This is a genomic window from Haloarchaeobius sp. HME9146, assembly GCF_025399835.1.
Classification (GTDB): domain Archaea; phylum Halobacteriota; class Halobacteria; order Halobacteriales; family Natrialbaceae; genus Haloarchaeobius.
On sequence record NZ_JAODVR010000001.1, the window covers coordinates 3,446,502 to 3,490,121 of the forward strand.

Genomic DNA, 43,620 nt, shown 5'->3' on the forward strand with positions numbered 1-43,620 from the left:
GTCAGCGACTACCAGCTCCCCGACGGCGACGCCTTCGACCTCTACGACGCGCTTTCCGACGGCACCGACACCGTCCCGTTCCTCCTCTACACCGCCGAGGGCGACGAAACGGTTGCCGGTCGCGCCCTCGCCGCCGGGATGGACGCCTACGTGCCCGCCAGCGACGGCGTCGACACCCTGCAGTCCCGACTCGCTGCCGCACTCGACTCGGAGGCGGCCACGGTCGACCGGGACCGCCTCGAACTCGTCTACGAGCAGGCACCACTCGCCATCGTCGAGTCCGATCCCGACGGGAACGTCGCCGCCTGGAACGATGGTGCGACCGACCTGTTCGGCCACACCCGCGCCGAAGCCCTCGGCGAGAACCTCATCGACCTGGTCGTCCCCCCGGAGGAACGCGCAGTCGTCCGGGAGGTGTGCGAACGGAACCTCTCGCGGGCCGCCGTCGACGTCAACGTCAACGGGAACGTGACGAAAGACGGCGACCGGCTCACGTGCGAGTGGTACAACACGTCCCTGACCGACGAGGACGGGAACATCGTCGGCTCGCTCTCGTTCGTCCAGAACGTGACCGACCGGGTCGGCCGCCGGGAGACCGTCGAGGACCTCCAGGCGATGTCGCGCGAACTCATCCGCATCGAAGAACGCGAGCGCGTCGCCGAGTTCGCGGTCGAGGCCGCCCGCAGCGTGCTCGACCAGACGTACACGGCAGTGTTGCTGTACGACGAGTGCGAGGATGTCCTGGTCCCCGCAGCCACTACCGACGAGGCCGAAGCCATGCTGGCCGATACCGACGAGTTCGACGGCGACAAGAGCCTCACCTGGGAGGTGTTCGCGTCGGGTGAAGCGACCATCATCAACGAACGCGCCAACGAGCGGACGCTGCTTCCCGAGGACTCGGGCATGCAGAGCACGCTGGTCGTCCCGCTCGGCGACCACGGCGTGCTCGCGTTCGCCGACGAGGGCCCCGACGGGTTCGACCAGACCGAGGCGCACCTGGCCGGCATCCTCGCGTCGACCACGACGGCGGCTCTCGACCGGAGCGCCCAGGGCGAGGAACTCCGCCGCCAGCAGGCCATCGTCGAGGCCGCCGGCGACGCCGTCTTCGCGCTCGACGAGGACGCCTACTTCCGGACAGTCAACGACGCGATGACCGAGTTGACCGGCTACGACCGCGAGTCGTTGCTCGACATGCCCGCCTCGGAGATACTCGACGCCGAGTACCTCGAACGGGGGCGGACCGAACTCCTCGACCTCATCGACGACGACGACCGCGATTCGACCACCTTCGAGGTCGAGGTGCAGACCGCGGACGGGGACCGCGTCCCCTGCGAGGCCACCCTCGCCCTCCTGCCCGACGAGTCGAGCTTCGACGGCACCGCCGTCGTGGTCCGGGACATCACCGAACGAAAACGCATGGCGGACGAACTCGTCGAGCAGAAACGCAAGATAGAGAACCTCCACGGGGTCGCCTCGGACCTCGACGACTGCGAGACTGAGGCCGAGATATGGGACCTCACCGTCGAGGCGGCCGAGGGCATCCTCGATTTCGACATCTGTGGCGTCGACCGCGTCGAGGGCGAGTACCTCGTCTCGGCCGGCATCTCCTCCGAGATAGAGCCACAGGGCTACAAGAAGCGCTCGCACGTCTCCGACGGCATCGCGGGCAAGACACACCGCACCGGCCGGTCGTTCCTCATCGACGATATCCAGGGCGACAACGAGGCCACGCCCGAGCACCGGACCTACCGGTCGCTGCTGTCGGTCCCCATCGACGACAAGGGCGTCTTCCAGGCCGTCTCTGACGAGGTCGCCGGGTTCGACGAGTCCGACCTCGAACTCGCCGAACTCCTGGCGAGCCACGTCGCCGACGCCATCGAACAACTGCAGTTCGAGGCGCAACTGCTGAACGAGCGCGACCTGTTCGCGGCCCTGTTCGAGAACGTCCCCGACCCGGTGGTCTACGCCCATCACACGGACGACGAGCCCGTCATCCAGGAGGTGAACGCGGCGTTCGAGCGCGTCTTCGGGTACAAGCAGGCAGAGATCGCGGGCGAGCCGCTCGACGACCTCATCGTGCCGCCGGACCGCCACGCCGAGTCGGACTACATCAACGAGCGCTCGCAGGCCGGTGAACTGGTCGAACAGGAGGTGAAACGTCGGACGACGGACGGTCTCCGTGACTTCCTGATGACCGTCGTCCCGGTCGAGTTCGACGCGAAGAACCCCCGCACGTTCGGCGTCTACACCGACATCACCGAGCGCAAGGAGCGCCAGAAGCGCGTCGAGATACTGAATCGCGTCTTGCGACACGACCTGCGCAACGGGATGAACATCATCCGTGGCTCGGCCGAGATGCTCGCGGACGTGGTCGAGGGGACGACCGCCGTCGGCTACGCCGAGACCATCCTCAGCCGGGCGGACGACCTCGTCAGCCTCGCCGAGAAGACCCGGGCGGTCGAGCGCACGCTGGACCGCGACCACACGGCCACCGGCCCGGTCGACCTCCACGAGAGCGTCCAGACCGCCATCTCGCGGCTCACCCGGGAGTACCCGCAGGCGACCATCACCACCGACCTCCCCGAGGACGCCGCGGTCCGCGCCGACGACCTGCTCCGGACCGCCATCTACCACGTCATCGAGAACGCACTCCAGCACAACGACACCGACGACCCACACGTCCACGTCACGGCGCTCCAGGACGAGGGGTCGGACCAGTTCCTGCGACTCTCCGTCGCCGACAACGGCCCCGGCATCCCGGAGGAAGAGCGCGCACTCATCGCGGAAGAACAGGAGATAACGCAGCTCAGACACGCCAGCGGGCTCGGCCTCTGGCTGGTCAACTGGGTGGTCACGCAGTGTGGCGGCTGGCTGTCGTTCGAGGACAACGACCCGCGCGGGACCGTCGTCACCATGACGGTCCCGCTCGCGGTCGCCGACGAGACCGTGCAACCGGCCGACGACTGAGCCGTCCTCGCGACTCCTCGCCTATTCGACCAGCGGCATGTTGAACGTCGTCTCGTTCTCGAGGACGTGCTCCCACGTCGCCTCGCACTCGCAGGAGACCTGCTCGAAGACGGTCGGGTCCTGGCGCAGGTCGAAGTCCTTGATGGCTTTCTGCACCCGGTCGTCGCACTCGCCGCAGTTGTGCGGGCCGCGCTCGGAGCCGTGGCCGACCGGGTCCGAGACGACGATGACGTCCTCGTCGGCGGTCGATTCGAGCACCCTGGCGACCGACCAGAGCCACGGCGGCCGGTAGCCACCGCGGAAGAACAGGTCGTCGACCATGGTGTAGCGCTGGACGTTACACGGGTTCATCGAGACGGTGTGACAGCCCTCGACGGCGGCACAGCGCCGGACCGAGGACTGCATATCCTCGAGTGCCTCCGGCTCCGAGAGGAACGGCGGCTTCATCAGGAGATAGGCCTTCACGCCGGCGTCGGCGGCGACGGCCTCGGCGCAGGCGTCCTCGAAGTCCGCGAAGTCGAAGTACTTGTTCACGCAGTCGTGACGGACGCGGTCGGTGGCGGTCTCGAGGCCGACGGCCACGTCGGTGTCGAGACCCTGCTCGACGAACTCGTCGAGTTTCGCCTCGGTCACGAAATCCGGGAGCGACTCGACGACGATGCGCTCGCGGTCGCCGAACGTCTCCGCGATGGCCTGGCGGGTCTCGGCCGGGACCTCGCGCTCGTCGAGGAACGACCCGGAGGTGTAGATCTTGATGAGGCCCGACTTCTCGTCTGCTTCCTCGGCCTCGTGGTCGAGACAGACCTGTATCTGGTCCATCAGCGCCTCGTGGGAGACGGAGCCGCCCTCGACCGATTCCGCGACGTAGCCACACATCGTGCAGCCGCCGGCGCGGGCCCAGCGACAGCCGCCCGTGTTGAGGATGATGGTCAGCGACTGGTAGACGCCACTGGGCGTGTTGTCCTCGTCCAGCCAGACCCGCGTCGGCTCGTGCGGGTCGTACGTCTTGTCCTTCTTGGCGCGGATGTCGCGCATCACCTTGTTGTGCGCGTCCATCCCCTTGCCCTTCTCGTAGACCTCGGGCGTGGGCTTGCTCATTGGCAGAAACCAGCGGGTCGGCGCGTAAATCGGCTTCGGGTCGGGTCGTCGCCCGGGGCAACCGTCAGTGCCGGTCGCGCAGTTCGTCCACCAGCAGCCCGAACGGCAGGATCAGGGGTGCGAGCAGACCGAGCGAGAGCGTCCCGACGTTCGTCGTGATGGGCGGGGCGTAGCCGGCCTCTGGCGTCCCACCGAGAAGGACGAACCCGGCGGCGACGACGCCCGTGAGGGCGAGCGCGATGAGGACGGTCGGGAGCGGTTCCTCGGACTGTGATGCTCGTTGCGTCGACATACAGACGGTGCTATACACGCCACGGAAAAACGGGTCTCGACCGTTCCAAGCGGATGAGAATCGGGCCGCCACGGTGGGGGTCGCCCACAACAGTTTAGCACGCCTTCGTCGTAGCCGAGGCCATGGTCGACGTTTCCGTCGAGAACGCGACGCTCCGCGCCGTCGACCGGGCGAACCGGTCGATAGAGCTCGGCGTCGTCGGATGGGACCAGCCAGCCGACGGACCGTCGATCCCCATCGAACTCGACACGACGGTGGCCGGGCGCGTCCTCGAACTCGCCGTTCCCGACGTGCTCGTCGAGGTGTCGCTCGATGGGGACGGCTACGAGAAGCTCCCCGAGTACAAGACCGTCCAACAGCTCGCCGACGGCGAGTACACCGTGAAGCTCTCCGGCGAGTTGACCGCCTACATCCGGTTCGACGGCGCGGCGACCCTGCGTCGGCGGGCCGGCGGGACGGCGGAACTCACGTTCGAGCATCCGACCGCGGTCACGCTGGGCTTCTGGACCATGGTCGACTATCCGGAGCACACCCTGACGGTGCCGCCGACACCGACCGGGGTGGCGACGGCGCTCACGCACCTCTCGAGCGCCCACATCCGGATGACACCGGACCGGACGCTGCCGGGCTGGCGCGAACACCCACCCCTGGTCGAACTCGGCGACGAGACCCACGTCCCCGACGCGGTCCGCGAGGCGACGCCCGAGACCGGCATCGAACTCGTCGTCCCGGACGCGCTGGCACCGCTGTTCCCGGCGACCCCGCTGGTGCACTACCTCGGGGCGACGGTCCGCGTCGAGTCCGGGCGAGAGCGCCCCCTGCTGCGGGCACCCGCGGTCGACATCGCCCACGAGTTCTCGGCGCTGCCCGACTTCCAGTTCGAGGCCGCCGACCTCTTCGAGCGGGTGTTCTACCTCGACTGTATCATCCGGGCCGCGGGGCCGGATTCGCAGGGCGACCTCGTCGAACTCGACCTGCTGGCGGCCATCGACACCGACCTCACCGCGACCTACGACGCGTCGGTCGCCGAGCGGCTGGCGCACGCCCTCGACCCGCAGGTCGCCGCCCTCGACGACCGGTTGCCGTCACGCAACTACGTACTGTTCGCGGAGCCAGCGCCCGAACACGTCCCGGTGCTCCCGTTCGCGATGTCCTACCTCGGGCGGGTGTACCTCCCGTCGGCGGCCGGCACGCTCGACCTGACCCGGGAGCGCCGCCGGGGAATCGTCGGCTGGCTCGGGGAGGGGAGCCACCCGGACGCCTTCGAGGCCCGCCCCCGGGCGTATCAGCATCGCCTCGAACACCTCGCCGCGGGCGACAGCGAGACGTCGATACTCGTGGTCGGTACGGCCGACCGTGCCGCCGCCATCCATGCCGTCGCCGACCGCTACGAGGCGGCCGTCGACGAGACGGCCGCGACCGTCTCCCGGCTCGTCGGGCCGACCCGCGTCGCGCTCAGGGACGCCCTCGAGACCCGGACCGACCTCGTCCACTTCCTCGGCGACGCCACCGCCGGGTTCCACTGTGCCGACGGCACCCTCGCCGTCGAGGACCTCTTCGTCTCGAAGGCACGCACCGTCGTCCTCGACGGGCCGACCGACGCGGGACTCGCGGCCGGCCTCGTCGACCGCGGAAGCGTCGCTGGCGTGGTCCGGACGGACGAGGGGACGGCGGTTCCGACGACCCTCGTCGAGTTGCTCTCGAAGGGGTACGGCGTCGACCTCGCCACTCGAATCGCCCGCGAGTTCGGCGACGGCGAGACGTTCCGCGTCGTCGGCGACGGCACCAACGCGCTGCCCGAAGACGACAACGTGAGTTCGATTCCGCTCACCGTCACCGCCAACGGCGACGCGACGTTCGAGGTCGTGGGCGAACCCGGCGGTGCCATCGCCGGCCTCGTGTGGCACCCCGACGTGGAGGGCGTCTCCCAGCGGCTGTTGAGCGGGCGACGCCCGTTCACCGTCTCCGCGATGGAACTCACGGCCATCCTCCGGGACCCCGACTACCTCGTCGTCAGCGACGGCGAGCTATCGTGGTCCGGCGACCTCGCACCGTTCTACCCCGTCGTGTGAGTTCACGCGGTCGCTGACTCGCCGTAATCCTCAAGCCCTCGCGGAATCATCTGAGAGCGTAGTGGCAGATTCGACGAAGATTCTGACCAGCGGCGGCCGGGTCGGCGACGCGCTCGCGGCGACGTACGACGTCGTCCGCAGCGCCGACCCGACGACGGCCGACCTCGGCGCCGTCGACTGCGCGGTCGTGGACGCGGCCGCCGTCCCCGCCATCAGGGGACAGACGGCGACGCTCCCGGTCATCGCGGTCGTCCCCACGTCGGCCGACGCCGCCACCGTCATCGAGGACGGCGCGACCGACGTCGTCCGAGCGGACGCGCCGGACGCCGTCGTCGTGGCTCGCGTCAAGTCCGTCCTCGCCGGGACGACCGGCGACACCGTCACCTCGACCGAGCAGCGCCTCGACGTGCTCCTCGAACGGACGACCGACTTCGACGCGCTCGACGCCGAGAGCGAGATATACGAGCACGCCATCTCGGTCGCCCGGACCGTCCTCGACCTCGACGCCTGTTCCATCTGCCGGACGGAGGACGGCGAACTCCGCCCGGTCGCGACCGTGGCCCGCCGACTCCACCCCGCCAGTTTCCACGCGACCGGGGAGGGCATCGCTGGCCGGACCATCGAGACGGGGACGACACAGCTGGTCGACGACGTGCGGGCCGACGCGGACGCAAAACCGACCGCCGAGGACTACCGGGCGGTCCTCTCGGTCCCGCTCGGCGACGACGGCGTCTTCCAGGCCATCTCGACGACCAATGGGGCGTTCTCGGCGGCCGACCGCGAGCTGGCGGAGCTCCTCGTGGCGAGCGTCGAGCACGCACTCGAACGGGTCCGCTTCGAGGACATGGTCACCCGCGAACGCGACCGGTTCGCCGCGCTGTTCCAGAACGTGCCCGATGCGGCGCTCCAGTACACCTTCGTGGACGGCGAACCGTACATCGACCGGGTGAACTCCGCGTTCGTCCGCCTGTTCGGCTACGACCCCGACACGGCCGTCGGGCAGTCCGTCGCGGACCTCATCGTCCCGGAGTCGGACGGGGCGGAGACGCTGTATGCGGCCGTCGACGGTGGGAAGCGACTCGACCAGGAGGTCGTCCGCCTCACCGAGGACGGGGAACGCCCGTTCCTCCTCCGGAGCGTCCCCATCTCGACCGAGGACGACGAGCCGACCGGCTACTTCATCTACACCGACATCGCCGACATGAAGGCACGCGAGCGCCGGCTCACCCGCCAGAACGAGCGCCTGGACGCGTTCGCCTCGGTGGTGAGCCACGACCTGCGCAACCCCCTGAGCGTCGCCAGGGGCTACACCGAGACCGCCTACGACGGCGATGACCCGTCCCTCCTGCCCGACGTGCTGGTCGAACTCGACCGGATGGACCAGATGATACACGAACTCCTCACGCTCGCCCGCGAGGGCGACATCGTCGGCGAGACCGAACCGGTCTCGCTCGGCGACGCGGCCAGAGAGGCCTGGTCACACGTCGAGACGGCCGACGCGACGCTCTCGGTGGGCGACGACGTGACGCTGGAGGCGGACGCCGACCGACTGGAAGAACTGTTCGAGAACCTCTTTCGCAATACGATAGAGCACGCGGGCGACGCCGCGACGGTCGTGGTCGGGAAGACGCCGGACGGCTTCTACGTCGCCGACGACGGGCCCGGCATCCCGGACGAGCAGAAGGAGGCGGTGCTGGAGATGGGGTACACGACCGCCACGGGCGGGACCGGGTTCGGGCTCGGTATCGTCTCCGAGATCGCGACCGCCCACGGCTGGTCGGTCGCCGTGACCGACAGCGAAAACGGCGGGTGTCGCTTCGAGTTCCGGACCGACTAGTCGGCGTACAGCGAGTAGAGGATGACGCCGAAGCCGATGGTGGTGAGCGCACTCTCGATGGCCAGCGCGGTCGACTGGTCACCGGCGAACAGCTGGTCCAGTGCGCCAGCGATGGCCGCGCCGGCCGTGACGATACCGAACCCGAGCGCGAGTGCCCGGAGCGCCGGGGAGCCTGTCCGGCGGTACGCCTTCGCGGCGAGGTAGGTGATGAGCCCGCCCATCACGAGCGTGAGCGTCTTGAACGCGACGACGAGTGGGGTGATGTGACTCATGTCTCCTTGCGCACCTCCTTCCACATCGAGGCGAGGCGTTCTTCCGGTTTCTCCGGCGGCCGTTCGATCCGCAAGTCGAGTGTGTGTTCGTCCGTGAGCATGATAGCAACGTTCTCGAAGTCGACCCGGTACATCGAGGTGTGGCGACCGTCCGAACGGAGCTGCGTCTCCTCCTTGAGGAGCGACGCCTCCGTGAGGAGGTCGAGCTTCCGGTAGGTCGTCGACAGGGGGATGTCACACGACTCGGAGATCTCGCTCGCGGTCATCGCCTCGGTGAGCGATTCGATGATGTCGTGGCAGTCCTCGTCGTCGAGGGCGTCGACGACCGCCTGGAACTCAGGCTCGTCGGCCCCGGACGGGTCGCGCATCTTCACAGGGTGGAGTGTACGCTCTGACGTAAAATCGATTCGGGTTTTCTCGTCGGTCGAGCAGAGAAGGCCTATCTCCCCCTATCCCCTCCAGATTCCCGATGACACCCGATGTCAGGGGCGTCGAGTCGGTCGACGACATCTGGGCCGCCGAGGACGTGAACCGCGCGGCGTGGACGAGCGCCTTCGCGGACGTGTTCTCGCCCCGCGTGCTCGCCACGGGCGGTGCGGCCGCCAGCGAGCCCTACATCCGTGCCCGGTACGAGGTGGTGCGGGACCACCCCGGCTTCGTCGTGGCGAGCGATGGTGCGGACGTGGTCGGCTACGCCTACGCCGACTGGACCGATACCGCCTCGTTCGTCGGCGACGACGAGGCCGAACTCGTCGAGCTGTACGTCCACCCCGACCACTGGGGCCGGGGTATCGGGACCAGACTGCTCGACGCCATCGGTGAGGCGCTGCCCGCCGACCGGACCGCGCTGGTGCTCACGACGCCCGAAGCGAACGACATCGGCTGTGCGTTCTACGAGGCACGCGGGTTCAGCCTCCGGGAGCAGCGAACCGGCATGGTCGGCGGCGAGCGCGTCCCGACGGTGGTGTACGCCCGCTACCTCCCGTGGTGACTCAGCGAGACGCCCTCTTTTGTCCCCAGGTGTAGCCAGCCCACACCGCGACACCGACCATCGCTCCCAGCCCGTTGACCGCGGCATCGGCGAGGCTGAACGTCCGGAACGGGAGTGGCCACTGGACGACCTCGACGCCGAAGCCGAACAGGGCGACACCGGTGACGACGAGGAGACCGGAACGCAGGACGCGGGGACGGACCGCCCGTGCCACGAGGACGGCCAGCGTCGCGTATCCCAGCGCGTGGAACACCTTGTCGAACGCGAGGAGACCGGCTGTTCCCCCACCACCGCTCCCCGGTGGGTCGATAACCGACGCGACCAGGACGACGCCAGCCCACGCCAGAACCGGAAGCCAGGGGCGGTCGGCTGCCCGCGAACCGCGATTCATGCCGGTACTCGCCGCCCCGAGAATAAAAACTCGCCGTCGCGGAAGAAAGCGAGATTGTATGTTCGTCTGTCACGTACCTCGGGTCGTGCCGACGGCTGCAGGGTCACGGGGGGAGTTCATCACCGTGGTGGCGAGCCGCCGGTTCGTCCGGGTCTCCCCGGACGAGGTCTGGGCCGCCATCGCCGACCCGGCAGCCATCGAACGGGCGCTGACGCTCGTCGACGCGACCGCGACCGTCAGCGAGCAGGCGTACCCGCGCATCACGTTCGACGTCGACGGCGACGGGGACTACGGTGGCCTCACCGGGACGGTCGGACTGACGGTCGACAGCAACGAGTTCGCTGCCGTGCTTCGCTGGGAGAGCCGACTCCGCCCCTCTGGTGACCTCGCAACCATGCGACCGCGGAACTTCCGACCGACCGTGACCCGCTTCGTGGACCGGTACGCCGGTGAGCTTGCGGACCGCCTGCCTGCGGAGAGGTAACCGAAACCAGTTACACCCGCTTTGCCAACGACTAACAGAGTCCCGTCCGTACCTAATGATTAGGGATTACAATGACAGACATCGGTGGCTTCCAGGACCACGTCGCACGGGTCGACCTGTCCTCGGGAGATGTGAACTACGAGGGTATCGACGACGAAGACGCCAAGAAGTACATCGGGGCCCGCGGCCTCGGTGTGAAGTACGTGTTCGAGCAAGGGGCAGACGTGGACCCGCTCGGGCCGGACAACCTTCTCGCGTTCATGAACGGCCCACTCACGGGCACACAGACGGTGATGAGCGGGCGAATCGCGGTCTGTACGAAATCACCGCTGACGAACACCGTCACGGACAGCCACCACGGCGGCTGGTCCGGCGCCCGCCTCAAGTGGGCCGGCTTCGACGGCCTCCTGTTCGAGGGCCAGGCCGACGACCCGGTGTACGCCGTCATCGAGGACGGCGAACTCGAACTCCACGACGCCAGCGACCTCTGGGGCAAGACCGTCCACGAGACGCGTGACACGCTCGAAGAGCGCCACGAGGGCAGCTACGGCAAGAACATGTCCATGATGGCCATCGGGGCCGGTGGCGAGAACGAGGTCCGCTACGCCTGTATCGTCAACGAGGACGACCGCGCCTCGGGCCGCGGCGGCACCGGCTGCGTGATGGGCAACAAGAACCTCAAGGCCATCCTCATCAAGTCGGGCACGAAGATGCCCAAGCCGAAGGACCCCGACACCTTCCAGAAGGGGCACCAGCAGGCCATGCAGGCCATCCAGGAGTCCGACGTGACCGCCCCGAACGAGGGCGGCCTCTCGATGTACGGGACGAACGTCCTGATGAACATCACCGAGGAGATGGACGGGCTGCCGACGCGGAACGGAAAGTACACCTCGACGAGTTCCGAGGCCGAGGCGGACCCGAGCGAGCCCAACATCGACTCCGAGAAGGTCTCCGGCGAGAACGTCCGCGAGAACATCCTCGTGGACGAACCGACGTGTCACTCCTGCCCGGTCGCCTGTAAGAAGGAGGTCGAGGTCACCTACACGCACAAGGGCCAGGACATGAACGTCCGCGGGGAGTCCTACGAGTACGAGTCGGCGTTCGCGCTCGGCCCGAACTCGATGAACGACGACCGCGACTCCATCGCCGTGATGATCGACCTCTGCAACCAGCACGGCATCGACACCATCGAGACCGGGAACATGATCGCGATGGCGATGGAGATGACCGAAGAGGGCAAGCTCGACGACCTCGGCGAAGGCGTCGAGTGGGGCGACAAGGAGGCGATGATCGACCTCATCACCGACATCGCGAACCGCGACGGCGAACTCGCGGACCTGCTCGCCGGCGGCGCGAACCACGTCGCCGAGGAGATGGACGCCCACGACAACTCGCTGGCCGTCAAGGGCGAGACCATCCCGGCCTACGACCCGCGCTGCATGAAGGGTATGGGCATCGGCTACGCGACCTCGAACCGCGGTGCCTGCCACCTGCGTGGCTACACGCCGTCGGCCGAGATCCTGGGCGTCCCCGAGAAGGTCGACCCCTACGAGTGGGAGGGCAAGGGCCAGCTCACCGCGACCTTCCAGGACCTGCACTGCATCTCGGACTCCTTCGACATCTGCAAGTTCAACGCCTTCGCGGAAGGCATCGAGGAGTACGTCCTGCAGTGGAACGGCATCACCGGCCTCGAGTGGACCGAGGACGACCTCCTCGAAGCCGGCGAGCGCATCTACAACCTCGAACGCTACTACAACAACCTCGTCGGCTTCGACGGCGACGACGACTCGCTGCCGGAGCGCTTCCTCGAGGACGGCGTCCGCGGCCAGGGAGCCAGCGAGGGCGAGTACTGTGAGCTCGAGGAGATGAAGGCCGAGTACTACGAGCACCGCGGCTGGGTCGACGGCGTCGTCCCGGACGAGAAGCTCGACGACCTCGGCATCGACATCGGCCCGGGGACCGGCGTCAGCTCCGGCGACTCGGCCGCACCGGCAGACGACTGAGCAGACGACCGAGCAGGCGACGACGACACACCACCGATTCGTCTTTTTTCGGCTATTCCACGCCGGTAAGGGTAGCTTACCGACTGGTAACCCCGCAGAACGGGCTGTTCGCGGCTGAATAGCAACGGCGCCACGAGGCGGGCTAATCCGTCGTTCGGTCGGCACGATGCAAGTCATAAGTAATCTGTTGTATCGAGTATGTCCAGTAGGCGTGACACCACGACGTCACGCGAAGGGGGACCATGCATTCACCAGAAGACGATTCACAGGGAGTGCTCCGCCGGACCGTACTGGCCGGCCTCGGAGCAGCAGGCGTACTGAGCACCGTCGGCACCGCGGCGGCGACACCACACGGCCGAGGGACGAACAGGGGGAACCGACCGACCGACACGCCGGGGTCGAAACACGAGCGGATGATGTCGACGTACCGGCTCCGGACGAACGCCGCGCGGGACCACTGCTTGCAGGGGAAGCCGCCCGCGTGGAACCAGAACGAGGACGAGGCGCGATTCGGGACGGCCGCGATGTTCACCAAGACGCTCCCGCACGACGACCAGGGTATCGCTGACGAGTCGGCCTACCTCGCGCTGGTCGACGCGCTGTACGGGCACGGGTCGCTCGACGCGGTCCCGCTCGCACCCGAAGCCGACCGGAAACTCGCGAACCCGGCCGCTGCGGGCTCGTACGACATCACCGGGCCGGACTCGCACGCGCTGACGATGCCGCCGGCCCCCGCCTTCGACAGCGACGAGACGGCCGCCGAGATGGTCGAACTCTACTGGCAGTCGTTGCTTCGGGACGTTGCCTTCGCCGACTACGCGACCGACCCGGGAGCGCAGGCCGCCGCCGCAGAACTCTCGGCCCTCGCCGGCTACCCCGGCCCGACCGACGGGAGCGGGACCGTGACCACGGACCTGCTGTTCCGTGGCAGCCTCGCCGGTAGCGAGGTCGGCCCGCACCTCTCGCAGTTCTTCTACCACGACGTGCCTCGGGGCGACGGCATGGCCCAGCCGCAGGTCTACCGGGTCGCGAAGGAGGGCACGGACTACATGACCGACTGGGAGTCGTGGCTGGCCATCCAGCGCGGTGCAGCGCCCGACTCGGGCGACCAGTACGAGGCCACCCACCGCACCCTCCAGACGGGGCGCGACCTCGCCACCTACGTCCACCGGGACTACGTCTACCAGTCCTACCAGGATGCCGCGCTCATCCTGCTCGGCCTCGGCGTCCCGCTCGGGCCGAACTTCCCGACCTCGCCGACGTCGGGCTACTTCGTCGACTTCGGCGTGGCCGACGTGCTCGACGCCGTCGTCGCGGTGAGCCACCCAGCCCTGCACGCGACCTGGGTACAGAAGTGGCTGGTGAACCGACGACTCCGCCCCGAGACGTACGGCGGGCGGGTCCACGACCAGTTGACTGGTGACGCGGATTACGGCCTCCCGGCGGCCCTGCTCGACTCGGCCGCGCTGGCTGCGTCGTTCGACGAGTACGGCACCTACCTGCTCTCGCAGGCGTACCCGGAGGGCTCGCCGACGCACCCCTCGTATCCCGCTGGCCACGCCGTGCTCGCCGGAGCCTGTGTCACCGTCCTCAAGGCGTACTTCGACGAGGACGCGGCGGTCCCGTACGCCGACGCGAGCCCCGAATCCGGACCCGACCTCACCGTCCGCGGCGAACTCCACAAGCTCGCCGACAACATGGCCGTCGGGCGCAACTGGGCGGGTATCCACTACCGCTCCGACGCCGACGACGGCTACCGCCTCGGTGAGGCGGTCGCGTTCGGCTACCTCGTCGACCGCGCCAAGACGTACGACGAGCGATACGGCTTCGACGGGTTCACGCTGACCACGTTCGACGGCGAGCCCGTCCGTATCACGCCCGACGGCGTCGTCCCGGCCTGAACGGTTCGGACGCCCTCGCGGGGCAGATATGACACTTCTCAGAATTTCGTTGGAACCAGCGCCGCCGTTCGTTTCTGTCCCGTAACCTTGTGTTTCTGTTATATCCAAACCTCGCATCTTCTGTGACAGGTAGGCGGGCCATCGCCCGCCTCGACAGGAAATCATGAGTACATCGAAACGCGAGGGGAACGAATCGACGCCGCTGCGAGTCGGGCGGCGCACCGTGCTGGCAGGGCTCGGTGCGTTGAGCCTCCTCGGCGGAGTCGTCGGTGCGAAACCGGGGAAATCGAACGGCAAGAAGAACCAGAGTGCGGTCGGGGGCGGCGGGGGAACCGGCGTCGCGACCGCCATCGAGCAGAACACGCTGAAACAGCGGTTGACTGCTGTCTACCAGTTCCGCCAGCAGACGGCCCACGACGACGTGATGCCGCCGCAACCGCCGGCACAGCTGAACAACGGCGACCGCGAGCTGGGCTCGTGGGCGGTGTACGGGAAGTGCCTGAAGCACGACATCGTCGAGGAGGACGGGGAGCCGGTGTTCGGCTATCCGAACCCGGACGCGGTGGAACGGATGATCGGCGAAATCGAGGGAACTGGAACGCTGCACCCCGACGACGTCGTAGGGGACCGCGGGCTGGTGAACCCACGGGCGGCGAAGACGTACGGGCTGGTCGGTCGCGACTGGTACGACGTCACCATCCCGCCCGCACCGTCCGTCGCCAGCGACGAGACCGGTGCGGAGATGGTCGAACTGTACTGGCAGTCGCTCTTGCGAGACACCCCGTTCCTCGACTTCCGCGACGACGAGACGGCGAAACACGCCGCGATGGAGCTGGCCATGCTCGACTCCTTCACCGGGCCGGCGCCGGTGGTTGCGGACGACGGGACCGTGCCCATCGAGGCCCCACCGGACCTGCACCTGTTCAGGGGGACACTACCCGGCAGCACCATCGGGCCGCACGTCTCGCAGTTCCTGGTCCACGGCATCCCCCGGACTGAAGGGCTGATTCAGGACCAGAAGTACTTCCTCGCCCCCGAGGCGGACTACATGACCGACGTGGCCGACTGGCTCTCGGTCCAGCAGGGCGTGACACCCCAGGCGTTCACCCTGAACCAGGACGACCGGCGGCACATCCACGACGGGCGAGGGTTGACCACCGCGGTCCACTTCGACGCCATCTTCGAACTCCCGATGAACGCGGCGCTCATCCTGCTCGGCGACGGCTACGTCAAGGAGGGCTCGGCGCTGGCGTTCGACCTGCTGGGCAAGACCGGTACGGAGGAGGGGTTCGTCGACTTCGGTATCGGTGACGTCCTGACCGCGGTGGCGGACGTCTCGCGCCCCGCGCTCCACGCGGCCTGGGTCCAGAAGTGGGACGTCCACCTGCGGCCGCGTCCGGAAGCACTCGGCGGGGCGGTCAACGCGACCATGCAGGGCTACGTCGACTACAGCGACCACCTGTCCTCGACCGTCCTCGACTCCTACGCACTCGAGGCGTCCGAGGAAGCCAACGGGAGCTACCTGCTCTCGCAGGCGTTCCCCGAGGGCTCGCCGTGTCACCCGTCGTATCCCGCCGGCCACTCCACGTTCGCCGGTGCCTGCGTCACCGTGTTGAAGGCGTTTTTCAACGAGGACGCAGAGATTGCGAACCCGATTTTCCCCGACCCGGACGGCACGCAACTCCTCGACTACACTGACGACCTGCCGTGGTACGACGGCCCCCTCACCGTCGGCCACGAGTTGAACAAGCTCGCGGACAACATCGCCATCGGCCGCAACTGGGCGGGGATCCACTACCGGACCGACGCGACGGCCGGCTACCGGCTCGGCGAGGCCATCGCGCTGGCGTATCTCCTCGACCGGGCGCGGACCTACGCGGACTCGTACGAGTTCGACGGGTTCTCCCTGACGACCTTCGACGGGGAGAAGGTGCACGTCACCGCCGACGGCATCGAGTATCTCTGAGCCGTCGCCAGGTCCGACCATCGCTTGTTCGACCATCGAACCGGGAGAGCCATCTTCGCCAATCCCGAAGGCACTCCCGATGGCTGCTGGCACCTACACCCTCCTCCTCGAACTGGACCGCGACGCGACCATCGAGGTCGGCGCGCTCGGCCCCATCGACTTCGATTCTGGATGGTACGCCTACACCGGGAGCGCGTTCGGCCCGGGCGGGTTCTCACGGGTCGACCGGCACCACGAGCTGGCAGCGGGCGAGCGCGATACCAGACACTGGCACGTCGACTACCTGCTCGGGCATCCCGACGTGACGCTCCGGACCGACGTTCGGACGGTCGACGCCGACGTGGAGTGCGTCGTCGCGAGCCAGCTCAAGACCGTGGTTCCCGGCTTCGGCTGTTCGGACTGTGACTGTGACTCCCATCTCGCGACCGCCAGCGACCGGGAAACGCTCGTGGCCCAGGTCACCGACGCTCACGACGGGGTCGAGTGACCGGCTGCTCGGCGACGTCGGTCGCCGGGTCCTCCGAGTCCTTCCCGATGAGGACGCACTCGCGGATGTCGAGGGCGGCGTCGAACTCCTCGCGACGGTCGGTCTCCCGTCCGAGTCGCATGAGCTGTTCCGTGTGGGCCCGCTGGACCGCCTCGTAGTCCCGCCGGTCGAAACCGAGCCGCCTGCCGATGTCGTTCCAGTGACCCGATTCGACGAAGAACGCGGCGTACTTGTCGTCGTCGTGGATACACTCGTAGCTGACGCGGTAGTCGTCGACGCGAAGCCGGAGGTCGGCCTGGACGAGGTCGACCAGCTCGGGGAGTCGGTTCGGCGGGACGCTCGCCTTCGCGGCGGTGACCAGTAGCACCTGCCCCTCGATCGGGAACCCGTCCATCTCAGCCACCGGCCCGCATGGCCTTCTGGGCGAACCGCTCGATGAGTGGGTCGAGCACGTCGTCGTCGCCCTCGAAGCGGACGGTGACCTCGGTTATCTGGAGCGTCGGGCCGATGCCGACCTTGTCACTCGACAGGGTAGCTCGCCAGTCGTCGGCGACCACGGTGTCGTCGTCGGCCTGCTCACCGCCGAGGTTCGTGAGGTAGTGGATGGCGAGTCGCTTCGAGATACCGCGCCAGGCGCGTTCTCGGGCCATCATCCACCCGCGACCGGCGGGAAGACAGAAAGTGTGTCGCCGTCTTCCAGCGCGGTCGCCGTCCCCTCCATGTGGACCACGTCACGGCCGTTCTTCAGGACGCTGAGCTGTGGCCGTATCTCGCCGTCCTCGAGGAGTTCGCCGTCGAGCCCCTCGAACTCGGCTTCGAGCGCGGTTAACACGGTTTCGACCGTCGCGGCTTCGTCGTCGTACTCCCGCGTGATGGTCTTCTGACCGACCGCCTCACGGAAGTTCGCGAAGAACCGCAACTCGAGGTTCATTGTCGGTAGAACTCGTCCGGGCTGTATAAAACCACGCCGCAACCAGTTGGCCATGCACGACCGAATACGTTCCAGAACTGAGAACCATAACAGATTTTTGAGGGCGGCGGCGAGTCCGAGTCGTCGTGTACACAGGACTCGTCGCGGGCACCGGGACGGTGCTCGCTGCCGACCCCGAACAGGAGGGGTATCGATTGCGAATCGAGCCGAACGGCTTCGTCGCGCCAGAACCGGGTGACAGCGTGAGCGTGCAGGGTGTCTGTTTGACTGCGGACCGGGTCGGCGACGGCTGGTTCACAGCGTTCTGCTCGGAGACGACGCTGGCGAAGAGCACCCTCGGTTCGCTGGAGCCGGGCGACGCGGTCAACCTCGAATCCCCAGTAGCCGCCGGCGACGCGCTCGATGGCCACCTCGTCAGGGGTTGCGTCAAGACGACGACCGAGGTGCTGGCCGTCGAGTCGACGGGCGCTGGGTGGCGATACACACTCGCGATTCCTGACGGCTTCGCGGGCTACCTCGTCACGGAGGGCCCCATCACCGTCGACGGCGTGAGCCTGACTGTCGCCGAGTTGACCGAGCAGACCGTGACCATCACCGTGATTCCCGAGACCGCCGAGCGAACGACCCTCGGCGACACCGAACCAGGCGACCGCGTCAATCTCGAATCCGACCCGGTTGCAAAGTACGTGGCCCGGCAGGAGGCGGTGGCCTGAGATGCAGTGGACACTGTTTCAACTGGACGACTACGGCCCGTGGACGACGACGCCGCACCCCCGGCGCGAGATGGACCTCCAGACCCTCCAGTCCCGCATCTACGCGACGCTCGCGACCGGCGTCGACAGCGTCGACGGCTACGTGTTCCCGACGCGCTGGGACAACCTGCTCGCGGTGACGAACGGCCTCGACCGCGAAGGGCACGAACGACTCCAGACCCGCGTCCGGAACCGGTTCCCGGTCACCCTGAGCTGTGGCGTCGGGGTCGACGAGACCCCCGCGACCGCCATCGCGGACGCGACCGCTGCCCTGCAGGACGCCGGGAGCGCCCAGGGCGACCGCCGTGAGGCCCTCCGCGGCTCGTTCGGCGAGGACACCGGCGACCTCACCGTCGCCCACTTCGACGTGGTGGACGCGACCGGGACCTACACCGACCGCGACGACGCCTACTCGGCCCACCGGACCATCCGCCGCGGGTGTGACGCGCTGGCCGACGAAATGCACGAGCGCCACGGCGCGCTCACCTTCTTCGTCGGCGGCGACAACGCCATCGCGGTCTGTCCCGCGGGCACCACCGAGTTCGGCACGACCATCGACCGGGTACAGGAACGGACCGGTACTCACTGGCGCGTCGGGGTAGGACACGGCGCGACCGCTCATGAGGCCGGGATGGCAGCAAAACACGCGCTCGAAGCGGGGCGAGAACGAGCAGAAGCCGTCGTCGAAGCCTGACCCGAGCGTCTACTTGTCGCTGAGTCGGATGCCGTCTTCGACCAGCCGGGCGTTGCGCTCGCGGTCGAGGTTCTCCGCCACCTCCTCGTGTTCGTACAGCTGTTGGATCATGTCGGCGTTCAGGTTCCGCCAGGCGATGGCGTAGATCGGCGACTGCCCCCACGCGCGCAGTTCGGGGACGAAGTCGTCGAACCGCTGGACGCGGTCCTCCATGCGCTCGACGGCGTCGGCGACGAAGGCGGCTGCCTCGCGCTCTGTCTCGGCCTCGTCGATAGCCCGGTTGATTCGCTGCTCCCAGGTCGCGACAGCTCGCTGCATGTCGGAGGCTGCCGGTTCGCCGTCCTCGGGAAGCGAGTCGAGAATCTGCTGTGGGACACCCAGTGACACGTGGTCCATACCGCGGGGAAAGTGGCCGAGGGTGAAAAAGGCACGCCGGTCAGAGGACCCCAGCCGCGACCAGCAACCCGAGATAGGACGCGCCCGCGACCAGCCCGCCGAGCGTGACGCCGTCGACGACCCGCCCGCGGACCCGGTCCGGGAACCCTCCGTCAGCGACGAGCTTCGCGTGTATGCGGTCCGCCCGCTCGCGACCGAGGACGAACACCTGTTCACGCGGTCGGACAACTGCCTCCTCGAACCGATAATGCGCCTCGTCGCTCCGGCTGAATCCGATCCTGGTACAGCCCGCCTCGATGTGGACGGGGAGTTCGTCACCTGCGGCCGTGGCGGCGACCTGCTCGAACGAGCCGGGGCGAAGCGTCGCGTCACTCGGCTCGACCGGGAGGGTGCGCCCGTCCCACCGAACCTCGAACGGTGTCGCTTCGGCCCGGCGCGTGGCGAGCGACCAGTTCCGCTCGTCCTCCACCGCCGGCTCCTCGTCGACCGAGTTCTCCAGCACCCTGGCGACGTACAAGACCGCGTCCTCAGCGCTGAACGGTGTCCGGAGGGGTGCCTCGGCCCGACACCAGCCGGTAGCTGCCATCCGGCCGTCGACGACCGAGGCGAGCCTGATGCGCACCAGTCGTGGCAGGTTCGCCAGCGCCACGGCGACACCCAGCAGGCCGACGCCGTAGCCGAGCATCGTGACGAGAACCAGCAGCCGGTCAGTGTCGACGTTCCCCACAATCGCAGCGCCCGCGATGCCACCTGCGAAGAGGACGACGTACAGCACGATACCGCCGATGCCGACGCCTGCTCGTTGTTCCAGGTCGGCGACGACTGCCATCGCTGTCTCGGTCTCGGGCGGCCGGGAAAAGTCTCTCGGCGGACTACTTCTCTTCGACGTGACGCACGGAACTCGCCTCCCCGCGCGTGCTCTCGACCATCGCCTCGCCGTGCATCTGGGCCCGGCCGATACCGAACGCCCTCGGGCCCTCGATGACGACCTCGTCGCCGACGCGGATGTCCTCGTCGGCGTCGATAACGCCCGGCGCGAGGACGCTCCCGTGGGGGACGAACCCGTCGATTTCGACGCGCTTCGTCGGGACGTCGGAGTCGTCCCAGCGCTTCGCGCCCTCCAGCGTCAGCGACAGGGTCCCGTAGTTCGGGACCTGCGTGGCGAGCTGGGTTCCATCCGGATCGCGAACCTGTATCTTCGGGTACCGGCTCGTCGTCTGGAAGTCGCCGAACACCGAATCGCCCGCGCCGTCGCCGAACTGGTAGTCCGCGATGGCCCGGACGGTGTTGTGCTCGCGTTCACGCTTCGAGTACTTCAGCTCGCCCGAGAGCGCATCGCGCAGGTTCGAGAGGCTGGCCGAGGTGGTCGGGTGGTCCTCGACAGTGTACTCGATGTCCACGTCGACGTCGTCCTCGACGGCCTCGACGATGGGGCGGTAGTCCTCGGGGAGGTGCGCGATGACCCGCGGGTAGTCGTTGCGCTGGAGGTACCGGCGGAGCACCTCCGTGACGAACTCGAGTTCCCCGGCGGTCCACGAGCCAGTCACGACGGAGTCGTAGTGCTGTGCAGGATAGGTCGTCTCCAGTTCCTGCGGGACGACGCCGATGGGAGAGGTCATCGACACCATGTGGCCGCGGAAGTTCACCGCCTCCATGTACTGGCGGTGGCTCTGGGACTCGCTGTAGGGCTTTCGTGCCGAACACGGCACGAGTACCAGGGGATGACCGTCGAAGCGGTTCGTGTACCGGGCGGTGATGCGGTCGGCGAAGCGCTGAATCTCGACGCGCTTGAGCGTGTCCTCGGTGGTCGCGTCGAGGTCGGCTTCGCGGTACAGTGGCGTCCGCTTCTCCAGATAGCCGTACTGCTGGTCGAGTTCGCGAAACAGCGCGGTGAGCCACTGGTCCTGACGCGCCTGCCCCTCGATGTAGTCGCGCAGGCGACCGTCGCGGATGCGCCGACGGACCCGCGACAGTTCGGCCGCGAGGGCGTTGACGTTGTGCTCGGCGCAGGCCGCCCGGTCGAACTCCTCGCGGGTGACCTGACAGGCCGGGCAGGAGCAGGGCAGTTCGTCGAGGTCCTCGAGGAAGTACCGGTCGTCGGTCGTGAGGTACTCGCCCTGAAGCCCCTTCGCCCGGGCCTTCGTCTCGTCGAACAGGTCGACGCCGGCGTAGGCGAGGACGGCGACGTTCCGGGGCGTGGCGACGCCGGAGAGATAGAGACCGGTGTCGTCCGGGACCGCGTCCTTGACGGTGAGGATGGCGTCTTTCATGCCCTTCCCGTGGCCGACGGAGCCCTGCGCGTCGGAGAGGACGTACACGTCAGCGCCGTAGTCTTCAGCCGTATCGGTCGAGACGACGACCGCATTCGGGAACTCGACCTCGGGGTAGTCCACCTTGAACGAGTCCTGCACCTCGTCTGCGGTGCCCGCTGGCAGCCCGCGGTGTGGCAGGATCGTCAGTGTCGACTCGTCGCCCTCCGGCAGCTCTCGCTCGCCGGGCCAGAGGCTCCCGGCGTCCGCGACCACGTCGTCCACGAGCGCCGGCGTGGTGACCGGCTCGGACAGGCGCAGCTCCGCCCGTCGGGCCGCACCGTCGCGCTCGTGAACCTCGAAGTACTCGGTCATGGACGCGACTCCGTGGCCGACGCTCAAGGGTCTTGCTTTCCACCCCTACCTAAAGGGTGGAGCTGTGAAGGGAGCATCTCATCAGCCTCCCCTGGGTACGAAGTGATGGGTGCAAGCGACGCGGGACGCACCCGGATGGCAACGGATGGCATGCTGGCGGTGCGCGGTCGAGGGCACTCCCTTCGACGACTAGCTAACAACCTTGCCGGTCGGGTCGACGGTGGGCGTCGACCCGCCACACCTCGGTTCTTCCCCCTTCATCTCCCCCCTTCGGGACGACGACCGAACCAGCACAAAGATGATACCGTGCTAGCAGGTACTGTCGTCGTATGGAGCGGACACGGCGCAGGCTGCTCGCAGCGACGGCGAGCGCGGCAGCCACGGGACTCGCGGGCTGTACGGGACTGTTCTCGGACTCGGAACCACCGACGACAGAGCTTCGACGAATCGGATATCGGAACTACCTGTCAGAAAACCATACAATTCGGATAGAGGTATACAGCGACGACGAACAGGTGTTCGAGCGAACCGTCGACCTCCCACCAGCCTCGACGACCGAGAAGGGAAATTTGGCCATTACTGGCGGCAGCATCACCGAGGGTCTCCCGGCGGACCGAGGACAGTTCGAGGTCGTCGGGACCCTCGTCGGCCCGAACGCCCCGGAGTCGACGGTCACCGACCGACTCGAACTCCCGTGGAGGGCATCCGAAGACCAACCGTGCAGTGACTGCACGGTCGCGATTCAGGAAGGACCAGCACTCGCGTTCAAGACACGGCCGGGCTGTGGCTCCGGGACGACAGAGAAGCGAGACTGACTCAGGGCAGTCGTTCACTGCGGTCGGCGAGGTTGACCAGTTCGACGCCGTCGGGAACGAGTTCCAGCGCCGTCTCGGGCCAGTCGTCGTGGGCCAGCGTGAATTCGGTCTCGGGGTTCAGGTCGACCAACCGAGCCACGCCGCGGGCAGCTTGCTCGTAGGCATCGTCGTCGAGTCGGTCCGGAATCTCCGCCGTCAGCGGGTACGTGTTGCGCAGCGCCTTCGGGAACGGCCCGAACGGCGGCACGACCTTCCACGACTCGTCGAAGCCCTTGGAGTGGTCACCCGCGGTGAGGAGCACGTCCCCCTCGGGCGAGAGGCGGGCCAGTCGCTCCTGGTGGCGAAGCACCTCGGGCCGGTGGGCGCTCTCGTTCGAGAGGTAGAAGAACGCGCCCTTCGACACCGGGTCCGTCTCCTCGAGCTGGTCGGCGTGGTCGGTCATCGCCCGGAGTCCGTCGAGCATCGCCGGGTGCGAGCGAGCGCGCTCCTCGACGAGTTCGAGCAGGTTCCCCTGTCGGATGGCCTGCTTGATGCGGCGGATCTCCTCGAAGGTGACGTGCAGGTTGTGCGCGGCGAGTTCCTCCTCCTGCTCGCGCTCGGACAGGTCGCGCAGTTCGGCGGGGGTGTACTCGGTACACACCGGACACGAGCACGGGAAGTAGTCGAGGTCGTCGAGGTGTTCGGTTCCCCGCACCGTCAGGTAGCGGCCGTCCCGGGCGTACAGAGCGTACGCCGCACTGTCGAACAGGTCACAGCCCATGGCGACCGCGAGCGCGAACATCATCGGGTGGCCCGCGCCGAACAGGTGGACCGGGCAGTCCTGGTCGAGGCCGCGCTTCGCCCCGGCGACCACGTCGACCATGTCGCCGTAGCGGTAGTCGTTCATCAGCGGGACGACGGCGCCGACCGGGAACACGTCGAGGTCGGTCGCGGCGGCGTGGGAGCCTGCTTCCTCGCGGAGGTCCGGATAGGTCGAACCCTGCACCGGCGCGTTGACCAGCATGTCGCCCACGTCGACCGTTTCCGCAAGTTCGAGGCGCTCCTGCGTCGTCGCGAGTTCGTCCTCGGCCTGCTCGCGGGAGACGTCCGGCGGCGTCGGGATGTCCACCGGCGTACCGATGTCGCTCCCGATGTCGTGCTGGAACTGCAGGATCTCCTCGGTCGTGGTGTCTATCTTCCCGTACTCGGCGAGCTGGAAGCTCCCCGAGTCGGTCATGATGGCCCCGTCGAAGTCGAGCAACTCGTGCAGCCCGTCTTCGAGGGCCTGCTCGCGGATGTCCTCGGTCGTCTTGATGATGTAGGAGTTGGTGATGAGGATCTCCGCGCCGAACTCCTCTTCGAGGCGCTTCGGCGGGATGGTGATGATGTTCGGGTTGATGACCGGCAACAGCGCCGGCGTCTCGACGGTGACGTCCGCCCGGGGGACGGTCAACTCCCCGATGCGGCCGCCCGCGTCGGCGTCCCGAAGCTCGAAGTGGTCTCTCATTGGCCTCGGTTATCCGGGCAGCGCCGGTAAGGGTGTCGTTTAGGCGCGGTGGCGGTAGTAGTGCCGCAGGCCGTTCAGCCGCGTGCTGGCCCAGGTCGCCAAGAGCACAAGTACCAGCACCGGCGGGGAGAGCAGCTCCGTGCCGAACAGCACCGACAGGACCAGACATTCGGCCGTGAGCACCACGAACGCCTGCTTCTTCGTTACGACGGGGTCGGCCATAGATTAGTAGACTGATAGATGTTGCATAAACCGTTCGGCCGTGGCTGGGTCACCGACGCTACCGATGCTCGCGCCGGGCGAACCAGACGGTCCCCGGCCGCCGAATCTCCAGGTAGACCGACGCCGCGGCCGCGACGGCGAACCAGAGGCCGCCACCGGCGAGGAACCCGTACACCAGCAGGACGAGGAAGCCCAGGAACCGGATGATGGTCTGCTGGCGGAACGAGAGGAACGAATCAGTCACTGATATCTCTAGGCGCTGGTGCGACATAACCACTGTGCCACCAGATACCACGGGTGGCGGGAAGTGGGCCGCTGGACACGACAGGATGGCGAACAGGCGACGCGAACAACGGACACCGGGCGGAGCGTCGCACACCCGCGAACCGCCCGGCGGCAGAAGTCAGTGCACGCCGGGGCTGGCCGCCTTCCAGTACTTGAAGTCTCGCTACTCGTCGTCGCCGAACAGCTCGTAGTACAGCAGGCCGGTCATCGCCCTGCCGTCTCGCAACTCGCCCGTGCGAGCCTCGGCCAGCAGGTCGTCGTATTCGGCCGTATCGACCCGGATGCTCTCGTTGAAGTCGAGCTCCTGCCCGCCGACGTCCTCGCAGTCGTAGGCGACGAAGTAGTGGAAGAGGGAGTTCCCGATGCCGTTGGCCGGCTCGACGCTCGTGAGGTGTTCGACCCGGTCGGCCTCGTAGCCCGTCTCCTCCGTGAGTTCGCGGCGGGCGGCCACCGCGAGGTCGTCGTCGTGCTCCTCGACGCTGCCCGCGGGGAGCCCGCGGTTGACCCGACCGACGGCGTGCCGCCACTCCTCGATGACAACCACGTCGCCGTCGCGGGTGAACGGCAGGACCACCACGGCCTCGGGCTCGACGAGGTAGTCGTAGTCCGTCTCGGTGCCGTCGGGAAGCCGGACCTCGTCGTGGACGATGTCGAAGCCGGGGCACTCGTAGCCCACCCACGAGTCGGTTATCTCCCAGGCGAGCGGGTCGTCGCTCTCGGGCGAGTCGGCGTCGTCGTGCGCGTCGCTCATGTCCGAGTAGTCGGGTCGACGCGTAGAAAAAGTACCCTATCGACCCTCGAACTGGAGTTCCTTCTCCGGGTTCTCCGCGACCATCCACCAGTGGACGTCCGCCTTCGGATGGCGTCGTTCGACGTGTTCCTTGAGGCTCCCGCCCTCGTCGAAGTCCTTCCCACAGATGTTGCAGCGGTTGTGGTGTGCCATACCCACTCTAGGGTGGCAGGGCGTTTATTCGTGTATCCGGATGAACCTGAGGAGTTCCTCGGTCACCGTCTCTGGCGCGTCGAACTGGACCCAGTGGCTCGCGCCGGGGATCCGGACGACCTCGATGTCCGCGACCCACCGGTCCAGTCCTTCGGTGAGTTCGAGTTCGAGCGCGTCGTCCTGCTCGCCCCACAGCAGCAGGGTGGGCACGTCGACCTGCGTCTCGGCTGTCGCGGCCGAGACGAACGGAATCTTGTCTTTGAGGCCCTCTCGAAAGAGCGCCCGGTAGTAGTTGATTGCCGAGGTGGCCGCACCGGGCCGTGAGAACGCCTCCTTGTACCGGGCCACGTCGTCGTCGGTGAACGCGCCGGGGGTGACGGTCCCGTCGCGCAGCATCGAGCCGAGGGCGAGGCAGTTCAGGCCGGTGATGAATTTCTCGGGGAGCCACGGGAGCTGGAAGAAGAACATGTACCACGAACGCTTTCGCTGACTCGAACTCGTCCGCAACACCTCCTCGAACCGCCCCGGATGCGGCGCGTTCATGACGGTGAGCGTCTCCACGACCTCGGGCGTCCGGGCGGCAACGTCCCAGACGACACCACCGCCCCAGTCGTGGCCGACGAGGTGGACCGGCGCGTCGAACGCCCGACAGAGGTCGGCGATGTCCGCCGAGAGTTCCGTGATCCGGTAGGCCGCCACGCCGTGGGGTTTCTCCGAGCGGTTGTACCCGCGCATATCGGGCGCGATGACGTGATAGCCCGCGTCCGCGAGGGTCGGAATCTGGTGGTGCCACGAGTACCAGAACTCGGGGAAGCCGTGGACCAGGACGACCGTCTCGTCATCGGGGTCGCCGGCCTCGACGTAGTGGAGGCGCACGTCGTTCACGATGGTCTGGCCGTGGGTCCAGTCCGTGGTCATGATTGGAATTGCACGGGGAGAGATGAAAAGCGCAGGTGATGACGCCTGAGAGACAGACACGACTCGATGCCAGGGCACCGATAGGTTCATTCGACGCTCAGTAGTTATTTTCACGATAGTGTCCGTGGACAGGAGTCTGGTCGAAACCGCGTTCTGGGCGTGTATCGCGAGTAGCAACCTCTGTCTCGGAGTGAGTTTGCTGCGAGAGGACGTGAACGTCGGCCTGCTCTTCGTCGTCCTGTCATTCGGCTTTGTCGCACTCGCCGTGCGGGGATACTCGAACGCCCACGAACCGGCCCGGAGTCCCTTCGTCAGGCGTGCGAGCACCGTCACACTGTCTGTCGTTCTGGGACTCGGCGTGGCCACGGTGCTCCTTTCGACGTGGATGCTCTGGGTGACGCTCACAGCCAGCTAAAGACGGAAAACCAGCCGCGACTGCTAGTCCATCAGGCCGTAGCCGCGCTTGAGCAACAGCACGTCGACGGTGAAGATGACGGCCGTGATGGCGAGCAAGATGCCGAGCGAGAGGTTGGGGTCGACCTCAGAGAAGTCGAGGAAGCCGTACCGGACCGCGTTCACCATGTACACCATCGGGTTCAGGAACGAGAGGGAGTACCAGATGCCGGTTCCCTCCAGCGCCGCGAGGGGGTAGAAGACGCCGCCGAAGAACACCAGCGGGCGGATGATGAACTGGTTGAGGACGGTGAGGTAGTCGAAGTCGCGCGCCCAGAGCCCACCCAGGATGCCGAAGCAGGCGAACAGCGCGGCGACCGTGATGAGCGAGACCAGGAGGTAGACTGGGTGGGCGACCGAGACCATCCCGTACGCCGGGTTCGCGATGGTGAACACCACGCCGATGACGGCGATGATGACGCCGACCAGGACCCCGCGAAGGGCGCTCGCGGCGACGTAGGCGAACGCCAGCTGTCGGTACGAGAGCGGCGAGGTGAGCACTTCGTGAATATACTCGTTCCAGCGCCCGTGGAAGATACTGAACGAGGCGTTCTCGAAGCCGTTCGAGACGGCCCCGAGGACCACGAGGCCGGGCAGGACGAACGTGATGTAGGGGATGCCGCCGGCGTACTCGCCGATGCGGCTGCCGAGGATGACCCCGAACACCGCGAAGTAGAGCACGTTGTTGATGAACGGGGGCAGGAAGGTGTTGCGGGGGCGACGGACGTATCTGAGTATCTCGCGCTTCGTGAGCGCCCAGGTGCCCGTTTCGAGGCCGATCATCGCGCATCACCCGCCTGGGCTTCGGCCGACCCGTCGCCGTTTCGGCGTCCTTCACCGGTCATCTCGACGAATATCTCCTCCAGCGAGGTCCGTGAGATGTCGAGGTTCACGATGTCGTGGCCCATCGCCTCCAGTTCGTTCAGCAGGGCTGGCGTGACCGCGCCACCGTTCCTGGCCCGGACGAGCAACCGGTCGCCGTCCAGTTCCACCGACTCGACCCGGTCCAGCGTGCCGTTGAGTTCCGGCGCGGTCGCGGGCGGCTCGCGCAGCGTGACGGTGATGGTATCGGTGCCGCGGCCCATGAGTTCGTCCGGCGTCGATACCTCGACCTTCGAGCCCTCGTTCACGATGGCGACCCGGTCGCAGAGGCGTTCTGCCTCCTCGATGTAGTGGGTCGTCAGCAGGACGGTCGTCCCGTTGTCGTTGAGTTCGGAGACGACCTCCCAGAGGTCGTGGCGCAACTGCACGTCCACCCCCGCCGTCGGTTCGTCGAGGATGAGCAGGTCCGGGTCGGTGACGAGCGCCCGGGCGAGCAGCAGGCGGCGCTTCATCCCGCCAGAGAGCCAGTCGAACCGTTCCTTGCGCTTGTCGTAGATACCGACCCGCTTCAGCGCCTCGTGTGCCCGGTCGAGCGCCTCGTCCTCGGGGATGCCGTGGTAGCCCGCCTTGTGGACCAGCACCTCCTCGATGGGGAAGAACCGGTCGACGTTGAACTCCTGCGGGGCGAGCCCGATGGCGTCTCTGGCCTGCCGGTAGTCGTCGACCACGTCGTGCCCGAACACCCGGGCTTCCCCGGAGGTCTTCCGGGCGAGCCCCACGAGGATGTTGATGAACGTGGTCTTGCCGGCCCCGTTCGGCCCGAGCAGGCCGAAGAACTCGCCCTCCTCGACCTGCAGGGAGAGGCCGTCGAGGGCGCGCAACGACCCGTACTCCTTCACGAGGTCGGTGACCTCGATGGCGTGTGTCATCGGTTGAGCCTCGGAAGACTCGCCGGTTAAGGGTGTTGCATCCGGAGGCGGGACCGGTCGAACCCACCTCGAGGCCGTCCGGTGTCCCACCGTCCCAGCCAACCCGTCATCGACCCGGCACGTACCGATATGGCCATGATAGCTAAAGCCCTGTATCGCAGAGGATAGCAGCAGACGGACGCGAGAACGATTCACCATGGTCACCGAGTTACACCCGTACACGCTGGCGCTCATCGTGGCAGTCGTCGTCTCGGCGACCGTCTCGGTTCGTGCCTGGCAGTACCGGCCAGCCGCGGGTGCGACCCCGCTTGCGGTGCTGATGGTCGGGGTGACGGAGTGGCTCGTGTTCCACGCGCTGGAGGTCACGGCGACGTCACCGGCACGCAAGCTCCTCTGGGCCGACCTCCAGTGGCTCGGTGCGGTCACCATCCCGCTGGCGTGGCTCGCGTTCGCCCTCGAGTTCACCGGCCGCGACGACGAACGAACGGAACGGCTCCTCCGGGTGCTACTCCTCGAACCGCTGCTCGGGATGCTCCTGCTCGTGACCAACAACGCGCACGAGCTGCTGTGGGGCGAACCACGGGTAGAAACCGTCACACTCCCCGGGATGGCCCCGATGACGGTCGCCACCGCCCACCCCCACGTCGGTGCGATCGCCCACGCGCTGTTCAGCTACGTCCTCCTGCTGGCTGGCACCGTCCTGCTCGTCCAGCTCTTGCTCCAGACCCGGTCGCTGTACCGCATCCAGGGCTTCTTCGCCCTGATCGGTGTCGGTCTGCCCTGGGTCGCGAACGTCCTCGCGCTCCTCGAGGTGACGCTGCTCGACCTCACCCCGCTGGCGTTCACCGTCACCGGCGTCGCGTTCACCGTCGGCCTCTACCGGTACCGGCTGCTCGACCTCGTCCCGGTCGCCTACGACCGCGTGGTCTCGACCCTCGACGACGGTGTGCTCGTCATCGACCAGGCGGGCCGCGTCGTGGACACCAACGCCGCAGCCGACGACCTGTTCGAGACGGGCGGCACGACCCTCATCGGCCAGCACGTCCGCGACGTGGTCGACGAGTCCGAGCGCCTGCTGCCACCGTACGACGGGGTCGACGACCGCACCGAGGAGGTCTCGTTCGACGTCGACGGCGAGCCGCGGTACTTCAGCGTCCAGCAGTCAGAGCTCGTCGGCGGGCACGGCCAGGTCGTCGGAATCATCGCGGTGTTCCACGACATCACCCGGCAGAAGGAGCGCGAGCAGGAACTCCAGCGCGCCAACGCCGAACTCGAACGGACGAACGACCGACTGGACGAGTTCGCGAGCGTGGTCAGTCACGACCTGCGAAACCCCCTCACCGTCGCCCAGGGCTGGCTGGAGATGGCGCGCGAGACGGGGGCCCCGGAGGACTTCGAGGCCATCGTAGAGTCCCACGAGCGGATGGAGCACATCATCGACGACCTGCTCACCCTCGCCAGGGAAGGGGCGGACCCCGACGCCTTCGAGGCTGTCGCGCTCCCGTCGGTCGCGAGGGATGCCTGGGCGGTCGTCGACACCGGCGAGTCGACACTCGCGGTCGAAACGGACCTCGTCGTCACGGCCGACCGGCAGCGGCTCAAGCAGCTGTTCGAGAACCTCTATCGGAATGCGGTCGAGCACAACGACGGACCGGTCGACGTCCGGGTCGGGACGCTCTCGCGACCCCTGTCCGACGGGGATGGGCTGGCACCGTCAGCGGACCGGTCGACCGGGGAGGAGTCGTCGCCCAGCGCCCCCGACCAGCCGGGCTTCTACGTCGAAGACGACGGCAGGGGAATCCCGGAGTCCGAACGGAAGACGGTGTTCGAATCGGGCTACTCGGGGAGTGCCAGCAGCACCGGCATCGGCCTCGCCATCGTCGCGAAGGTCGCCGACGCCCACGACTGGACGGTCACGGTCACGGAGAGGTGTGACCGGGACGACGGGACGGCCGACCCGGCCCGGCCCGGCGCACGCTTCGAGTTCAGGCGCAGGTAGTGCCGTCACTGACGAGGTGTTCGCAGGCACGGTCCACGTGGGCGGCCACGTCCTCGATGTCCAGACAGTCGCTTCGGTCCCCGACCGACGACGTGTTGCGACGGGGAGCGCCCCACCGAGCGGGGTGCAAGCGGTACCGACAGACCGGGTCCGTTCTCGCTCGCCACCCCCCATCGGCCCGAGGGGTCAGGTCGACGAGGGATGCCGGGTATCAAGGGTCGCGTTTTACCGCCCACCACCGTATGTTGCGTGATAGCACCCGACAGTCCAAGCGCCAGGATGCTACACGTCGAGAGCCAGATGACGCCTTCCGACGACTCCGCCAGCGAACCACCTGCCTGGAGCCGCCGCACCGTCCTCACCTGTCTCGGGGCGGTCGGTGCCAGCGTCCTCGCCGCGCCCGTCGTGCGCCCCACCCCGACGACTGGCTCGGAACCGGGAACCACGTACAGCCGGTACCGGACGGTCAACGACGGAAGCGGCTGCATCGTCGCCACGGTGCCGGCAGCGTGGCACCGGACCGCGGTGGCCGGAGACCCGGCGACCGGGGTGGCCGTGGCCGCCTCGCCGGTGGCGGTGACAGCACCGACGACGTTCACGCTCCGGGCCGCCGACAGGCCACCCCGGGGCGCACTCGCCGTCTACATGCCCGGGCTGCTCGGAGAGCCGAGCGAGTTCAGTACGGCGACCCGCGAGTGGCCGCTGGGCTGTACCGCGACCGACCGGCTCCCCTACACGACGACGAACGGGCTCGACGGCCTCGTCACCGTGCATGGGGCCTGCCGCGAAAGCGACGCTCTCGTCCTGAAGTACCTCGCGACGACGGTCCACGGCGACGGGATCGTCCTCGCGACGGTGACCATCGCCGAGGACCGCGACGTCGCCGCGGCGCTCACGTTCCTCGACACGCTGCGGGTCGACCCGACGTGGGACGAGCGCGAGGCTCGGGTCCGCCTCTCCTGACGCTCCTCATACCACCGGAATCTCCACCGGAACGAGGGGTCAGGTCGACGACGGATGCCGGAAATCAAGGGTTCCGTTATGCCCGCGGCTGGCCTACATTTCGTGCTAGTTACTAGCACACCTGAGGGGAGTTCATGACACCTACCGACCATTCTGAGACCGAACCGTCCGCCTACAGCCGCCGCACCGTCCTCGCTGGCGTGGCAGCCCTCGGAGCGACACTCCTGGCGGCCCCGGTCGCCCGTGCCGCCCCGATATCGCAACTGGGAGAATCACCGACCGAGGCGGAGGAGGAACCGGCCGAGTACACCAGCTACCAGACCGTCACCGACGACACCGGCATCATCAGCGTGCAGGTGCCCTCGGAGTGGACCGAGGCGGTGACCATCGGCAGCCCGGACACCGAGTTGAACTTGCTGCTCTCACCCGAACTCGACACGTTCGCGACCTCGTTCGAGTCGGCGGAGTCGAAGATCGTCACACCCGGTGCCGTCGTCGTCTACATGCCGACCACCACGGGTGACCCGGCCGAGCTCAGCCAGCAGACCGAGGGCTTCCCGGTGAACTGCCAGAAGTCCGGCGAGAGCATCGAGTACGCCAACCAGAACGGCCTGGAGGGTGTCGTCACCATCCACGGGAACTGTGGCGGGTCGGACGACCTCGTCATCAAGTTCATCGCGGAACCGGCGAACGCCGAGGGCATGGTCGCGGCCGCTATCGCCGTCACCGACGACCGGGACATCGCCGCAGCGGTCGCCTTCCTGGAGACGCTGGCCATCACCACCGAGATGACCGAACCGGAATCCGAGCCGGAATCGCCACTCGGCGGGCTCCTCTGAACGACCCGTCGGTCGTCCTCCCGACGGACCATTCTTTTGCCGCCGGTCGCCGTACCAGTGACGTACCCGTGTCCCCCGAACTCACTCGCCGACGCGCCCTCGCAGCGGTCGTCTCGCTGCCGTCCGGGGAGAGCCGCCCGGTCAGACAGGGCCCGGACCGAGAACCCGTCGCTAGCTGTTGACCCGACCCGAAGAAACGGCAGCCTGGGGACCTACGGTTCGACCGCCGGCGCGAACCGTTCGGTGAAGACGGCGTCGACCTGGGCCTCCGTCTCGGCCAGCGTCCCCGAGTTGTCGATGCTGGCGTGGTCCATCGTGATGTCGTCGAAGATGTCGCGGAAGTGCTGGTGGACCTCGAAGTCCGCGTCGCTCTCGTCGCCCTCTCTGGCGGCGATACGCTCCCGGACGACCGACTCGTCGCAGGTCACCATCACGAGTTCGAACCGGACGCCGAGTTTCCGGGCGATGGCCGCCGCCCGGACGCGGTCGCTTCGGCGCTGGAACGTCCCGTCGAGGACCGCGGTGCCGCCCGTCTCGATGACTTCCTTCGCACGCTCGAACAGCCCCTCGTACACCATGTAGGACTCGACCTCGGTGTAGTCCGGGTCGTCGAACAGCTCCTTTCGCACCACGTCGGTCCGCAGCAGCGTCCCGTCCGTACGGTCGGTGAGGTCCTCGGCGACGGTCGTCTTGCCCGCCCCGGGCAGGCCGCAGACGATAATCAGCATAGTTCCACCGCCGGTCCCTGTCGGTACGGTCGCGTGTCCAGACCGTCCCCTCGTGTCCGAGCCATCAGTCGTTGGCATAGCGGTGGTCCCTTCCCGACATGAATCTACGGAAAACAGTTCGCGGGGGCGGCCCCCAGTCACTCCCCGTCGAGCGACACCTGCGACAGACTCGCTTCCAGCTCCTCGACGTGCTCGTTGTAGGCCTCGACGAACCCGACGAACTCGTCGGTCAGCTCTCGGACGTCGGGTGCCGACGGTGCCTCGTACTGCGAGAGCAGGTAGATGCCGCCTTCGCCGCCGACGCGGAGGTACGACGCCTGGCTCTCCTCGCGCTTCAGTTCCCAGCGCGTCCCCGAGACGGTCGTCCGGAAGGTCCCGTAGTCGGTCCCGTCGTAGCGATGCAACTCGCCACAGATGGTGTCACACACCTCGCGGATGCGCCCGAGGATGCGGTCGCGCTCCGCGACGACGGTCTCCGTCGTTTCGACCGCGGGGAAGTCTGTCTCCACGTCGTCGAGCACGCCATCGAGCGACCGGACGTGCTCGTTGTAGGACTCGACGAACTCGTCGTAGTCCCGCATCGCCGAGGCGAGGTCTTCGGGTTCGGGCGGCTGCTTGGTCGAGACGACGTATATCTCGCCGCCCGATTTGCCCTTGTACCGCAGGTACTGTAGCGCCCCGCCCTCGTACTTCAGCGTCCACTTTCCTTTCCTGGTGGAGAACGTCTCCTGGCCGTAGTCGCCGCCCTGCAGGATAGCGAGTTCGCGGGCGATCTGGCCCGCGTGGTCCTTGACCGCCGTGACGACCTCGTCCCGTCTCGTCGTGGTGTCTTCGGCAGAGAGGATGTCGAAATCGAGTTCGTCTGTCATTGGTTGGGTGTGGGGTTGGGGGTGGTTAAGGGGTGGCATCCTGTGGTGCCGGGTTGTAGAAGTGTGTTCGATAGGTGGGACACTACTCGTGACAACTACGACACTGAGATTCTGTCTCGGCAGCGAATTGGGCTGGATATCAGACGATATTGGTGATTCTGTGTCGTACTTGATAGAGAACTACGAAGACCAAGTTAGATTGGAGTAACAGTGATTCAGACAGAGGATGTATTGAGCAGTGGTCTCAACTCAATACAGACACCCAATTGTGCCCTACTAGTAAGGTTGAATGTACCACACTCGCTCGTAGATACCCTGATATTTAACGTCATTCGAATATGTCGATAACCGAAAAAACTGAGGAGCTCGCTACCCAATCGAAGATTACCCTCAATGTGTAACACTGTGAAAATGCAGCACTACGTTCCTCGGTTCTATCTCCAAAACTTTGCAATTGACCCCGACCTTGATTCGCCTCAGGTTTACTGCTTCGATAAACCGAATCAGAATCATTTTCCTGTAAGTACCACCAATATCGCCGGTGAGAACTATTTCTACGACCTTCCAGAGGACGAAGAACAAGAATTTGAGCATGGTCTGGCCAATATTGAAGGGGAATTCAGTCGAGCATATGATGACCTACTCAGCCACCGGGATCTCGACTCTCTTGATGAAAACGACCGTTCTGCGATAGCATATTCGGTCGCAGTCCAAGAACTTCGAACTAGGGAGACACGGGAGAAACACCGGGAGGTCATCTCCGGCCTTCGACAAGTCCTCGAAGAGGAAAATTTATCTGAAGAGTTGGAAGAAGAGATGGAAGAACTCCGGCAAGCCGATTCAGAAGAAGGCGCAAATCGAATGCAAATTGAGCTAATTATTGAGAGGGGGTGGGAGTTCGCAGAACACGTCCTCGCACTGAAATGGGTGTTAATCGAAAACGAGACCGGACATCCGTTTTGGACATCAGATCATCCCATTGTTCGCTACAACAGCAACGACTCCGGTCCATATGGAAATCTCGGCCTCCGGAACCGAGGCATACAAATCTACTTCCCGTTGTCGCCCACAGTATCACTGGGCTTCGTAGATCCGGACTCGTTTGCGAATTGCCCTCGTCATTTAGTCATTCAAGATGATGAGGATGGGCACGAGCACATCAAGCTTCAGAACGGTCTCCAAATGCAATTCTCAACCAGACATGTCATATCTAACTCAAATGATTTCTCCATGGCTCATGACTTTTTGGACCAATTCCCCGAGTATGCGGATACCAATCGCCAGCGGGTAGACATATCCTGACTCGATGTTTTCTGAGATTATTTGTTTGTTTTGACCCAATTCATAGCCTGTTTTTCATTCTATTGCCCGATGATGGATATGCATTTCTGTGGGCCAGGACTTCATGCACCAGTCCCAACTACGAAGGCCAACCAAGGTTTACTGTCAATAGGAACTATTTGAACTTCTTCTCAATTTCGGGATAGTCGAAATCGTCATCAAACCCGTCCTGCTGGTAACCTGGGTCAAAATAGAATAACACGTCATCTGTAATTCGACGTATTTTGACTGCGTTAATACTGCGAATGCTAATCCGAATTTCATCATCTACAATTTCGCAATCAATTAGACGAGTGTCGTTTTCGATTTCATCCAACGCTGGTTTCAAACGCTCCCCATTGTGAGTCAGCATATGACGAACGGTAGTTTGTCGTGTAGCTGTCTGAAGATCTACTCCGCGATACAGCTTCAAAGACACAACTGTAGTTGCTCTACTGAATGAGACTCGATGCAATATCGGTTTGACACGCACACTCGATGGAATAGAAATTGGATTTAATTGTTCGAGTGATTCTCGGATTCCTGCTCGAACTTGGGACAGTAGTGAGGTACCACTAATAACGATTGTAACTATAAGTAGCGAAATTTGAATTGCTTGTATATTAGTCAGCATAGCTTGTCCATATTGAAATATTCAGAATATAAAAAGAGTCTGACCGCAAATGAACTGGTGTCGCTGAGTTTCGTATTGGGGCAACAACCGACTGCAAACCAACATCCGGACACGCAGTATGTCACACTTCATTAACAACTACAAAATTTAAGCAAGATTGGGAGAGTGTCGATTCAACCACACTACACCTCTCTCGTTCTATAAGTAGAAATTCCCAATCGATTCGTGTAGTCGATCGGGTATGAACCAGTTTCAGCTGCCTCTTCTAAACTCGTGTTCTCTGCTGTGTTGACCTTTGTAGCAGCCACGAACTGTGAATATGTGTTTTCAGACATACTCTGGTATAGTAGCATCCACTGGAAGACAGCCGTATCAAAGCCTTTTGCGTGTAAATAATCGACCATTTCAGAAAAAGTAAATTCGTAGTATTCTCCGTCGTCGCCCTCGTTAACTGTATACCTCGGCTCTGCATAGAATTGCTCATTTTCCGTTCCTGGGTAGACAATGGCAGTGTTAGAGTCATTTTTGTTCTCACGAAGTACTGATAGCGAAATGCCGAAATCGAAATCTGCAATCATATGCAGTGGTTGGTAAATACCTCCATCTTCTAAGACCCTCATTTTTTCAGATTCTTCTTCAGGTTCACGAACAGGGATAAAAACCTGATTCTGGATATCCAGCCTTTTACATATAGAAGTACCATGGTTCGATAATGTGAACCTGAGGTATTCTCCATCATATTCTGTCGTCTTCTTATCTTCAATCTTTATGAGGGGTTTATTCTCGCCCTCCATAAATGCCACTTGGTTCTCCATTATTTTTGTCTGCTCAGCTTGGATTTCAACCTGGTCTTGTTGTACTTCTACTTGTTTAGAGAGAATATCTGAGTGTTCCCTTTGCTTGTTGAGCAGTTTATAATATAGGAAAACCAGGATTCCACTCAGCATTACACTAAGAAGGGACGCTATTGCCTGAAGAAGTGAGGCAGAAATATTCGGAATCTGGATAGGCATACGAGTATAGCCTCGGGCCCAGCCATATAATATTTGATAAGACTCTTGTGGTCACTAACTACTGGGGCTCGTGGAACTGATACACCACCAAACGGCACAACCGTATAATTCAGTTTACCATTATGTGTTGGGCAACGGGATTGTTCGAGACAGGGTAAATATATGGCAACTATTACGACCGTGAAGGGTTCGTCTACTGGCCGTAAGAATGGCTGGCACGACTGCCCCCGTGAAAACTGCGACCAAGCTCGTTGGTCACAAATCGGCTTAGACTTCCATCTCCTGAAAGACCACAACCCGATTACGGAGGTACCGAGTGCCTGGTTTTAAATTCAGTAGCCTCGCCGACGCCAGTGCGTTCCGAGACGAGCACGAGGACCACCTCTGTCCGCACGACGACCGTCGCCAGAAGACGGTCACGCTCTTCTCAGACGCCCCCGAGCGCGTGCTCGACCAGGCGGCGGTAGCGGGGCACCGCTGGTGAGTCTCGTCGATCCACCCGCCACAGTAGTTACAGATGGGACGGTCGGCGTCCCTGTCTGGACGGATAGCGAGCACCTTCTCAAGTGATGAAACTTGTAAGTAGAAGGTGCAAAAACTATATGCGGGTAGTGGGCCGGCGCGAATTTGAATCGCGGTTACGGCCACCCGAAGGCCGAAGGATACCAAGCTACCCCACCGGCCCGCATGCGAAACAACGCCGGGATTACTTTTAACGCTTCCGAATCGGAAGACGACACGCCACCCAGTCTCACTCCAATCGGACGAGTGCGTCGAGGTGGCCGCGGAAGTCGAGGTCGTGGCCGTCGACCGTCGAGACGCGAACTGCTTCGGAGGAGAAGCTGGATTCGAGGCGGTACTCCTCGCCGTCGTCGCCGTGGACGTAGATGGTCGAGCCGCCGATGTAGCTCGTCTCGGCGCGGGTGACGACGCCGTCCATGGTGGAGATCTCCGAGGAGCCGTCGCGCGAATCGCGCCGGACGTCGAAGCGAATCTCGTACCCCTCCTCGACGTCGTCCAGCCCGGAGTCGAGGACGTTCTTCAGGTCGGACGCGTCGGCGGCCGCGACCGCCTCGGCGGCCTGGTTGGCGTCGTGGAGCGCCACCGGGCCATCGTCGCCTTCCGCCTCGGCCTCGTCGTCCGCCGTGTCGTCGCCCGCGTCGTCGGAATCCGCGCCCGATTCGTCTGGCTCGTCCGCGACCTCGATGGGGTCCACGTCGTCGCCGTGGCCGGCCGGGACCGCGGCTTCCATATCGGCGGTCGCTTCGGGCGTCGTCTCGGGGACGTTCGCGACGAACTGGTCGAACACGCCGGTGCAGTCCGCACAGAGGAGGTAGCAGATGTCGTCCACGGCGAGGAGTTCGAGGCTGTCGTCGTCGCCGAAGTCGTCGCCACAGAGGCTGCAGTCGTCGACCTCGCCGAGCGAGTCGGGGTCGGTCGCGTCGACGTCGTGGGCGGCCATGTCGTCGGTGAGTTCCGATATCTCGTCGAAGCAGTGCTCACAGGCGAGGCGTTCGGTGACGGCGTCGGCCTCCGTCGAGAGGTCTACCCGCCGATGACACAGCGAGTGCAGGTCGGGCCCGTCGTCGTCGTCGGAGAAGGTTCGCTCACAGAAGGTACAGCTCTGGGGGGCGTCGCGTTGACTCATCGTCTGACTTCTCCCCCGCCGGCCACTTAATTTCGACCGTTGGTTTCGCGTCAGAAGTGTTGGTATCCCTGAGTGTCGAGCCAGTGGTGCGCGACCGTGATGGAGTGGTCGGCGTGGAGGATTCGCGGGCCGAGCCGGAGGCGCAGGTCGGCAGCGTCGGCGAGCAGGGACTCCTCCTCGTCGGTGAAGTCGGTGTGGTCCGAGAGGACGAACACGGGGTTCTCGGGGAGCTCGGCCTCGCTGGCGGGGTCACCGTCCTCGTGGAGCTGGACGACGGTTCCGTCGCGGGCGCACTCCTCGAGAATCGTCTCGAAGCCGAACCGCCGGATGGACACCCCGGGCGAGGCCTCGGCGGGCATGTGCCCGATGGCGTCCTCGCGGTGGTCGAGGGCGTTGCGGACGAGCGCGGCGATGGAGCGCTCGTCGGGGTGGAGGTTCCGGACCTCGCTCCCGTCGACGGTGACGGTGTACTCGTCGCCCAGGACGAGGTGGACGCGGACGTCCTCGCGGATGCCGTGGCTGGCGAGGAAGGCGGCATTGAGACAGCGAGCGAGCAGGTCCATCCGGCCGCCCTCGCTGGCGAGCGCGTCGAGCGAGAAGTCGGCGGTCGTCGGGACCTCGTGACCCAGGACGATGAACTGGCGCATAGCGGGGAGACACGCGACGGGGCCAAAGGAGCGTCGGAATCACGGCGACAGTGACGACGCCCCAATACGGGCTTCAGAGTGCGGTGATGACGAGGTCGGAGACGTGGAACGTAGTCCAGCCGTGGTCACCCGCGTCACAGTAGTCGGAGGGCATGATACCGAATCGGACCGACGTCTCGCCGTCGACCGAGACCGTCCTGTCGACCGAGCCACTCGCGCTCCCGTAAGCCTTCATCTGCAGTTTCGGGTCGGTGTGGACGGTCATCCGGAGCACCTCCACCCCGTCCTCGAACACCTGGAAGAACGCGAGCTCCCACCACGCTTTGGCCGCGGTCTCGTAGTCGAACTGGAACTGCAGGGTCCCCGACCGGTCGCCGAGTTCCTTCGTCGCGGCGGCCCTGGAGCACTGCACCACCCGGAACTCGAGTTCGTCCTGGGCGACGACCGACGTGGTCGCGTCACCGCGCTCGGCGGTCGCCCAGGAGCCGGGGTCCGGGGTGGTCGCTGGCTGCTCCGTCGTGGCGGTGTCGGTTCCGGTCGCCTCCGGGGCACTCTCGCCCTCCACGTCGGACTTTCGCTGGACATCGGGGTCGCGGGGCGCGTAGTCCTCCGCGTCTGGAACGCCGTCGCCGTCGGAATCGGTCGCTGTCCCCGCGGTTCCCGTCCCCGCAATCCCGGCGGTCCCCCGGGTCGTGTTCGTCGCCTGATCCCCACTCGACAGCCGGAGACAGCCCGCGAATGAAAGGCCAGTGACCGAAACACCGGCAGTTCGTAACAGTGTCCGGCGGTTTAGCGTACGTCGTCGCCGTGTCATACCACCGAAGAGACAGGCATCCTACGAATACTAATCGGCCGACGGCGACACGTCGGGCGACGACACCGCAAAGAACGCCCGGGCGGCGCGGGCCCCGTCCAGTGTCCCTGAATCTGTCGCCAGCTTGAATTTCGCTGGGAGCCTCAGGACACACATGGTCTCGTGGCGTAGCCTGGCCACGGGCTACCTCGTCGAACTCGTCGCGCTCCTGGTGTTCGTTCCCCTCGCGACGGCGGCGGACCTCCCGGGGTTCTACCAGCTGGCGAGCCCCACCCGGCTCGCTCCAGTGCTGGGTGGGCTGGCCGCCGGGTGGTGGGGACTCCGCGAGTGGGAGGGCCCCGGCAGACCCGACCCGCTCCAGGTCGGCACCAGGAACGGGGCCGCCCTCGCCGTCCTCACCGGGGCTGGGGCGATGATCGGTCTGCTCCTGCAGAGCCCGTTCTGGGCGGTCGTCACCCTCTCCGCGCTCGTGGTGCTTGGCGCGGCCTGGCAAGACGGCGACGCCCGACTGGCCGCCACAGCGGCCTTCGTCGCGGTGCTGACCATCCTCCCACGCCTCCGCATCGGTCTCGGCTTCCTGCTCACGACAGCCTCGCTCTGGCCCCGGATGGGTGACTACGCCTTCCTCGCGCCACAGCCCGGCCTCGACGGCTGGCTCTTGCTCGCCCTCGCCCTCGGCGGCCACGTCCTCGGCGGTGTGCTCGCCGGCCTCTGGGCCAGGCGCTGAGCCCGAGATGGCAAGGCACTAAGCCAGCGGGCGTCTGGCAACCGGTAATGGAGCTACTCGACACCGCCCGGAAGCTGGTCGCCACCGGGCCCGTCTGCGACCCCTGTCTCGGCCGCCCCTTCGCCGACCGGAGCTTCGGGTTGACCAACGCCGAGCGCGGGAAGGCCCTGCGCGTCAGTATCGCCCTCGAGGACGACGAACCCTACGAGTCCCCCGACCGCGAGGACTGCTGGGTGTGTGAGGGCCACACCGCCCGGTTCGACACCTACGCCGAACTCATCGCCGAAGGACTGGAAGGCGTCAGCTTCGAGACCTACCAGGTCGGCACCCGCGCCCCGCCGCTGGTCGAGGAGAACGAGATGCTGTTCCGCGAGGACGCCGGCATGGAACCCGACGCGGGCGAACTGTTCAAGTCGGAGTTCAACCGCGAGGTCGGCAAGCGCGTCGGCCAGCTCACGGAAACGGACGTGGACTTCGAGCGTCCCGACGTGCTGGCGGTCATCGACCTCGAACGCGCCGGCGAGGACCCCTCGACCCACGCGGTCGACGTGCAGGTCAACCCCGCGTTCGTCTTCGGGCGCTACCGCAAGCTCGAACGCGACATCCCCCAGACCGAGTGGCCCTGCCGGGAGTGTGGCGGCACCGGTGTCCAGCTCTCCCGGGAGGAGGGCGAGGAGCCCTGTGACTACTGCGGTGGGTCGGGTTACCTCTACGACGACAGCGTCGAGGGGTTCGTCGCCCCGCACGTCCTCGACGCCATGGACGGCTCCGAGGCCATCTTCCATGGGGCCGGCCGCGAGGACGTCGACGCCCTGATGCTCGGGACGGGCCGCCCGTTCGTCGTCGAGGTGAAAGACCCCAAGGTCCGCTCGCCCGACGCCGAGGCACTGGAAGCCGAGATCAACGAGACTGCCGCGGGCTCGGTCGAGGTCGAGGGACTTCGCCTCGCCACCCACGAGATGGTCGAGCGCGTCAAGGAACTCGACGCCTCGAAGACCTACAGAGCGGAGGTCGAGTTCGGTGACGACGTGAGCGAGGAGGCCCTCGCCGACGCGGTCGCAGAGCTCAAGGGCACGACCGTCACGCAGCACACGCCCCAGCGCGTCGACCACCGGCGCGCCAGCCTCGACCGGACCCGCACCGTCTACGACATCTCCGCCGAGGTCGCTGATGCTCGTCACGCGACCGTCGACATCCACGGCGAAGGCGGCCTCTACATCAAGGAACTCATCAGCGGCGACGACGGCCGGACCGAGCCCTCCCTGGCGGGCCTCCTGGGCACCGAGGCGACCGTGACCGCGCTCGACGTGCTCGCCGTCGAGGGCGAGGAGGAGGACTTCGACGACCCGGACTACCTGCGCTGAGGGGCGACAGTTCGGTGTCCTGCCAGGCGGCACGCTTTTGTCCGTGTGGTACGTGAACACGCCTCGAGGGGATACCCCATGTGCCACCATGTAGCAGGAGAGACCACCACCCACGAACCCGAGGCCGAGCACGAGACGGCGGACGAGCACGACGTCGACGACGGGCCGGAACTCGCCGAGCCGCCAGCAGACGACTAGTACACCTTCGAGCTTTTTCGAGCGACGCCGAGCGCCGACAGCGGAGCCGGCGCGCCGAACCACGAAGGTAGAAGTCGCGGTAGCGGAAAGGACTCGACCATGTACTTCGGCGTGGACGAGGCGGGGAAGGGCCCGGTGCTCGGGTCGATGTGGGCCGCGGCCGTGGTCGTCCCCGACGACGCAGTCCTGCCCGACGACGTGGACGACTCGAAACGGGTACAGCCAGCCCGTCGCGAGGAGATCGCCACGGCGCTCCGCGCGGACGACCGGGTCCGAATCGGCCTCGCCGAGATCACACCGGAACGTATCGACGACCCGGAGACGGACATGAACACCCTGACCGTGCTGGCCCACGCCGAGGCCCTTGAAGACGCGGGTGTCGACGGCCTCTCCGGCTACGTCGACGCGGGCGACACCGACGAGGCCCGGTTCGGCCGCCGCGTCGCCGGCCACTGTTCCTGCGACATCGAGGTGACGGCCGAACACGGTGCCGACGAGACCTATCCTGTCGTGGCGGCCGCCAGCATCGTCGCCAAGGTCGAACGCGACGCCCAGATGGCCCGACTGGGAGAGGAGTACGGGGCGGTCGGCTCGGGCTACCCGAGCGACCCGACGACCCGCGAGTTCCTCGCGGACTACGTGGCCGAGACGGGGGAACTCCCCCCGTTCGCCCGCGCCTCGTGGTCCACCAGCGCGGACGTGCTGGCAGCGCACGAACAGACCGGCCTGGGCGACTTCTGACGGCCGGCAACTCCCCGGTCAGGGAACCCGTGAGCCAGCCACCGCCAGCGGCTGCCTGTCGACGACCGAGCCGCCCCCATCCGTC

The 43,620-nt window shown here is 65.9% G+C and carries 46 protein-coding genes and 1 tRNA gene (1 of these 47 cut by a window edge); 21 read left to right on the forward strand and 26 right to left on the reverse strand.

Annotated elements, in window-relative coordinates; genetic code table 11:
- On the forward strand, positions 1 to 2,967 hold the 3' portion of the coding sequence (locus N6C22_RS17775; RefSeq protein WP_261652474.1) for a PAS domain S-box protein. Its footprint begins 153 nt before the window's first position; 2,967 of the gene's 3,120 nt are visible here — the last part of the coding sequence; its start codon lies beyond the left edge, outside the window; its stop codon occupies positions 2,965 to 2,967.
- Between the two features lie 21 nt (positions 2,968 to 2,988).
- Here the strand turns inward: N6C22_RS17775 and N6C22_RS17780 are convergent, their stop codons facing one another.
- A complete protein-coding gene (locus N6C22_RS17780; RefSeq protein WP_261652475.1) occupies positions 2,989 to 4,065 on the reverse strand; it encodes an archaeosine biosynthesis radical SAM protein RaSEA in 1,077 nt (358 codons plus the stop codon).
- A gap of 64 nt (positions 4,066 to 4,129) precedes the next feature.
- The gene (locus tag N6C22_RS17785) at positions 4,130 to 4,357 is read right to left on the reverse strand and encodes a hypothetical protein (protein WP_261652476.1); all 228 of its coding nucleotides are present in this window, start codon (positions 4,355 to 4,357) and stop codon (positions 4,130 to 4,132) included.
- A 122-nt stretch (positions 4,358 to 4,479) separates the two neighbouring features.
- On the opposite strand from N6C22_RS17785, the gene N6C22_RS17790 reads away from it, so the two are divergent.
- Positions 4,480 to 6,429, forward strand: a complete 1,950-nt coding sequence (locus N6C22_RS17790; protein WP_261652477.1) for a hypothetical protein — start codon at positions 4,480 to 4,482, stop codon at positions 6,427 to 6,429.
- Positions 6,430 to 6,490: 61 nt separating this feature from the next.
- Entirely contained in the window at positions 6,491 to 8,266 is a 1,776-nt protein-coding gene (locus N6C22_RS17795) for an ATP-binding protein (RefSeq protein WP_261652478.1), read from the forward strand.
- Here N6C22_RS17795 and N6C22_RS17800 read toward each other — a convergent pair.
- Both N6C22_RS17800 and N6C22_RS17805 read right to left on the reverse strand, forming a co-directional pair.
- Positions 8,263 to 8,538: a hypothetical protein gene (locus N6C22_RS17800; RefSeq protein WP_261652479.1), complete on the reverse strand. Its 276-nt coding sequence runs from the start codon at positions 8,536 to 8,538 to the stop codon at positions 8,263 to 8,265. The genes N6C22_RS17795 and N6C22_RS17800 overlap by 4 nt on opposite strands.
- Positions 8,535 to 8,906, reverse strand: coding sequence for a helix-turn-helix domain-containing protein (locus tag N6C22_RS17805; protein ID WP_261652480.1), 372 nt, complete (start codon positions 8,904 to 8,906; stop codon positions 8,535 to 8,537). The genes N6C22_RS17800 and N6C22_RS17805 overlap by 4 nt, the downstream gene beginning before the upstream one ends.
- A gap of 101 nt (positions 8,907 to 9,007) precedes the next feature.
- Here N6C22_RS17805 and N6C22_RS17810 point away from each other — a divergent pair, with 101 nt between their 5' ends.
- Positions 9,008 to 9,529, forward strand: a complete 522-nt coding sequence (locus tag N6C22_RS17810; RefSeq protein ID WP_261652481.1) for a GNAT family N-acetyltransferase — start codon at positions 9,008 to 9,010, stop codon at positions 9,527 to 9,529.
- Position 9,530: 1 nt separating this feature from the next.
- Here the strand turns inward: N6C22_RS17810 and N6C22_RS17815 are convergent, their stop codons facing one another.
- On the reverse strand, positions 9,531 to 9,920 hold the full coding sequence (locus N6C22_RS17815; RefSeq protein WP_261652482.1) for a VanZ family protein: 390 nt from the start codon (positions 9,918 to 9,920) through the stop codon (positions 9,531 to 9,533).
- An 85-nt stretch (positions 9,921 to 10,005) separates the two neighbouring features.
- Here N6C22_RS17815 and N6C22_RS17820 point away from each other — a divergent pair, with 85 nt between their 5' ends.
- From N6C22_RS17820 to N6C22_RS17840, 5 genes are all read left to right on the forward strand, one after another.
- Positions 10,006 to 10,404: a hypothetical protein gene (locus N6C22_RS17820; protein ID WP_261652483.1), complete on the forward strand. Its 399-nt coding sequence runs from the start codon at positions 10,006 to 10,008 to the stop codon at positions 10,402 to 10,404.
- A 71-nt stretch (positions 10,405 to 10,475) separates the two neighbouring features.
- Positions 10,476 to 12,407: an aldehyde ferredoxin oxidoreductase family protein gene (locus N6C22_RS17825; protein WP_261652484.1), complete on the forward strand. Its 1,932-nt coding sequence runs from the start codon at positions 10,476 to 10,478 to the stop codon at positions 12,405 to 12,407.
- A gap of 242 nt (positions 12,408 to 12,649) precedes the next feature.
- Positions 12,650 to 14,308 (forward strand): vanadium-dependent haloperoxidase, encoded by a 1,659-nt coding sequence (locus N6C22_RS17830; RefSeq protein WP_261652485.1) that lies wholly within the window; start codon positions 12,650 to 12,652, stop codon positions 14,306 to 14,308.
- Between the two features lie 163 nt (positions 14,309 to 14,471).
- A complete protein-coding gene (locus tag N6C22_RS17835; protein WP_261652486.1) occupies positions 14,472 to 16,274 on the forward strand; it encodes a vanadium-dependent haloperoxidase in 1,803 nt (600 codons plus the stop codon).
- Between the two features lie 79 nt (positions 16,275 to 16,353).
- Positions 16,354 to 16,761 (forward strand): DUF123 domain-containing protein, encoded by a 408-nt coding sequence (locus N6C22_RS17840; RefSeq protein WP_261652487.1) that lies wholly within the window; start codon positions 16,354 to 16,356, stop codon positions 16,759 to 16,761.
- Here the strand turns inward: N6C22_RS17840 and N6C22_RS17845 are convergent.
- From N6C22_RS17845 to N6C22_RS17855, 3 genes are read right to left on the reverse strand one after another with little or no spacing between them, the layout of a single operon-like run.
- On the reverse strand, positions 16,733 to 17,155 hold the full coding sequence (locus N6C22_RS17845) for a hypothetical protein (RefSeq protein WP_261652488.1): 423 nt from the start codon (positions 17,153 to 17,155) through the stop codon (positions 16,733 to 16,735). The two genes, N6C22_RS17840 and N6C22_RS17845, sit on opposite strands and share 29 nt — an antisense overlap.
- Position 17,156: 1 nt before the next feature.
- The gene (locus N6C22_RS17850; RefSeq protein ID WP_369684427.1) at positions 17,157 to 17,414 is read right to left on the reverse strand and encodes a hypothetical protein; all 258 of its coding nucleotides are present in this window, start codon (positions 17,412 to 17,414) and stop codon (positions 17,157 to 17,159) included.
- Complete coding sequence (locus N6C22_RS17855) at positions 17,411 to 17,692, reverse strand: ubiquitin-like small modifier protein 1 (protein ID WP_261652490.1); 282 nt, start codon at positions 17,690 to 17,692, stop codon at positions 17,411 to 17,413. Before N6C22_RS17855 ends, N6C22_RS17850 begins: the two co-directional genes overlap by 4 nt.
- A 125-nt stretch (positions 17,693 to 17,817) precedes the next feature.
- On the opposite strand from N6C22_RS17855, the gene N6C22_RS17860 reads away from it, so the two are divergent.
- Complete coding sequence (locus N6C22_RS17860) at positions 17,818 to 18,405, forward strand: riboflavin synthase (RefSeq protein ID WP_261652491.1); 588 nt, start codon at positions 17,818 to 17,820, stop codon at positions 18,403 to 18,405.
- Position 18,406: 1 nt separating this feature from the next.
- Entirely contained in the window at positions 18,407 to 19,138 is a 732-nt protein-coding gene (locus N6C22_RS17865) for a GTP cyclohydrolase IIa (protein ID WP_261652492.1), read from the forward strand.
- 9 nt (positions 19,139 to 19,147) lie between these two features.
- Here the strand turns inward: N6C22_RS17865 and N6C22_RS17870 are convergent, their stop codons facing one another.
- The 3 genes from N6C22_RS17870 to arcS are packed head-to-tail and all read right to left on the reverse strand — an operon-like array spanning position 19,148 to position 22,158.
- The gene (locus N6C22_RS17870; RefSeq protein WP_261652493.1) at positions 19,148 to 19,534 is read right to left on the reverse strand and encodes a hypothetical protein; all 387 of its coding nucleotides are present in this window, start codon (positions 19,532 to 19,534) and stop codon (positions 19,148 to 19,150) included.
- Positions 19,535 to 19,574: 40 nt separating this feature from the next.
- Positions 19,575 to 20,363 carry a hypothetical protein gene (locus tag N6C22_RS17875; protein WP_261652494.1) on the reverse strand — a complete coding sequence of 263 codons (789 nt, stop codon included), beginning with the start codon at positions 20,361 to 20,363 and terminating at the stop codon, positions 19,575 to 19,577.
- A gap of 43 nt (positions 20,364 to 20,406) precedes the next feature.
- Positions 20,407 to 22,158 (reverse strand): archaeosine synthase subunit alpha, encoded by a 1,752-nt coding sequence (arcS, locus tag N6C22_RS17880; protein WP_261652495.1) that lies wholly within the window; start codon positions 22,156 to 22,158, stop codon positions 20,407 to 20,409.
- Positions 22,159 to 22,487: 329 nt separating this feature from the next.
- On the opposite strand from arcS, the gene N6C22_RS17885 reads away from it, so the two are divergent.
- The gene (locus N6C22_RS17885; protein ID WP_261652496.1) at positions 22,488 to 22,973 is read left to right on the forward strand and encodes a hypothetical protein; all 486 of its coding nucleotides are present in this window, start codon (positions 22,488 to 22,490) and stop codon (positions 22,971 to 22,973) included.
- Position 22,974: 1 nt separating this feature from the next.
- Here N6C22_RS17885 and tgtA read toward each other — a convergent pair whose 3' ends face one another.
- The 6 genes from tgtA to N6C22_RS17915 form a co-directional block, all read right to left on the reverse strand.
- Positions 22,975 to 24,459 carry a tRNA guanosine(15) transglycosylase TgtA gene (gene tgtA / locus N6C22_RS17890; RefSeq protein WP_261652497.1) on the reverse strand — a complete coding sequence of 495 codons (1,485 nt, stop codon included), beginning with the start codon at positions 24,457 to 24,459 and terminating at the stop codon, positions 22,975 to 22,977.
- A gap of 39 nt (positions 24,460 to 24,498) precedes the next feature.
- Positions 24,499 to 24,681, reverse strand: a complete 183-nt coding sequence (locus N6C22_RS17895; protein ID WP_261652499.1) for a hypothetical protein — start codon at positions 24,679 to 24,681, stop codon at positions 24,499 to 24,501.
- A 58-nt stretch (positions 24,682 to 24,739) separates the two neighbouring features.
- Complete coding sequence (locus tag N6C22_RS17900) at positions 24,740 to 24,925, reverse strand: hypothetical protein (RefSeq protein WP_261652500.1); 186 nt, start codon at positions 24,923 to 24,925, stop codon at positions 24,740 to 24,742.
- Positions 24,926 to 25,129: 204 nt separating this feature from the next.
- Entirely contained in the window at positions 25,130 to 25,717 is a 588-nt protein-coding gene (locus N6C22_RS17905; RefSeq protein WP_261652501.1) for an NUDIX hydrolase, read from the reverse strand.
- Between the two features lie 36 nt (positions 25,718 to 25,753).
- Positions 25,754 to 25,909, reverse strand: a complete 156-nt coding sequence (locus N6C22_RS17910) for a C2H2-type zinc finger protein (RefSeq protein ID WP_261652502.1) — start codon at positions 25,907 to 25,909, stop codon at positions 25,754 to 25,756.
- A 24-nt stretch (positions 25,910 to 25,933) separates the two neighbouring features.
- Positions 25,934 to 26,827 (reverse strand): alpha/beta fold hydrolase, encoded by an 894-nt coding sequence (locus tag N6C22_RS17915; protein ID WP_261652503.1) that lies wholly within the window; start codon positions 26,825 to 26,827, stop codon positions 25,934 to 25,936.
- A gap of 190 nt (positions 26,828 to 27,017) precedes the next feature.
- Here N6C22_RS17915 and N6C22_RS17920 point away from each other — a divergent pair, with 190 nt between their 5' ends.
- On the forward strand, positions 27,018 to 27,242 hold the full coding sequence (locus N6C22_RS17920) for a hypothetical protein (protein WP_261652504.1): 225 nt from the start codon (positions 27,018 to 27,020) through the stop codon (positions 27,240 to 27,242).
- A gap of 23 nt (positions 27,243 to 27,265) precedes the next feature.
- On the opposite strand, the gene N6C22_RS17925 is transcribed toward N6C22_RS17920, so the two are convergent.
- Positions 27,266 to 28,063, reverse strand: coding sequence for an ABC transporter permease (locus N6C22_RS17925; protein ID WP_261652505.1), 798 nt, complete (start codon positions 28,061 to 28,063; stop codon positions 27,266 to 27,268).
- Positions 28,060 to 29,031: an ABC transporter ATP-binding protein gene (locus N6C22_RS17930; protein ID WP_261652506.1), complete on the reverse strand. Its 972-nt coding sequence runs from the start codon at positions 29,029 to 29,031 to the stop codon at positions 28,060 to 28,062. Before N6C22_RS17930 ends, N6C22_RS17925 begins: the two co-directional genes overlap by 4 nt.
- A gap of 196 nt (positions 29,032 to 29,227) precedes the next feature.
- Between N6C22_RS17930 and N6C22_RS17935 the strand changes: the two genes are divergently transcribed.
- From N6C22_RS17935 to N6C22_RS17945, 3 genes are all read left to right on the forward strand, one after another.
- Positions 29,228 to 31,030, forward strand: a complete 1,803-nt coding sequence (locus N6C22_RS17935; RefSeq protein WP_261652507.1) for a histidine kinase N-terminal 7TM domain-containing protein — start codon at positions 29,228 to 29,230, stop codon at positions 31,028 to 31,030.
- A gap of 279 nt (positions 31,031 to 31,309) precedes the next feature.
- Positions 31,310 to 31,993 (forward strand): hypothetical protein, encoded by a 684-nt coding sequence (locus N6C22_RS17940; protein ID WP_261652508.1) that lies wholly within the window; start codon positions 31,310 to 31,312, stop codon positions 31,991 to 31,993.
- Positions 31,994 to 32,127: 134 nt separating this feature from the next.
- Positions 32,128 to 32,832: a hypothetical protein gene (locus N6C22_RS17945; RefSeq protein ID WP_261652509.1), complete on the forward strand. Its 705-nt coding sequence runs from the start codon at positions 32,128 to 32,130 to the stop codon at positions 32,830 to 32,832.
- A 212-nt stretch (positions 32,833 to 33,044) separates the two neighbouring features.
- Here the strand turns inward: N6C22_RS17945 and N6C22_RS17950 are convergent, their stop codons facing one another.
- On the reverse strand, positions 33,045 to 33,560 hold the full coding sequence (locus N6C22_RS17950; RefSeq protein ID WP_261652511.1) for an AAA family ATPase: 516 nt from the start codon (positions 33,558 to 33,560) through the stop codon (positions 33,045 to 33,047).
- 137 nt (positions 33,561 to 33,697) lie between these two features.
- Complete coding sequence (locus N6C22_RS17955; RefSeq protein ID WP_261652512.1) at positions 33,698 to 34,429, reverse strand: hypothetical protein; 732 nt, start codon at positions 34,427 to 34,429, stop codon at positions 33,698 to 33,700.
- Between the two features lie 411 nt (positions 34,430 to 34,840).
- On the opposite strand from N6C22_RS17955, the gene N6C22_RS17960 reads away from it, so the two are divergent.
- Entirely contained in the window at positions 34,841 to 35,731 is an 891-nt protein-coding gene (locus N6C22_RS17960; protein WP_261652513.1) for a DUF4238 domain-containing protein, read from the forward strand.
- An 834-nt stretch (positions 35,732 to 36,565) separates the two neighbouring features.
- Here the strand turns inward: N6C22_RS17960 and N6C22_RS17965 are convergent.
- Complete coding sequence (locus N6C22_RS17965) at positions 36,566 to 37,396, reverse strand: hypothetical protein (RefSeq protein ID WP_261652514.1); 831 nt, start codon at positions 37,394 to 37,396, stop codon at positions 36,566 to 36,568.
- A gap of 316 nt (positions 37,397 to 37,712) precedes the next feature.
- Between N6C22_RS17965 and N6C22_RS17970 the strand changes: the two genes are divergently transcribed.
- Positions 37,713 to 37,880 carry a hypothetical protein gene (locus N6C22_RS17970; RefSeq protein ID WP_261652515.1) on the forward strand — a complete coding sequence of 56 codons (168 nt, stop codon included), beginning with the start codon at positions 37,713 to 37,715 and terminating at the stop codon, positions 37,878 to 37,880.
- Positions 37,881 to 38,008: 128 nt separating this feature from the next.
- On the opposite strand, the gene N6C22_RS17975 is transcribed toward N6C22_RS17970, so the two are convergent.
- The 4 genes from N6C22_RS17975 to N6C22_RS17990 form a co-directional block, all read right to left on the reverse strand.
- Positions 38,009 to 38,081 (reverse strand) — tRNA-Pro (locus tag N6C22_RS17975).
- A gap of 66 nt (positions 38,082 to 38,147) precedes the next feature.
- Positions 38,148 to 39,044, reverse strand: a complete 897-nt coding sequence (locus N6C22_RS17980; RefSeq protein ID WP_261652516.1) for a hypothetical protein — start codon at positions 39,042 to 39,044, stop codon at positions 38,148 to 38,150.
- Between the two features lie 50 nt (positions 39,045 to 39,094).
- A complete protein-coding gene (gene trmY, locus N6C22_RS17985; RefSeq protein WP_261652517.1) occupies positions 39,095 to 39,691 on the reverse strand; it encodes a tRNA (pseudouridine(54)-N(1))-methyltransferase TrmY in 597 nt (198 codons plus the stop codon).
- 73 nt (positions 39,692 to 39,764) lie between these two features.
- The gene (locus N6C22_RS17990) at positions 39,765 to 40,505 is read right to left on the reverse strand and encodes a hypothetical protein (protein ID WP_261652518.1); all 741 of its coding nucleotides are present in this window, start codon (positions 40,503 to 40,505) and stop codon (positions 39,765 to 39,767) included.
- A 154-nt stretch (positions 40,506 to 40,659) separates the two neighbouring features.
- On the opposite strand from N6C22_RS17990, the gene N6C22_RS17995 reads away from it, so the two are divergent.
- From N6C22_RS17995 to rnhB, 3 genes are all read left to right on the forward strand, one after another.
- Entirely contained in the window at positions 40,660 to 41,232 is a 573-nt protein-coding gene (locus N6C22_RS17995; RefSeq protein ID WP_261652519.1) for a hypothetical protein, read from the forward strand.
- Positions 41,233 to 41,279: 47 nt separating this feature from the next.
- Positions 41,280 to 42,596, forward strand: a complete 1,317-nt coding sequence (locus N6C22_RS18000) for a tRNA pseudouridine(54/55) synthase Pus10 (RefSeq protein WP_261652520.1) — start codon at positions 41,280 to 41,282, stop codon at positions 42,594 to 42,596.
- Positions 42,597 to 42,893: 297 nt separating this feature from the next.
- Positions 42,894 to 43,535 carry a ribonuclease HII gene (rnhB, locus tag N6C22_RS18005; protein WP_261652521.1) on the forward strand — a complete coding sequence of 214 codons (642 nt, stop codon included), beginning with the start codon at positions 42,894 to 42,896 and terminating at the stop codon, positions 43,533 to 43,535.
- The last annotated feature ends 85 nt before the right edge of the window (positions 43,536 to 43,620 follow it).

Coding starts and splice junctions, on each gene's coding strand:
- N6C22_RS17780 (WP_261652475.1), bottom strand. CDS start 4,065: ATGAGCAAGCCCACGCCCGAGGTCTACGAGAAGGGCAAGGGGATGGAC.
- N6C22_RS17785 (WP_261652476.1), bottom strand. CDS start 4,357: ATGTCGACGCAACGAGCATCACAGTCCGAGGAACCGCTCCCGACCGTC.
- N6C22_RS17790 (WP_261652477.1), top strand. CDS start 4,480: ATGGTCGACGTTTCCGTCGAGAACGCGACGCTCCGCGCCGTCGACCGG.
- N6C22_RS17800 (WP_261652479.1), bottom strand. CDS start 8,538: ATGAGTCACATCACCCCACTCGTCGTCGCGTTCAAGACGCTCACGCTC.
- N6C22_RS17805 (WP_261652480.1), bottom strand. CDS start 8,906: ATGCGCGACCCGTCCGGGGCCGACGAGCCTGAGTTCCAGGCGGTCGTC.
- N6C22_RS17810 (WP_261652481.1), top strand. CDS start 9,008: ATGACACCCGATGTCAGGGGCGTCGAGTCGGTCGACGACATCTGGGCC.
- N6C22_RS17815 (WP_261652482.1), bottom strand. CDS start 9,920: ATGAATCGCGGTTCGCGGGCAGCCGACCGCCCCTGGCTTCCGGTTCTG.
- N6C22_RS17825 (WP_261652484.1), top strand. CDS start 10,476: ATGACAGACATCGGTGGCTTCCAGGACCACGTCGCACGGGTCGACCTG.
- N6C22_RS17830 (WP_261652485.1), top strand. CDS start 12,650: ATGCATTCACCAGAAGACGATTCACAGGGAGTGCTCCGCCGGACCGTA.
- N6C22_RS17835 (WP_261652486.1), top strand. CDS start 14,472: ATGAGTACATCGAAACGCGAGGGGAACGAATCGACGCCGCTGCGAGTC.
- N6C22_RS17840 (WP_261652487.1), top strand. CDS start 16,354: ATGGCTGCTGGCACCTACACCCTCCTCCTCGAACTGGACCGCGACGCG.
- N6C22_RS17845 (WP_261652488.1), bottom strand. CDS start 17,155: ATGGACGGGTTCCCGATCGAGGGGCAGGTGCTACTGGTCACCGCCGCG.
- N6C22_RS17850 (WP_369684427.1), bottom strand. CDS start 17,414: ATGATGGCCCGAGAACGCGCCTGGCGCGGTATCTCGAAGCGACTCGCC.
- N6C22_RS17855 (WP_261652490.1), bottom strand. CDS start 17,692: ATGAACCTCGAGTTGCGGTTCTTCGCGAACTTCCGTGAGGCGGTCGGT.
- N6C22_RS17865 (WP_261652492.1), top strand. CDS start 18,407: ATGCAGTGGACACTGTTTCAACTGGACGACTACGGCCCGTGGACGACG.
- N6C22_RS17870 (WP_261652493.1), bottom strand. CDS start 19,534: ATGGACCACGTGTCACTGGGTGTCCCACAGCAGATTCTCGACTCGCTT.
- N6C22_RS17875 (WP_261652494.1), bottom strand. CDS start 20,363: ATGGCAGTCGTCGCCGACCTGGAACAACGAGCAGGCGTCGGCATCGGC.
- arcS (WP_261652495.1), bottom strand. CDS start 22,158: ATGACCGAGTACTTCGAGGTTCACGAGCGCGACGGTGCGGCCCGACGG.
- N6C22_RS17885 (WP_261652496.1), top strand. CDS start 22,488: ATGGAGCGGACACGGCGCAGGCTGCTCGCAGCGACGGCGAGCGCGGCA.
- tgtA (WP_261652497.1), bottom strand. CDS start 24,459: ATGAGAGACCACTTCGAGCTTCGGGACGCCGACGCGGGCGGCCGCATC.
- N6C22_RS17895 (WP_261652499.1), bottom strand. CDS start 24,681: ATGGCCGACCCCGTCGTAACGAAGAAGCAGGCGTTCGTGGTGCTCACG.
- N6C22_RS17905 (WP_261652501.1), bottom strand. CDS start 25,717: ATGAGCGACGCGCACGACGACGCCGACTCGCCCGAGAGCGACGACCCG.
- N6C22_RS17910 (WP_261652502.1), bottom strand. CDS start 25,909: ATGGCACACCACAACCGCTGCAACATCTGTGGGAAGGACTTCGACGAG.
- N6C22_RS17915 (WP_261652503.1), bottom strand. CDS start 26,827: ATGACCACGGACTGGACCCACGGCCAGACCATCGTGAACGACGTGCGC.
- N6C22_RS17925 (WP_261652505.1), bottom strand. CDS start 28,063: ATGATCGGCCTCGAAACGGGCACCTGGGCGCTCACGAAGCGCGAGATA.
- N6C22_RS17930 (WP_261652506.1), bottom strand. CDS start 29,031: ATGACACACGCCATCGAGGTCACCGACCTCGTGAAGGAGTACGGGTCG.
- N6C22_RS17935 (WP_261652507.1), top strand. CDS start 29,228: ATGGTCACCGAGTTACACCCGTACACGCTGGCGCTCATCGTGGCAGTC.
- N6C22_RS17940 (WP_261652508.1), top strand. CDS start 31,310: ATGCTACACGTCGAGAGCCAGATGACGCCTTCCGACGACTCCGCCAGC.
- N6C22_RS17945 (WP_261652509.1), top strand. CDS start 32,128: ATGACACCTACCGACCATTCTGAGACCGAACCGTCCGCCTACAGCCGC.
- N6C22_RS17950 (WP_261652511.1), bottom strand. CDS start 33,560: ATGCTGATTATCGTCTGCGGCCTGCCCGGGGCGGGCAAGACGACCGTC.
- N6C22_RS17955 (WP_261652512.1), bottom strand. CDS start 34,429: ATGACAGACGAACTCGATTTCGACATCCTCTCTGCCGAAGACACCACG.
- N6C22_RS17960 (WP_261652513.1), top strand. CDS start 34,841: ATGCAGCACTACGTTCCTCGGTTCTATCTCCAAAACTTTGCAATTGAC.
- N6C22_RS17965 (WP_261652514.1), bottom strand. CDS start 37,396: ATGCCTATCCAGATTCCGAATATTTCTGCCTCACTTCTTCAGGCAATA.
- N6C22_RS17980 (WP_261652516.1), bottom strand. CDS start 39,044: ATGAGTCAACGCGACGCCCCCCAGAGCTGTACCTTCTGTGAGCGAACC.
- trmY (WP_261652517.1), bottom strand. CDS start 39,691: ATGCGCCAGTTCATCGTCCTGGGTCACGAGGTCCCGACGACCGCCGAC.
- N6C22_RS17990 (WP_261652518.1), bottom strand. CDS start 40,505: ATGACACGGCGACGACGTACGCTAAACCGCCGGACACTGTTACGAACT.
- N6C22_RS17995 (WP_261652519.1), top strand. CDS start 40,660: ATGGTCTCGTGGCGTAGCCTGGCCACGGGCTACCTCGTCGAACTCGTC.
- N6C22_RS18000 (WP_261652520.1), top strand. CDS start 41,280: ATGGAGCTACTCGACACCGCCCGGAAGCTGGTCGCCACCGGGCCCGTC.
- rnhB (WP_261652521.1), top strand. CDS start 42,894: ATGTACTTCGGCGTGGACGAGGCGGGGAAGGGCCCGGTGCTCGGGTCG.